60 protein-coding genes and 1 riboswitch (2 of these 61 only partly in view) are annotated in these 55,574 nt (G+C 69.6%); of the genes, 27 read left to right on the top strand and 33 right to left on the bottom strand.

Annotated elements, in window-relative coordinates; genetic code table 11:
* The 4 genes from JI751_RS07355 to JI751_RS07370 all read right to left on the bottom strand — a co-directional run.
* Positions 1 to 10 carry the beginning of an AzlC family ABC transporter permease gene (locus JI751_RS07355; RefSeq protein WP_201935167.1) on the bottom strand. The gene continues 725 nt to the left of window position 1, outside the view, so the window shows 10 of its 735 coding nt (coding positions 1-10); it begins with the start codon at positions 8 to 10; its stop codon lies off the left edge, out of view.
* Positions 11 to 19: 9 nt separating this feature from the next.
* Entirely contained in the window at positions 20 to 247 is a 228-nt protein-coding gene (locus JI751_RS07360; protein ID WP_201935168.1) for a hypothetical protein, read from the bottom strand.
* A gap of 105 nt (positions 248 to 352) precedes the next feature.
* Positions 353 to 910, bottom strand: coding sequence for a GNAT family N-acetyltransferase (locus tag JI751_RS07365; protein WP_307813962.1), 558 nt, complete (start codon positions 908 to 910; stop codon positions 353 to 355).
* Positions 907 to 1,485 (bottom strand): DUF3043 domain-containing protein, encoded by a 579-nt coding sequence (locus tag JI751_RS07370; RefSeq protein WP_201935170.1) that lies wholly within the window; start codon positions 1,483 to 1,485, stop codon positions 907 to 909. Before JI751_RS07370 ends, JI751_RS07365 begins: the two co-directional genes overlap by 4 nt.
* A gap of 197 nt (positions 1,486 to 1,682) precedes the next feature.
* On the opposite strand from JI751_RS07370, the gene JI751_RS07375 reads away from it, so the two are divergent.
* Genes JI751_RS07375 through JI751_RS07395 form a run of 5 tightly spaced genes read left to right on the top strand, consistent with a single transcriptional unit; the run spans position 1,683 to position 5,439 of the window.
* Positions 1,683 to 2,480 carry a PspA/IM30 family protein gene (locus tag JI751_RS07375; RefSeq protein WP_201935172.1) on the top strand — a complete coding sequence of 266 codons (798 nt, stop codon included), beginning with the start codon at positions 1,683 to 1,685 and terminating at the stop codon, positions 2,478 to 2,480.
* A complete protein-coding gene (gene pspAA / locus JI751_RS07380; RefSeq protein ID WP_201935174.1) occupies positions 2,477 to 2,755 on the top strand; it encodes a PspA-associated protein PspAA in 279 nt (92 codons plus the stop codon). The genes JI751_RS07375 and pspAA overlap by 4 nt, the downstream gene beginning before the upstream one ends.
* Before the next feature lie 16 nt (positions 2,756 to 2,771).
* On the top strand, positions 2,772 to 3,677 hold the full coding sequence (htpX, locus tag JI751_RS07385) for a zinc metalloprotease HtpX (RefSeq protein WP_201935176.1): 906 nt from the start codon (positions 2,772 to 2,774) through the stop codon (positions 3,675 to 3,677).
* Positions 3,678 to 3,688: 11 nt separating this feature from the next.
* Positions 3,689 to 4,261: a PspA-associated protein PspAB gene (gene pspAB / locus JI751_RS07390; RefSeq protein ID WP_201935178.1), complete on the top strand. Its 573-nt coding sequence runs from the start codon at positions 3,689 to 3,691 to the stop codon at positions 4,259 to 4,261.
* Positions 4,262 to 4,272: 11 nt separating this feature from the next.
* The gene (locus tag JI751_RS07395; RefSeq protein ID WP_201935180.1) at positions 4,273 to 5,439 is read left to right on the top strand and encodes a GAF domain-containing sensor histidine kinase; all 1,167 of its coding nucleotides are present in this window, start codon (positions 4,273 to 4,275) and stop codon (positions 5,437 to 5,439) included.
* A 3-nt stretch (positions 5,440 to 5,442) separates the two neighbouring features.
* On the opposite strand, the gene JI751_RS07400 is transcribed toward JI751_RS07395, so the two are convergent.
* Positions 5,443 to 6,624, bottom strand: coding sequence for a winged helix DNA-binding domain-containing protein (locus JI751_RS07400; protein ID WP_201935182.1), 1,182 nt, complete (start codon positions 6,622 to 6,624; stop codon positions 5,443 to 5,445).
* A 22-nt stretch (positions 6,625 to 6,646) separates the two neighbouring features.
* Positions 6,647 to 7,831 (bottom strand): quinolinate synthase NadA, encoded by a 1,185-nt coding sequence (gene nadA / locus JI751_RS07405; RefSeq protein WP_201935184.1) that lies wholly within the window; start codon positions 7,829 to 7,831, stop codon positions 6,647 to 6,649.
* 57 nt (positions 7,832 to 7,888) lie between these two features.
* Between nadA and JI751_RS07410 the strand changes: the two genes are divergently transcribed.
* Positions 7,889 to 9,118 (top strand): glucose-1-phosphate adenylyltransferase family protein, encoded by a 1,230-nt coding sequence (locus JI751_RS07410; protein ID WP_201935186.1) that lies wholly within the window; start codon positions 7,889 to 7,891, stop codon positions 9,116 to 9,118.
* Between the two features lie 67 nt (positions 9,119 to 9,185).
* On the opposite strand, the gene JI751_RS07415 is transcribed toward JI751_RS07410, so the two are convergent.
* Together JI751_RS07415 and JI751_RS07420 are read right to left on the bottom strand one after the other, a co-directional pair.
* The gene (locus tag JI751_RS07415) at positions 9,186 to 10,070 is read right to left on the bottom strand and encodes a GNAT family N-acetyltransferase (RefSeq protein ID WP_201935188.1); all 885 of its coding nucleotides are present in this window, start codon (positions 10,068 to 10,070) and stop codon (positions 9,186 to 9,188) included.
* On the bottom strand, positions 10,067 to 10,510 hold the full coding sequence (locus JI751_RS07420; RefSeq protein WP_201935189.1) for an SRPBCC family protein: 444 nt from the start codon (positions 10,508 to 10,510) through the stop codon (positions 10,067 to 10,069). Before JI751_RS07420 ends, JI751_RS07415 begins: the two co-directional genes overlap by 4 nt.
* Positions 10,511 to 10,552: 42 nt before the next feature.
* On the opposite strand from JI751_RS07420, the gene JI751_RS07425 reads away from it, so the two are divergent.
* On the top strand, positions 10,553 to 11,635 hold the full coding sequence (locus tag JI751_RS07425; RefSeq protein WP_201935190.1) for a glycerate kinase family protein: 1,083 nt from the start codon (positions 10,553 to 10,555) through the stop codon (positions 11,633 to 11,635).
* A gap of 205 nt (positions 11,636 to 11,840) precedes the next feature.
* Positions 11,841 to 12,200, top strand: a complete 360-nt coding sequence (gene erpA, locus JI751_RS07430) for an iron-sulfur cluster insertion protein ErpA (RefSeq protein WP_201935191.1) — start codon at positions 11,841 to 11,843, stop codon at positions 12,198 to 12,200.
* A 65-nt stretch (positions 12,201 to 12,265) separates the two neighbouring features.
* On the opposite strand, the gene JI751_RS07435 is transcribed toward erpA, so the two are convergent.
* Positions 12,266 to 12,517, bottom strand: coding sequence for a hypothetical protein (locus tag JI751_RS07435; protein ID WP_201935192.1), 252 nt, complete (start codon positions 12,515 to 12,517; stop codon positions 12,266 to 12,268).
* A 121-nt stretch (positions 12,518 to 12,638) separates the two neighbouring features.
* On the opposite strand from JI751_RS07435, the gene JI751_RS07440 reads away from it, so the two are divergent.
* On the top strand, positions 12,639 to 13,625 hold the full coding sequence (locus JI751_RS07440; RefSeq protein WP_201935193.1) for a carbohydrate kinase family protein: 987 nt from the start codon (positions 12,639 to 12,641) through the stop codon (positions 13,623 to 13,625).
* Here JI751_RS07440 and JI751_RS07445 read toward each other — a convergent pair.
* Together JI751_RS07445 and JI751_RS07450 are read right to left on the bottom strand one after the other, a co-directional pair.
* Positions 13,622 to 13,849, bottom strand: a complete 228-nt coding sequence (locus JI751_RS07445) for a sulfurtransferase TusA family protein (RefSeq protein WP_307813965.1) — start codon at positions 13,847 to 13,849, stop codon at positions 13,622 to 13,624. The two genes, JI751_RS07440 and JI751_RS07445, sit on opposite strands and share 4 nt — an antisense overlap.
* Positions 13,850 to 13,860: 11 nt before the next feature.
* Positions 13,861 to 14,988: a cysteine desulfurase family protein gene (locus JI751_RS07450; RefSeq protein ID WP_307813968.1), complete on the bottom strand. Its 1,128-nt coding sequence runs from the start codon at positions 14,986 to 14,988 to the stop codon at positions 13,861 to 13,863.
* A 140-nt stretch (positions 14,989 to 15,128) separates the two neighbouring features.
* Between JI751_RS07450 and ctaC the strand changes: the two genes are divergently transcribed.
* The 5 genes from ctaC (at position 15,129) to JI751_RS07475 (ending at position 20,747) form a co-directional block, all read left to right on the top strand.
* Positions 15,129 to 16,031, top strand: a complete 903-nt coding sequence (gene ctaC, locus JI751_RS07455) for an aa3-type cytochrome oxidase subunit II (protein ID WP_307813971.1) — start codon at positions 15,129 to 15,131, stop codon at positions 16,029 to 16,031.
* Positions 16,028 to 17,791, top strand: coding sequence for an aa3-type cytochrome oxidase subunit I (gene ctaD, locus JI751_RS07460; RefSeq protein ID WP_201935196.1), 1,764 nt, complete (start codon positions 16,028 to 16,030; stop codon positions 17,789 to 17,791). Before ctaC ends, ctaD begins: the two co-directional genes overlap by 4 nt.
* Positions 17,788 to 18,186 carry a cytochrome c oxidase subunit 4 gene (locus JI751_RS07465; protein ID WP_201935198.1) on the top strand — a complete coding sequence of 133 codons (399 nt, stop codon included), beginning with the start codon at positions 17,788 to 17,790 and terminating at the stop codon, positions 18,184 to 18,186. The genes ctaD and JI751_RS07465 overlap by 4 nt, the downstream gene beginning before the upstream one ends.
* A gap of 87 nt (positions 18,187 to 18,273) precedes the next feature.
* The gene (locus JI751_RS07470; protein WP_201935200.1) at positions 18,274 to 19,497 is read left to right on the top strand and encodes a L,D-transpeptidase; all 1,224 of its coding nucleotides are present in this window, start codon (positions 18,274 to 18,276) and stop codon (positions 19,495 to 19,497) included.
* Between the two features lie 272 nt (positions 19,498 to 19,769).
* A complete protein-coding gene (locus tag JI751_RS07475) occupies positions 19,770 to 20,747 on the top strand; it encodes a hypothetical protein (protein ID WP_201935201.1) in 978 nt (325 codons plus the stop codon).
* A 251-nt stretch (positions 20,748 to 20,998) separates the two neighbouring features.
* On the opposite strand, the gene qcrB is transcribed toward JI751_RS07475, so the two are convergent.
* Genes qcrB through ctaE form a run of 4 tightly spaced genes read right to left on the bottom strand, consistent with a single transcriptional unit; the run spans position 20,999 to position 25,418 of the window.
* Complete coding sequence (gene qcrB, locus JI751_RS07480; protein WP_372440555.1) at positions 20,999 to 22,753, bottom strand: cytochrome bc1 complex cytochrome b subunit; 1,755 nt, start codon at positions 22,751 to 22,753, stop codon at positions 20,999 to 21,001.
* Positions 22,750 to 23,841: a cytochrome bc1 complex Rieske iron-sulfur subunit gene (gene qcrA, locus JI751_RS07485; RefSeq protein WP_201935202.1), complete on the bottom strand. Its 1,092-nt coding sequence runs from the start codon at positions 23,839 to 23,841 to the stop codon at positions 22,750 to 22,752. The genes qcrB and qcrA overlap by 4 nt, the downstream gene beginning before the upstream one ends.
* Complete coding sequence (gene qcrC, locus JI751_RS07490; RefSeq protein ID WP_201935203.1) at positions 23,838 to 24,710, bottom strand: cytochrome bc1 complex diheme cytochrome c subunit; 873 nt, start codon at positions 24,708 to 24,710, stop codon at positions 23,838 to 23,840. The genes qcrA and qcrC overlap by 4 nt, the downstream gene beginning before the upstream one ends.
* A gap of 30 nt (positions 24,711 to 24,740) precedes the next feature.
* Complete coding sequence (ctaE, locus tag JI751_RS07495; RefSeq protein WP_443678516.1) at positions 24,741 to 25,418, bottom strand: aa3-type cytochrome oxidase subunit III; 678 nt, start codon at positions 25,416 to 25,418, stop codon at positions 24,741 to 24,743.
* A 38-nt stretch (positions 25,419 to 25,456) separates the two neighbouring features.
* Here ctaE and JI751_RS07500 point away from each other — a divergent pair, with 38 nt between their 5' ends.
* From JI751_RS07500 to JI751_RS07515, 4 genes are all read left to right on the top strand, one after another.
* Complete coding sequence (locus JI751_RS07500; protein ID WP_307813973.1) at positions 25,457 to 26,383, top strand: cytochrome c oxidase assembly protein; 927 nt, start codon at positions 25,457 to 25,459, stop codon at positions 26,381 to 26,383.
* Positions 26,384 to 26,406: 23 nt separating this feature from the next.
* A complete protein-coding gene (locus JI751_RS07505) occupies positions 26,407 to 26,823 on the top strand; it encodes an Rv3143 family two-component system response regulator (RefSeq protein WP_443678517.1) in 417 nt (138 codons plus the stop codon).
* Positions 26,824 to 26,889: 66 nt separating this feature from the next.
* Complete coding sequence (gene trpD / locus JI751_RS07510) at positions 26,890 to 27,918, top strand: anthranilate phosphoribosyltransferase (RefSeq protein ID WP_201935208.1); 1,029 nt, start codon at positions 26,890 to 26,892, stop codon at positions 27,916 to 27,918.
* 29 nt (positions 27,919 to 27,947) lie between these two features.
* Positions 27,948 to 28,175, top strand: coding sequence for a hypothetical protein (locus JI751_RS07515; RefSeq protein WP_201935210.1), 228 nt, complete (start codon positions 27,948 to 27,950; stop codon positions 28,173 to 28,175).
* A 4-nt stretch (positions 28,176 to 28,179) separates the two neighbouring features.
* Here the strand turns inward: JI751_RS07515 and JI751_RS07520 are convergent, their stop codons facing one another.
* The 3 genes from JI751_RS07520 to JI751_RS07530 all read right to left on the bottom strand — a co-directional run bounded on the left by JI751_RS07520 (position 28,180) and on the right by JI751_RS07530 (position 31,417).
* A complete protein-coding gene (locus tag JI751_RS07520; RefSeq protein ID WP_201935212.1) occupies positions 28,180 to 28,935 on the bottom strand; it encodes a hypothetical protein in 756 nt (251 codons plus the stop codon).
* 467 nt (positions 28,936 to 29,402) lie between these two features.
* Positions 29,403 to 30,788: a hypothetical protein gene (locus JI751_RS07525; RefSeq protein ID WP_201935213.1), complete on the bottom strand. Its 1,386-nt coding sequence runs from the start codon at positions 30,786 to 30,788 to the stop codon at positions 29,403 to 29,405.
* Positions 30,788 to 31,417, bottom strand: a complete 630-nt coding sequence (locus JI751_RS07530; RefSeq protein ID WP_201935214.1) for a hypothetical protein — start codon at positions 31,415 to 31,417, stop codon at positions 30,788 to 30,790. Before JI751_RS07530 ends, JI751_RS07525 begins: the two co-directional genes overlap by 1 nt.
* 71 nt (positions 31,418 to 31,488) lie before the next feature.
* Here JI751_RS07530 and JI751_RS07535 point away from each other — a divergent pair, with 71 nt between their 5' ends.
* On the top strand, positions 31,489 to 31,767 hold the full coding sequence (locus JI751_RS07535; RefSeq protein WP_201935215.1) for an Lrp/AsnC family transcriptional regulator: 279 nt from the start codon (positions 31,489 to 31,491) through the stop codon (positions 31,765 to 31,767).
* A gap of 19 nt (positions 31,768 to 31,786) precedes the next feature.
* Here JI751_RS07535 and JI751_RS07540 read toward each other — a convergent pair whose 3' ends face one another.
* Positions 31,787 to 33,577 carry a DEDD exonuclease domain-containing protein gene (locus JI751_RS07540; RefSeq protein ID WP_201935216.1) on the bottom strand — a complete coding sequence of 597 codons (1,791 nt, stop codon included), beginning with the start codon at positions 33,575 to 33,577 and terminating at the stop codon, positions 31,787 to 31,789.
* A gap of 115 nt (positions 33,578 to 33,692) precedes the next feature.
* Between JI751_RS07540 and JI751_RS07545 the strand changes: the two genes are divergently transcribed.
* Both JI751_RS07545 and JI751_RS21755 read left to right on the top strand, forming a co-directional pair.
* Positions 33,693 to 33,968: a hypothetical protein gene (locus JI751_RS07545; RefSeq protein WP_201935217.1), complete on the top strand. Its 276-nt coding sequence runs from the start codon at positions 33,693 to 33,695 to the stop codon at positions 33,966 to 33,968.
* A 10-nt stretch (positions 33,969 to 33,978) separates the two neighbouring features.
* A complete protein-coding gene (locus JI751_RS21755) occupies positions 33,979 to 35,214 on the top strand; it encodes an NYN domain-containing protein (protein ID WP_201935218.1) in 1,236 nt (411 codons plus the stop codon).
* Here the strand turns inward: JI751_RS21755 and JI751_RS07555 are convergent.
* Entirely contained in the window at positions 35,176 to 36,036 is an 861-nt protein-coding gene (locus JI751_RS07555) for a glycosyltransferase 87 family protein (protein ID WP_201935220.1), read from the bottom strand. The two genes, JI751_RS21755 and JI751_RS07555, sit on opposite strands and share 39 nt — an antisense overlap.
* 103 nt (positions 36,037 to 36,139) lie before the next feature.
* On the opposite strand from JI751_RS07555, the gene JI751_RS07560 reads away from it, so the two are divergent.
* A complete protein-coding gene (locus JI751_RS07560; protein WP_201935222.1) occupies positions 36,140 to 36,346 on the top strand; it encodes a hypothetical protein in 207 nt (68 codons plus the stop codon).
* Positions 36,347 to 36,354: 8 nt separating this feature from the next.
* Here the strand turns inward: JI751_RS07560 and JI751_RS07565 are convergent, their stop codons facing one another.
* Positions 36,355 to 37,695, bottom strand: a complete 1,341-nt coding sequence (locus tag JI751_RS07565) for a hypothetical protein (protein ID WP_201935224.1) — start codon at positions 37,693 to 37,695, stop codon at positions 36,355 to 36,357.
* A 155-nt stretch (positions 37,696 to 37,850) separates the two neighbouring features.
* A riboswitch (cyclic di-AMP (ydaO/yuaA leader) is annotated at positions 37,851 to 38,009 on the top strand.
* Between the two features lie 97 nt (positions 38,010 to 38,106).
* Between JI751_RS07565 and JI751_RS07570 the strand changes: the two genes are divergently transcribed.
* Entirely contained in the window at positions 38,107 to 39,027 is a 921-nt protein-coding gene (locus JI751_RS07570) for a C40 family peptidase (protein ID WP_307813977.1), read from the top strand.
* Positions 39,028 to 39,085: 58 nt separating this feature from the next.
* Positions 39,086 to 40,270, top strand: a complete 1,185-nt coding sequence (locus JI751_RS07575) for a hypothetical protein (protein ID WP_201935228.1) — start codon at positions 39,086 to 39,088, stop codon at positions 40,268 to 40,270.
* Between the two features lie 154 nt (positions 40,271 to 40,424).
* On the opposite strand, the gene JI751_RS07580 is transcribed toward JI751_RS07575, so the two are convergent.
* The 10 genes from JI751_RS07580 to JI751_RS07625 form a co-directional block, all read right to left on the bottom strand.
* Positions 40,425 to 40,616, bottom strand: coding sequence for a Flp family type IVb pilin (locus JI751_RS07580; RefSeq protein WP_201935230.1), 192 nt, complete (start codon positions 40,614 to 40,616; stop codon positions 40,425 to 40,427).
* 204 nt (positions 40,617 to 40,820) lie between these two features.
* The gene (locus JI751_RS07585) at positions 40,821 to 41,015 is read right to left on the bottom strand and encodes a Flp family type IVb pilin (RefSeq protein WP_201935232.1); all 195 of its coding nucleotides are present in this window, start codon (positions 41,013 to 41,015) and stop codon (positions 40,821 to 40,823) included.
* Between the two features lie 262 nt (positions 41,016 to 41,277).
* Positions 41,278 to 41,925, bottom strand: coding sequence for a response regulator transcription factor (locus JI751_RS07590; RefSeq protein ID WP_201935233.1), 648 nt, complete (start codon positions 41,923 to 41,925; stop codon positions 41,278 to 41,280).
* A complete protein-coding gene (locus JI751_RS07595; protein WP_236665945.1) occupies positions 41,900 to 43,333 on the bottom strand; it encodes a sensor histidine kinase in 1,434 nt (477 codons plus the stop codon). The genes JI751_RS07590 and JI751_RS07595 overlap by 26 nt, the downstream gene beginning before the upstream one ends.
* Positions 43,334 to 43,485: 152 nt before the next feature.
* Entirely contained in the window at positions 43,486 to 44,421 is a 936-nt protein-coding gene (locus JI751_RS07600; RefSeq protein WP_201935235.1) for a type II secretion system F family protein, read from the bottom strand.
* A gap of 1 nt (position 44,422) precedes the next feature.
* Positions 44,423 to 46,288: a type II secretion system F family protein gene (locus tag JI751_RS07605; RefSeq protein ID WP_201935236.1), complete on the bottom strand. Its 1,866-nt coding sequence runs from the start codon at positions 46,286 to 46,288 to the stop codon at positions 44,423 to 44,425.
* Positions 46,289 to 46,317: 29 nt separating this feature from the next.
* Positions 46,318 to 47,742 (bottom strand): TadA family conjugal transfer-associated ATPase, encoded by a 1,425-nt coding sequence (locus tag JI751_RS07610; RefSeq protein ID WP_307813979.1) that lies wholly within the window; start codon positions 47,740 to 47,742, stop codon positions 46,318 to 46,320.
* Between the two features lies 1 nt (position 47,743).
* On the bottom strand, positions 47,744 to 49,009 hold the full coding sequence (locus tag JI751_RS07615; protein ID WP_201935239.1) for a CpaE/TadZ family protein: 1,266 nt from the start codon (positions 49,007 to 49,009) through the stop codon (positions 47,744 to 47,746).
* The gene (gene cpaB / locus JI751_RS07620) at positions 49,006 to 49,809 is read right to left on the bottom strand and encodes a Flp pilus assembly protein CpaB (protein ID WP_201935241.1); all 804 of its coding nucleotides are present in this window, start codon (positions 49,807 to 49,809) and stop codon (positions 49,006 to 49,008) included. Before cpaB ends, JI751_RS07615 begins: the two co-directional genes overlap by 4 nt.
* Before the next feature lie 261 nt (positions 49,810 to 50,070).
* Entirely contained in the window at positions 50,071 to 51,867 is a 1,797-nt protein-coding gene (locus tag JI751_RS07625; RefSeq protein WP_201935242.1) for an AMP-dependent synthetase/ligase, read from the bottom strand.
* 90 nt (positions 51,868 to 51,957) lie between these two features.
* Between JI751_RS07625 and JI751_RS07630 the strand changes: the two genes are divergently transcribed.
* The 3 genes from JI751_RS07630 to JI751_RS07640 are packed head-to-tail and all read left to right on the top strand — an operon-like array spanning position 51,958 to position 53,965.
* Complete coding sequence (locus JI751_RS07630) at positions 51,958 to 52,395, top strand: SRPBCC family protein (RefSeq protein WP_201935243.1); 438 nt, start codon at positions 51,958 to 51,960, stop codon at positions 52,393 to 52,395.
* A gap of 14 nt (positions 52,396 to 52,409) precedes the next feature.
* A complete protein-coding gene (locus tag JI751_RS07635; RefSeq protein WP_201935244.1) occupies positions 52,410 to 53,594 on the top strand; it encodes an ArsA family ATPase in 1,185 nt (394 codons plus the stop codon).
* Positions 53,591 to 53,965, top strand: a complete 375-nt coding sequence (locus JI751_RS07640) for a hypothetical protein (protein ID WP_201935245.1) — start codon at positions 53,591 to 53,593, stop codon at positions 53,963 to 53,965. Before JI751_RS07635 ends, JI751_RS07640 begins: the two co-directional genes overlap by 4 nt.
* A gap of 9 nt (positions 53,966 to 53,974) precedes the next feature.
* On the opposite strand, the gene JI751_RS07645 is transcribed toward JI751_RS07640, so the two are convergent.
* Positions 53,975 to 55,153, bottom strand: coding sequence for a pilus assembly protein TadG-related protein (locus tag JI751_RS07645; RefSeq protein ID WP_201935246.1), 1,179 nt, complete (start codon positions 55,151 to 55,153; stop codon positions 53,975 to 53,977).
* On the bottom strand, positions 55,150 to 55,574 hold the 3' portion of the coding sequence (locus JI751_RS07650) for a TadE/TadG family type IV pilus assembly protein (RefSeq protein WP_201935247.1). Its footprint extends 19 nt past the window's final position; only the last 425 of its 444 coding nucleotides appear in the window; its start codon lies beyond the right edge, outside the window; it ends in the stop codon at positions 55,150 to 55,152. Before JI751_RS07650 ends, JI751_RS07645 begins: the two co-directional genes overlap by 4 nt.

The following is a 55,574-nucleotide window of genomic DNA, read 5'->3' on the forward strand; positions in this document are numbered from 1 at the left end:
CCGCGGTCACGCAGTGAGGCTAGAGCACCCGCCTGCGGGCCCGTTCGGGACGTGCCTGGCGCTGGTGGAAGTCGTGGACGAGGACGAATGCGGCGGCCACGCCTGTCGCACCCCCCGCGAGCAGTCCGACCCGCAGGTTGAGCGGGATCTCCGGCATGGCACCGAACCAGAGGCCGATCCCGACGCAGACGACGAGTGCGGCGAGGACGAGGACGAAGCGGTGGAGCGTGGGAAGCGGACCTAGCATCTGGAACCCCCGTGCTGGGCCGGCGAAGTGACCGGCCCTTCCATGGTGACGTGCGTCACAGGAAATACAAGACACTCAAGGGTGGATTGTGGAGGCCTGCCCGGCTCAGCCGATGGCGGTGTGGAGCCGCACCTGCTTGACGGTCGTGGCCCCGGTGCCGTCGAGGTCGAGCTCGCGGTGCGCCGTGTCCGGCGCCCATCCGGCGTCGGCGAGGAACGTCCGCAACGCGTCGTCCTCGGCGTTGACCCAGGTCACCGCCCGGGTGAAGCGGTCGGCGGCCAGGGTGTCGACGGCCGCCTGGAGCAGGCGCGACCCGTGGCCCTTGGCCCGCTCTTCCGGGTCGAGGGTGACCTCGGCCAGCTCGCCGTCGGCCATCGGGTCGCAGTCGGGGTCAACGGCGGGGGAGGTCAGGGTGAAGCCGACGACGCGGTTGCGCTCGAGCGCGACGAGCACGCGGTTGCGAGCGTCAGCGGGCTTGGCGAGCACCTGGCGCCACTGGGCGGCGACGGCCTCCACGTCGGTGGGGAGGACGTCCGCCGGCAGCAGCTCGGCGTACATCTCGGGCCAGGCGCGCACCTGGACTCCCGCGATGGCGGCGGCGTCGTCGGCCCACGCGATGCGGACGGACACGTCGGCGGTCGGACCGCCGTGGCTGTGGCTCACCGGTAGGTCTCGGGGAGCTTGTCGCCGATCTTGACCTGAGGCTTCGGCAGCCGCAGGAACTTCATCTGCAGCGACCGGAGGGCGGCGTAGAGGGTCAGGCCCTTGGTGGGCTCGTCGGGGAAGCGGCGCGCCATCTCGCGCCGGATCCGGAACCGCAGCATCACGATGTCGACCAGGATCACCAGGATGGTGGTGAGGAGGACGGTGTTGCCGAGCTGGATCATGCCGTCGCTGCCGGAGTAGCTGAGGATCATCGAGAGCACCAGGAGCGGCACCATCAGCTCGATGAAGGAGAAGCGCGAGTCGACGTAGTCGCGGATGAAGCGGCGTACGGGACCACGGTCGCGGGCCGGCAGGAAGCGGTCGTCGCCCGTCTTCATCGCCTCGCGCATGCGCTGCGAGGTCTCGCCGCGTGCGCTGCGCTGGGCCGCCATCTGCTCGCGTCGGGTGCGCGGCACCTTGGCCCGCGCGCGGGCGGCGGCCTCGGCCTCCTTGCGGCTGGGGGTGGGACGGCCCTTGCCGCCGACCTTCTCGGGAACGGTCGGCGTCGGCTCGGACTTGGAACGACGGAACACAGGTGCTGCCTCACGGGGAACGGGCCGGAACGGGCTGGACGGGGGCTGGACGATCGGATGCTGGGGGCAGCCTATCGTCGTCGGGCACGCGGCCCGGCGTCGCCGGATGCCCTACCTCCGGCTTGGGTTTGGTCCTAGGGTGAGAGTGACGACCACGCCACCAGAACGAGCATGACCGAGAGAGGGTTCTCACCCCGATGAGTCTCATGAAGCGCATCAGCCTGATCTTCCGCTCCAAGGCCAACAAGGCCCTGGACAGGGCGGAGGACCCCCGCGAGACGCTGGACTACAGCTACCAGCGCCAGCTCGAGCTCCTCTCGAAGGTGCGCCGTGGTGTCGCCGACGTGGCCACCAGCCGCAAGCGCGTCGAGCTCCAGGTCAACCAGCTCGAGCAGCAGGCCGCCAAGCTCCAGGGCCAGGCCGAGAAGGCCATCGGCGCCGGTCGCGAGGACCTCGCCCGTGAGGCGCTGACCCGCAAGTCCGGGCTCGCGTCCCAGATCACCAGCCTGAAGGAGCAGCAGGCCACGCTCCAGGGCGAGGAGGAGAAGCTGGTGCTGGCCCAGCAGCGCCTCCAGGCCAAGGTCGAGGCCTTCCGCACGCGCAAGGAGACCATCAAGGCGACTTACACCGCCGCCGAGGCGCAGACGCGCATCGGCGAGGCGATGTCGGGCATCGGCGAGGAGATGGGCGACGTCGGCCTCGCCATCCAGCGGGCCGAGGACAAGACGGCGCAGATGCAGGCGCGTGGTCAGGCCATCGACGAGCTGATCGCCTCCGGCGCCCTCGACGACGCCTCCCAGCTCAACGCGGGCGACGACATCTCCCGCGAGCTCGACGCCCTCAGCTCCGGCTCCGACGTCGAGGCGGAGCTCGCCCGCCTCAAGGCCGGGTCCGCCACCCAGCCCCAGGCCATCGAGGCCGGTGACGGCGACATCCTGGCCGAGCCGGAGGCCGTGCCGGTCGAGGGCGAGACCACCGAGGGCGGCAGGGCATGATCGTCCGCATCCTCGGCGAGGGTCAGTACGACCTCGACGACCACGCCCTCGACGCCCTCAACGGCCTCGACTCCCAGATCGAGTCGGCCGTCGAGGCCGGGGACGAGGCGATGTTCCGTACGGCGCTGCAGGGGCTGCTCGCGGCCGTGCGCGCCAGCGGGACCCACCACGACGTCGACTCGCTCGACGAGTCCGACCTCATCCTGCCGCCACCCGACGCGACGATCGACGAGGTCCGCGAGCTCCTGGGCGACGACGGCCTGATCCCGGGCTGAGGTCGACCGGCTGCCCATGGCCACCTCCCGTTTCATCAAGGACACCGGGCTCACGGCACGGATGACCCTCACGATGTTCCTGCTCGGCGGCCTGTTCGTCGGGCTGGTCGTGGTGGTCATCTCGTTCGTCCGGAGCCCGGGCGGCGCCGTGCTCGTGGCGGTCGCCGCCATCGGGATGGCGTTCTGGCAGTGGTGGAGCTCCGACACGGTCGCGATGCGTGCGATGCGCGCCCGCGAGGTGACGCCCGAGGAGGCTCCCGAGCTGCACGGGATGATCGACCGGCTGTGCGCCCTGGCCGACATGCCCAAGCCGCGGGTCGGGATCTCCGACCTGTCGGTCCCCAACGCGTTCGCCACCGGCCGCTCGCCCGACCGCGCGGTCGTGTGCGTAACCACCGGGATCCTCCAGGTCCTCGACGCCGAGGAGCTCGAGGCGGTGCTGGCGCACGAGCTGAGCCACGTGGCCCACCGCGACGTGCTGGTGATGACCGTGGCCTCGTCGGCCGGCATCGCCGCCGGCCTCCTCCTGCGCCTCACGCAGTTCGGCGGGATGGGTCGCTCGCGCAACAGCGGGACCCTGCCCGTGGTGCTCGTCGCCCTCGTCGTCAGCCTCGTGGTGTACGCCGTCAGCTTCCTGCTGCTGCGCCTGCTGTCCCGCTACCGCGAGCTCAGTGCCGACCGGGCGGGCGCCTACCTCACGCTCAAGCCCGCGGCCCTCGGCTCCGCGCTCCAGAAGATCAGCGGCGAGGTCGCCGCGATCCCGACGCGCGACCTGCGCGCCGGCAGCGCTGCCAGCGCCCTGTGCATCATCCCCGCTGCGGCCGGCGGCCTCAGCGGGCTGATGGCCACCCACCCGCCCCTGCAGCAGCGGCTCGAGCAGCTCGCCCGGATCCAGGCCGAGCTCAGCCGGCCGACGGGCTGAGGGCGTCCACGATGGGGCTCTGGGAGGCGATGCGTGCGCGGACGACGCCCCGGCGCAACCACCTCGATGCGCTGTTCCTCGTCCCCAGCGCGGCGATCACGCTGCAGACGGCCCTGGGCTTCGAGCCGACCGGTTCCGGGTCGGTCTGCTACCGGTCGGCGGCCGGCGCCGCGTTCGCGCAGACCCAGTCCGACGTCCTAGCGCTGATCCGCGACGACGCGGGAGCGCCGGACGTCACCGTCAGCACCGACGACTTCGGCTTCACCTGGCTCGTCGTCGCCGGCGACCCGGCGGACACGGCCGCGCTCTGCACCGACCTCCACGCGGTCAACACGACGCTGGAGCTCAACGGCTTCGACGGCGGGCTGCTCTGCTCGATGGTCCCGTTCGCCAACGCCTCCGGTCAGCGCTTCGGCCTCACCTACCTCTACAAGCAGGGGACGTTCTACCCGTTCGCACCCCAGGACGGGCAGACCCGTGACAACCTTCTCGAGCTGTCCGTGCGCGACCTGCTCGCCGCGGAGCTGCCGATGGAGGCCGACCTCCAGCGCTGGCTGGCGATCTGGAAGGCCCCCGGACTGTGAACGAGGAGACGATGGACGAGCGGCAGCGCGCACAGGCGCTAGCGACATACGACGTCATCGGCGGTCCGCCGCGGCGCGAGCTCGAGGCGCTGGTCGACCTCGCCGCTCAGGTGGCGGACGTCCCCTTCGCCGCGATCAACCTCTTCAGCGACGACCATCAGCACCAGGTGGCGACCTCGGGGTTCGAGGGCAAGGACAGCCCCCGGAGCGACTCGATGTGCCGCTTCGTCGTGGAGTCGGGCCACTCGATCATGGTCGAGGACGCCGGCACCGACAGTCGCTTCGCGGACAGCCCCTGGACCACGGGTGAGATCGCCGAGGTCAAGTACTACGCCTCGCACCCGCTGCGGACGCCCGGCGAGGTCGTGATCGGCACCCTGTGCGTGTTCGACACCGAGTCGCACCCGGTGACGCCCGACTCCGCACGGGGCCTGGCCCAGCTGGCCGACCGTGTCGTCGACGTGCTCGAGCTCGAGCTCACCAGCCGTCGGCTGAGCGAGGCCAACGCCCGGCTCAGCACGGCCAACGAACGGCTCGAGCACTTCGCCGGCCAGGTCAGCCACGACCTGAAGAACCCGCTGACGTCGCTGTCGCTCTCGCTGGAGTCCCTCGAGCTCGAGGTGACCGATGCCTACCAGCTCGACACCCTCGCCCGGGCGCGACGCGGGGTGGACCGGATGGACGGGATGATCAGCGACCTCCTGGCCTTCGCCTCGCAGGGTGCCCCGCCCGGCGACGACCTCGTCGACCTCGGTGCCGAGCTGCGCCTGGCCCTCGACGACCTCGCCGGTCGGGTCGCGGCCCGCGCGGTGACCGTGGGCGCGCTGCCAGTCGTGCGCGGCGACGCCGTCCAGCTGCGGTCGGTGCTGATGAACCTCCTCGACAACGCCGCGAAGTTCACCGACGACGGCGCTGCCCCCGAGATCGAGGTGGATTCCCGCATGCTCGACGGTCGCCACCGCATCGAGGTGCGCGACCGGGGCCGTGGCGTCCCGGTCGACCGGAGCGAGCGGATCTTCGCGCCGCTGGCCCGCCTCGACAAGAGCGTGGAGGGTGTCGGCATCGGGCTCGCCACCTGTCGCCGGGTCGTCGAGGCCCACGGCGGCCTCATCGGCGTCGTGCCGCGCGCCGGTGGTGGGTCGGTGTTCTGGTTCGACCTGCCGTTCGCCGACGTGTAGCCGCTACGGCAGCCTGGCCTGCTTCATCTGGCGCGAGGCGTAGACGTTGCCGATCACCGTGCCGTCGAGCCACGCGGTCAACCGCGCCGCCTCGGCGTGCAGCGCGTCGTGACCCGCGGGTCCGACGTCCTCCAGCAGCGAGAGGCGTACGACGCCCTCGTCGTCCTGCACCCAGCAACCGACGATCCGACCGTCCCACCACGCCGTCGTGCCGGCGTTGCCGTTGGTGTCGAAGAGGAACGGCACGTGGGCGGGATCGAGGTAGAAGTCGCGTGACTTCCAGCCCATCACGGTCGGGTCGAGGGTGGGCAGCAGCGCGGCCCACGGTCCTGCGGCTCCCACCTCGTCGGTGTCGTCGGGCAGGAGCCAGCCGGTCGTTCCGTCGTCGAGGGTGACCTCGACCGCCTCGACGTCGGCGAGCGCACGGGTCACCGCACCCTTGGTGGACCCGAGCCACCACTGGAGGTCGGCCGAGGTGCCGGGGCCGAACGTGCCCAGCCAGCGGCGTACGAGCTCGGCATAGCCCGTGGCCTCGTCGAGCGGGTCGTCGACGGTGCCCAGCCAGTCGTCGGCGAGCGTCCACACGGGCTTGTTGAGTCGCCAGTGCCCGCCGTTGCGCCCGCGCACGGCATCGCCGGACAGACCGAGGTGGGTGAGCACCCAGGGCGCCACGGGAGTCGGTCGGTCATAGCTCTTGTCGGTGGTGCCACCGATCATCCCGGCCAGCTCGGGCACCTCGGCGCGGAGCTCGGAGGTGCTGGCGGGCCCGACCGCGAGGCGCGCGAGGGTCGCCTCGCGGGCAGCATCGAGCCAGGCCTCGCCGTCAGCGGCGATGCCGGCGCCCGCGATGGCCTTGGCGATCCGCTTGCGCTCCGACGTCGCGACCCGGGCGGACGCGCTGCCCCACGCCGCCGGCAGCAGGTCGCGGGGGAAGACGAAGAGGGTGCGCCGCATCGCGAGCTGCTTGACCACCTCGCGGTCGTCGTAGAGGGCCGTGTCGACGTCGTCGGGACCGAGGCCCTCGGCCCGGGCCGCGACCGCGAGGTGGACGGTCGCCGCCTCGGTGGCGTGCAGCACGGTCATCGCGCGCGTGACGGCCTCGACGCTGTCGAGCCGGTGCGCGGGAGCCAGCGCGTGGCGCGTGGCGATCCGGTGGCGCCGCTCGGCGTCGCTGACGTGTCGCATCGCGGGTGTCGACCTCGGGGGATCAGTCGCGGTGGGACTTGCCGGGCAGGTCGAGCATCCGCTGGAGCGCGACGAGCGCGTCGGCCTCGGTCTCGGGGTCGACGGTGATCTGGTTGACCACCTGACCGGCGACGAGGTTCTCCAGCGCCCAGACCAGGTGCGGCAGGTCGATGCGGTTCATCGTCGAGCAGTAGCAGACGTTGCGGTCGAGGAAGACGATGTTCTTGTCGGGGTGGGCGTCGGCGAGGCGTTTGACCAGGTTGAGCTCGGTGCCGATCGCCCAGGTGGTGCCGGGCTCGGCGGCCTCGATCGTCTTGATGATGAACTCGGTCGAGCCCACGAGGTCGGCCTTGAGGACGACCTCGTGCGTGCACTCGGGGTGGACCAGGACGTTGATGCCGGGGTGCTTCGCACGGAGCTCGTCGACGACGTCCGCGGAGAACCGGCCGTGCACCGAGCAGTGGCCCTTCCAGAGGATCATCCGCGCCTTCTGGAGCTCGTCCGCGGTGAGCCCGCCACCGGGCTGACGCGGGTCCCAGACGACGCACTCGTCGAGCGCGATGCCCATCTGGAGGACGGCGGTGTTGCGACCGAGGTGCTGGTCGGGGAGGAAGAGGACCTTGGCGCCTCCCTCGAGACCGTCCTTCTGCGAGAAGGCCCAGTCGAGCGCGACCTCGGCGTTGGACGACGTGCAGACGACGCCGCCGTTGCGCCCGCAGAACGCCTTGATGTCGGCGCTGGAGTTCATGTAGGTCACCGGCACGACGCTGTCCTGGATGCCGGCGTCGGCCATCGCGTCCCAGGCGTCCTCGACCTGTCGGAGCCGCGCCATGTCGGCCATCGAGCAGCCGGCCGCGAGGTCGGGCAGGACGACCCGCTGGGTCGGCGAGGTGAGGATGTCGGCCGACTCGGCCATGAAGTGCACCCCGCAGAACACGATGAACTCGGCGTCGGGCCGTGCGGCCGCGTCGCGGGCGAGCTTGAAGGAGTCGCCCGTGACGTCGGCGAACTGGATGACCTCGTCGCGCTGGTAGTGGTGTCCGAGCACGAAGAGCCGGTCGCCGAGTGCGGCCTTGGCCGCGCGGGCGCGCTCGACGAGGTCGGGGTCGGACGCTGCCGGGAGGTCCCCGGGACACTCCACGCCACGCTCGGCGTCGAGGTCGCGGCCCTTGCCGAGGGGGAGGAGCGGCAGGTCGATGGTCGCCATGGGACTCATCCTAGGAGGGGGACCCGGCGCTGACCGCAGCGTGGGAGGGTGAGCCCCATGTCGCGACGTGGTGAGGTGCTGGCCCTGGTCCAGGCGGGCGGTCAGGGCTCCCGGATGGACGTCCTCACCCGCGAACGGGCCAAGCCCGCGCTGCCGTACGGCGGCGTCCACCGGCTGATCGACTTCGCCCTCTCCGGTCTCGTCCACGCCGACCTCGCGGACGTGTGGGTGTCCTTGGAGTACCAGGTGACCTCCATCGACGAGTACCTGTCGGGCGGGCGCCCGTGGAGCCTGGACCGCAACCGCGGCGGCTTCCGGCGGATCGTCCCGCAGACGGGCACGGGCCCCGCGACCGAGAGCGGCTTCGCGCACGGCAACGGCGACCTGCTGATGCGGATGTCGGCCGACATCGAGGCCTTCGGCGCCCGCACCCTGGTGGTGTGCAGCGCCGATCACGTCTTCAACATGGACCTCGCGCCGGTGATCGAGGACCACGTGGCCGCCGGTCGGACCGCGACCGTGCTCACCAGTGAGGTCAGCAAGAAGGACGCCGCCGACAACGTCGTCGTCCTCGCCGGCCGCGGCGGCACGGTGACCGGGATCGAGCACAAGCCCTCGAAGCCGTCCGCCGGCACGGTCGCGACCGAGATCTTCGTCTACGACACCGAGGCGCTCCTCGGTGCCCTGCACGACCTCCGGCGCGAGCTGGCGGGGGAGCAGGAGGACGACGGCGACAGCGGCATCGGGGACTTCGGCGAGCACCTCCTGCCGCGCCTCGTCGAGAGCGGCACGGTCGCTGCGGTGCCGCTCACCGGCTACTGGCGCGACGTCGGCCAGCCCGGGCTCTACCTCCAGTCCCACCGCGACCTGCTCCGGGGCACGGTCGACGTCTTCGACCACCCGGACCGCCCGGTCATCTCCCACTGGCCGGACCGTCCCGCCGCCCGCGTGCGCGCCTCGGCCGACTGCCGCGACTCGATGCTCTCGCCGGGTGCCGACGTCGCCGGCCTCGTGGTCGGCAGCGTGCTCGGCCCCGGCGTCGTCGTCGAGAAGGGCGCCGAGGTCCATGACAGCGTCGTGATGGACGACTGCGTGATCCGCGCCGGCGCCGTCGTACGCACCACGGTGCTCGACGAGCGCTGCGAGGTCGCACCCCGATCGCGCGTCGGCGCCGAGCCGTCGCGGCGACTGGCGCACGACGACGACGTGGTGCTGGTCGGTCGCGACTCGACCGTCAGCGGCGACGTGGCCGCGGGCGCGCGCCTCGAGCCGGGGTCCGCTCTCTAGGCAGACCTGAGGACGTGGCGTACGCCGATCCGTCCCGGATGCGTGCACCGCGTCCTCAGGTAGTGCGTCAGAGGAACGTGCTGTGCGGGATGTACGTCGTCGGCGGCTTGAGGTGCCGGGTGGCGAGGAAGTTCCTCGTGTGGATGCCCAGCCGCGCCGCCGTCGCCACGTCCAGCGCCCACTGGTTCGCCGCGGTGACGCGTGGCACCTCGACGGGGGTGTCGGGGTCGGACGCCGCCAGCGACTCCCAGAGCAGCAGCCGCGCCGTGCGCCGGTTGTCGGCGGCCAGGCACTGCACGCCCCCGGCCCTCGCGACGTAGGCGTAGCCCTGGCCGGACGCGTGGTCGATGACGACGAGCCGGAGCTGCCGGGCCAGCAGCTCGTGGTCGGGGCCGTGGGCGGCACCGCGCGTGCGGCGGTCGAGGCTGTCGCAGAGGTCGCGGTCCGCGGCCGTTCCCTCGCGGACGTGGGGCACCGCCGGCAGCAGGTCGCGCCGGACCGTGCCCCACAGCACCATCTGCGGGTGCAGGTCGAAGCCGGCCTTGCGGTAGCGGTGCAGTGCGCCCTGGTCCTGGCTGGCGACGAACATGCCGCGCAGGCAGCCGTCGCCGTAGCGGACCGCCGCGTCCAGGAGGAGCGTGCCCAGCCCGCGGCCCTGGGCCTCGGGCGCGACCGCGAAGGAGCAGAGGATCCACATCAGCTCGCGACGCAGCGACGTGGCGAGGCCGACGACCACCCCGTCCTCCTCGGCCACCCAGCACCCGCCGGGGTCCGTCGCCAGCTTGTGGCGCGACTTCGCGAGCCAGTCGGCGCGACCGGACTCGGAGCGCGGCTGCGGGTCGGGCCACCCCCGCTGGGAGGTCGTGCGGTCGACCTCGAAGTAGGCGGTCCGCGTGATGGCCTCGCAGGCCGGCAGGTCCTCGACCTGCATCGGGCGGACGAGCAGCGTCACGAGACGTGGGCGGCGTACCTCGCCAGCAGGTCGCCCCAGTGGGTGTACTTCGCGCGGACCTCCTCGGTGCCGGGCATCCAGCCGCTGTGCACGAGCCGCACCAGGCTGCCGCCGCCGTCCGCCTCGGTGAACCGCACGTCCAGCACGGTCGCCTCGTCCTCGGGGTGGCCGAGCCAGAACTCCTGGGTGTAGCGGCCGATCGGGTCCCACTCCATCACGCGGCCCCAGACGTACTCCTCGTCGCCGTGGACCATCGCCACCGGGCCGTTGGGGTCGATGGCGATGTTGGTGAACGTCGCCGCGTCGGGGGTGAGCACGGGGTCCCACCACTCGCCCATCTGGGCCGTGAAGCCGACGAAGGCCTCGGTGGGGGTGACGGGCACGGTGACCTCGGCGACGATGGGCGCCAGACCGGCGTCGGTGGCGGGGGTGTCGGGCATGCGACCAGCATGCCCGACGGTGCCGCTGCAAGGATGTCCGCCATGCGCGTGCTGATCGCTCCGGACAAGTTCGCGGGGACCCTGACCGCCGTCCAGGCGGCCGAGGCCATCGCCGCCGGGTGGCGCCGGCACGCGCCGGACGACGAGCTCGACCTGGCGCCAATGGCTGACGGCGGCCCCGGCTTCGTCGACGTCCTCCACGCCGCGCTGGCCGGTGAGCTGTCCGCCGTCACCGTGTCCGGACCGCACGGTGCCCAGGTGCCGGCGGTGGTGCTGCGCGTGGCGGAGACGGCGTACGTCGAGAGCGCGCAGGCCGCCGGCCTCCACCTGGTCGACGGCGACCCGGAGACCGCGACCAGCCGCGGCGTCGGCGAGCTCGTGCTCGCGGCGGTCGACGGCGGCGCGACGACCGTCGTCGTCGGTCTTGGCGGCACCGGCACCAACGACGGGGGCGCAGGCGTCCTGGCGGCCCTCGGTGCCACCTCCGACGGTGTGCTCGACGGCGGCCCTGCCGCCCTGTCGTCCGTGAGCGACGTCGACCTCGGTCCCGCCCGCTCCCGGCTGGCCGGCGTGCGACTGGTCGCCGCGAGCGACGTGGACAGTCCCCTCACCGGTCTCTTCGGGGCCACCAAGACCTTCGGGCCGCAGAAGGGGATCGGCGAGGACCGGATCGCGGAGGTCGACGGCTGGCTCGAGGGCTTCGCGGTCGCGACCGACCGGCGTACGTCGCTGGACAAGGGTGCCGGCGCGGCCGGGGGCATCGGCTACGCGCTGCTCGTCCTCGGCGCCACCCGCGAGCCCGGCATCGACCTCGTCGCGTCCTCCGTCTCCCTCGCGGCCCGGGCCCGTCAGGCCGACCTCGTGGTGACGGGCGAGGGAGCCTTCGACTTCTCCAGCCGGGCGGGCAAGGTGCCCTACGGCGTCGCGGCCGTCGCGTCCGAGGCCCTCCGCCCGTGCATCGCCCTCGCCGGACAGGTCCTGGTCGGCTCGCGCGAGATGCGCGCCCTCGGCATCGAGTCGGCGTACTCCCTCGTCGAGCTCGTGGGGGAGGAGCGCGCCCTCGGCGCCCCCGCCGACACCCTCGCCGACCTCGCCCAACGCGTCGCGCGGACCTGGTCTCGCTGAGCGCTGGAGTCACCGGATATCCGGTGACTCCAGCCCTTGTGCGGTTGCTGTGACGCGGATGCTGCATTACAGCAACCGCACAGTGGTCAGCGGCGTACGACGGTCCGGCCACGCGCTGCCGGAATGACGTCGTCGAGCGGAGGGAATAAGGGCGCGTGTGCGACCATTGAGGCAAGCAGTACCCGAGACTTCCTGGAGTGATGAGATGACCGAGCAGATCGAGACCACCGATCGCCGTACCGACCAGATCAACCTCTCCGCTGTCGCCGCCGGCAAGGTGAAGAGCCTCCTCGAGCAGGAGGGTCGCGACGACCTGGCCCTGCGCATCTCCGTGCAGCCCGGTGGCTGCTCGGGCCTGCGCTACCAGCTCTTCTTCGACGAGCGCACGCTCGACGGCGACGTCACCACCGACTTCGACGGCGTGACCGTCGTGGTCGACCGGATGAGCGTCCCCTACCTCAACGGTGCCGAGATCGACTTCGTCGACACCATCGAGAAGCAGGGCTTCACGATCGACAACCCCAACGCCACCGGTTCGTGCGCGTGCGGGGACAGCTTCCACTGAGCTGACCGGACATCGACGAAGGCCCCCGCCACTGGCGGGGGCCTTCGTCGTCTGAGGGTGACTGCTCAGTCCAGGTGCAGGTGGAGCGCGTTGGCGATGCGCGCGGCGGCGTCGGAGACCCGGATCTCGCGCTTGCCGACCTCGGTCGGGTAGTCCTCGTAGCGGATGCTGGGCGGGGCGGAGACCGCGGCCCGGGCGGCGCGCTCGAGGCGCAGGTGACGACGCGCGGCACGCCCGTCGGCGGCCATCTCGGCGAGCGTGCCGAGCTCGTCGTGGGTGAGCGAGGGACGGCGAGAACCGGGCGCGGAGGTCGTCATGTCCACGACGCTATTGGCTACTGCGGGGTATCCCGAGCCGTACCGGGAGGTAACTCCGGGCTCGTCCGGTCGGGAGTCGGCGAAGCGGCGCGGAGGCGGTCGGCGGGTAGGGTTCCGCGACGTGTCCATCCTCGTAGCCGGATCCATCGCGACCGACCACCTGATGTCCTTCCCCGGGAAGTTCGCCGACAGCCTCGTGGTCGACCAGCTCGACAAGCTGTCGGTGTCGTTCCTCGTCGAGGACCTGGAGGTACGCCGGGGTGGCTGCGCCGCCAACATCTGCTTCGGCCTCGGCAACCTGGGCCTGCGTCCGGTGCTCGTGGGGGCCGTCGGCGAGGACTTCGCCGAGTACCGCGCGTGGCTCGAGCGGCACAACGTCGACTGCGACTCGGTCCACGTGTCGGAGACCAAGCACACGGCCCGCTTCGTGTGCACCAACGACACCGCGCACGCGCAGATCGCCAGCTTCTACGCCGGGGCGATGAGCGAGTCGCGCGAGATCGAGCTCAAGCCGATCGTCGACCGCGTCGGCGCGCCCGACTACGTGATCATCGGCCCCGACGACCCGCAGGGCATGCTGCGCCACACCGACGAGTGCCGCCAGCGCGGCTACCCGTTCCTCGCCGACCCGTCGCAGCAGCTGGCCTTCGGCGACGGCGACCTGATCCGCCCGCTGATCGACGGCGCCGAGATCCTCTTCTCCAACGAGTACGAGGCCAGCCTGATCACCCAGAAGACCGGCTGGACCCGTGACGAGGTGCTCTCGCGCGTCGGCTCGTGGGTGGTCACCCTCGGCCCCGACGGCGTCCGCATCGACCGCGCCGGCGAGGAGTCGATCGTCGTCCGGGCGGTCCCCGAGATCGAGAAGGTCGAGCCGACCGGTGTGGGCGACGCGTTCCGTGCCGGCTTCCTCGCCGCGCTCAGCTGGGGACTCGGCCACGAGCGTGCCGCGCAGCTCGGGTGCCTCCTCGCCGTCTACGTCGTCGAGCAGGTCGGCACGCAGGAGTACGAGATCTCCCGCGCGGCCTTCCTCGCCCGGTGCGGCGCGACCTACGGCGACGAGGCCGTCGCCGACTTCGAGCCGCACCTCCAGACGATCAGGGTCTAGCCGAGGCGGCGTACGACGTGGCGCGGGGCGCCGTCGTCGGCGACGTCCGTGCCGACGTACTCCTGCCCCTTCATCCGGCACCACGCCGGTACGTCGACCGCGGCGGCGACGTCGTGGGTGACCACCGCGAGCAGCTCGCCGACCTCGACGTCGGCGAGGTGGCGGCCGAGCTCGATGACCGGCATCGGGCAGAGCATCGCGCGGCAGTCGAGCTCGAGGCTCACCGGAGCCGGGCTCACAGGCCGACCCGCGACCGGATCTCCGCGACGATCTCCGGCAGGACGTCGCAGAAGGCGTCGACGTCGGCGCGGGTGGCGTCGCGCTGGAGGGAGAGCCGGACGTTGCCGTGGGTCAGCACCCCCATCGCCTCCAGCACGTGGCTCGGGGTGAGCGTCGACGCGGTGCACGCCGAGCCGCTCGCGATGCCGAAGCCGCGGCGGTCGAGCTCGGTCACGAGCGCCTCCCCGTCGACGTAGAGGCACGAGAACGTCACCAGGTGGGGGAGTCGGCGCACCGGGTCGCCGACGACCTCCACGTCGGGCACCTCCGCGGCCACCCGACGGCGTACGACGTCCACCAGACCGTGGTGGCGCGCGTTGACCTCCTCGCGCTCGGCGACCACCGCCTGGAGCGCGGCTGCCGCGGCGAGCACCGCGGGGATGTTCTCGAAGCCGGTCGAGCGCTCGTCGACCCGGTCGTCGCCGGGGAAGGGGTTGCGCCAGCGCGCCCGGGTGCGGACCAGCAGCACGCCGACGCCGGCCGGGCCACCCCACTTGTGCGCCGATCCCGCGGCTGCGGCCCAGCCGGACGGCAGCGCGAGCCGGCCCATCGACGCGCAGGCGTCGGTGAAGAGCGGGACGTCGGGCGGCAGGTCGACCCGCCCGACGGGCTGGACGGTGCCGACCTCGTGGTTGGCGCTCTGGAGCGCGACGACGCCCACCTCGGGCCGCTCAGCACGGGCGCGCACCTCGGCGGGGTCGACCCGGCCGACGGCGTCGACGGGCACCTCCTCGCCGCGGGCACCCCACTCCACGGCGTGGCGGACGGCCGAGTGCTCGACAGCAGAGTGGACGACGACGTCGCCCCGGCGGGCGCCGCGCACCAGCCCCAGCAGGCCGAGGTGCGTCGCGTGCGTGCCGCTCGGGGTGAAGGTCACCTCGTCGGCGCGCACGCCGAGCGCGTCGGCCGTCGCCTCGCGTGCGTTGTCGAGCAGCAGCCGCGCCTCGCGGCCGGGGCGGTGCAGCCGGCGGGGGTCGGCGTACCCGCGGTCGAGCGCGGCGAGCAGCACCTCGCGGGCCGCCGGGTGGAGCGGCGCGGCGGATGCGCTGTCGAGGTCGCCCTGCGCTGGCACGGACCCGGTCACAGGACGAACTGTGCCACTCGCGCGGTCAGCCGTGCCCGGAACGTCCGCCCATCCCACGACACCCCACCCTGCCCCGCACGGCGAGGCCGGTTGGGGATACTCTCTACGTGTCTGAGAAGGACCGAGAGAGAGGCTCGTCAGTGGGTCTGCAAGTCCCCAAGATCTCGGGTGCGCCACGGCGCGTCCTGAGGGTCGCGCTGCTCGGCGTGACGATGCTGGTGCTGGCCGGTTGCTCCGCAGCCGACGAGCACCAGATCCGCAACCTCGCCATGCCCGACCGCATCACCGAGCAGGGCCCCTACACCTACGAGCTGTGGAAGTGGGCGTGGGTCGCCGCCATGGTGACCGGCGTCATCGTCTGGGGCCTGATCGCCTATGTGGTGATCAAGTTCCGTCGTCGCAGCGACGACGAGGTGCCGCGGCAGACGCGCTACAACCTGCCGCTCGAGGTCTTCTACACGATCGCGCCGGTCCTGATGTGCATCGTGTTCTTCTTCCACACCGTGCGCGTGCAGGACATCCAGACCGAGATCACCACGCCCGACGTCACGGTCGAGGTCACTGGCCAGCAGTGGTCCTGGACCTTCAACCACGGTGTCGGCGAGGAGAACCCCGACGCCAGCGGTGAGCCGGACGACTACGCCTACGACTCCTACGTCTACACCTCCGGTGACGGCAGCGAGATCCCGACGCTCGTGCTCCCCGTCGACCAGCGCATCCAGTTCAACCTGCGCTCGCCCGACGTGATCCACAACTTCGGCGTCCCGTCGTTCCTGACCCGCATGGACGTCATCCCGGGCCGCATCAACAAGCTCCAGGTGACGCCCACCGTCGAGGGCGACTACCTCGGCAAGTGCTACGAGCTCTGCGGGGTCTACCACTCGCGGATGTTGTTCAAGGTCAAGGTCGTCAGCCAGGCCGACTACGAGGACTACCTCACCCAGCTGGCCGACGCCGGCAACACCGCGGAGACCCCGATCATCGGTGGATCAGACGTGACCACGCAGGCCGGACTCGAGTCCGAGGAAGGGAGCGAGGAGTGAGCGCCGCATCCGCTGCTGCCGCACCGCAGCGCAAGCCCCTGGGCGAGCAGGTTGTACGACTGCTCACCACGACCGACCACAAGCTCATCGGCAAGCTCTACCTCGGCACCTCGTTCGCGTGGTTCCTGATCGCCGGCCTGATGGCGATGCTGATCCGCTCCGAGCTGGCCTACCCCGGCCAGCAGGTCGTGAGCGAACAGCTCTACAACCAGCTCTTCACGATGCACGGCACGATCATGCTGCTGCTGTTCGCGACGCCGCTGTTCTTCGGCTTCGCCAACGTGATCATGCCGCTGCAGATCGGTGCCCCCGACGTCGCGTTCCCGCGCCTCAACATGTTCAGCTACTGGCTGTTCCTGTTCGGCGGCCTCATCGCCGGCTCGGGCTTCCTGACGCCGCAGGGTGCCGCCGACTTCGGCTGGTTCGCCTACACGCCGCTCTCCGACGCCGTACGCAGTCCGGGGGTCGGCGGCGACCTCTGGATCATGGGCCTCTGGATGGCCGGTCTCGGCTCGATCCTCGGTGGCGTCAACTTCATCACCACGATCATCTGCATGCGCGCGCCCGGCATGACGATGTTCCGCATGCCGATCTTCGTCTGGAACACGCTGATCACCAGCATGCTCGTGATCATGGTGTTCCCGATCCTCGCGGGCGCCCTGCTCTCGCTGGAGGCCGACCGGATCCTGGGGGCCCACGTCTTCGACCCGTCGCACGGCGGGCCGGTCCTGTGGCAGCACCTCTTCTGGTTCTTCGGCCACCCCGAGGTCTACATCATCGCGCTGCCGTTCTTCGGGATCATCTCCGAGATCCTGCCGGTCTTCAGCCGCAAGCCGATCTTCGGCTATGTCGGCCTCGTGGCCGCCACGCTGGGCATCGCGATGCTGTCGGTGGCCGTGTGGGCGCACCACATGTTCGTCACGGGCGCCGTCGACCTGCCGTTCTTCTCCGGCATGACGTTCCTCATCGCAGTGCCGACAGGGGTGAAGTTCTTCAACTGGATCGGCACGATGTGGGGCGGGTCCCTGTCCTTCGACACCCCGATGCTGTGGTCGATCGGGTTCCTGACCACCTTCCTCTTCGGTGGCCTCACCGGCGTCATCCTGGCCAGCCCGCCGCTCGACTTCCACGTGTCCGACTCCTACTTCGTGGTCGCGCACTTCCACTACGTGGTCTTCGGCACCGTCGTCTTCGCGATGTTCGCCGGGTTCTACTTCTGGTGGCCCAAGATGACCGGCAAGATGCTCGACGAGCGTCTCGGCAAGCTCCACTTCTGGATCCTGTTCGTCGGCTTCCACACCACCTTCCTCGTGCAGCACTGGCTCGGTGTCGAGGGCATGCCCCGTCGCTACGCCGACTACCTGCCCGACGACGGCTTCACCACGCTCAACCAGATCTCCACGGTCGGGGCGTTCCTGCTGGGCGCATCGACGCTGCCGTTCCTCTACAACGTCTACGTCTCCTCCAAGGGGCCGAAGGTCGAGGTCGACGACCCGTGGGGCTGGGGCCGCTCGCTCGAGTGGGCCACCAGCAGCCCGCCGCCGCGGCACAACTTCCACACCTTGCCGCGGATCCGCTCGGAGTCCCCGGCCTTCGACCTGCACCACCCGGAGATCGCGCTCATGGAGCTCCAGGAGAACGATTCGATGCGCGACGAGGACACTCCCACGGACGCGCCCGACGTGGAGGGCCGCGAGCAGATGCTCCGTGACCGGGTCGACGGCGACGACATCACCGAGACGAAGGGTGACCTCCGATGAAGGCTGAGTCCTGGGTCTTCGGGATCACTGCGCTGTTCGTGGCGGTCGTCGCACCGGCCTACTGGTTCCTCACCGAGGACCCGACCGGCACCTCCGCCCTGGTGATGACCGCGCTGCTCTTCGGCATGGTCACCCTCTACCTCGGCTTCCACGCCTCGCGCATGGACCCGCGGCCGGAGGACCGCAAGGAGGGCGAGATCGCCGACGGTGCCGGTGAGCTGGGCTTCTTCCCGCCCTACTCCTGGTGGCCGCTGTGGTGTGCGCTCGCGCTCGGCGTGATCGTCTACGGCACGGCGCTCGCCGCGTGGTGGCTGGTGTTCATCGGCTTCACGGTCGGGGCGATCGTCCTCTGCGGGTTCATCTTCGAGTACTACCGCGGTGAGCACGCTCACTGATCGCGCCTTTTAGAGAAGAGCCCGTCCGCGACGTACGCTGGACGGGTTCTTCCGATTTCGGGTCGTCATCACTGGGGGGTATGCCGTATGCGCACTCGCGCGTCCGCTCACCTGCGCTCCGCGCGCCGTCGTACGACACTCGCTGCCGCGGTGCTGGCACTCGCCGGCAGCCTCGCGGCGTGCACGTCGAGCAGCACCGAGGGCCCGAGCAGGTCGGACGGGCCGGCAGGCACCTCGGGGTCCGCGTCGGCGAAGCCTGACCCGGTGCGCCTCTCGACGAGCTTCACCGACGCCGCGGCGGTCACGCTCGACCACCCGCTGACGGTCGGCGCCGACGGCGGCACCCTCGACACCGTCGAGGTGACGTCGGCCGCGGGCGCCGTGGCCGGTGAGGTCGCGGACGGTACCTGGACCTCGTCGGACCGGCTCGAGCCCGGCACCGACTACACCATCACCGCGTCGACCATCCGCAGCGACGGTCGCACCGTCGAGCGCACGCGCAGCTTCCACACCGTGGACCTGACGCTGGACGAGCAGACCTTCGCCTCGATCGCGCCGCTCGACGGCGAGACCGTCGGCGTCGGAATGCCGGTGATCGTGACCTTCGACCTGCCGGTCACCGACAAGGCGCTCTTCGAGAAGCACATGCACGTGACGAGCACGCCGGCGCAGCGCGGCTCGTGGTACTGGATGAGCGACCAGGAGGCGCACTACCGCCCGGCGTCGTACTGGAAGGCGGGCACCGACGTGTCGGTCGACCTCGACCTCAACAGCCTGCCGGCGGGCAACGGGATCTACGGCCAGGAGTCGCGCACGATCGATTTCCAGATCGGTGACGCCCACGTCTACAAGGTCAACGCGCAGACGCACCAGATGCAGGTCTTCTCCAACGGCAAGCTGCTGCGCACCCTCCCGATCACGACCGGCAAGCCCGGCTTCACCACCCGCTCCGGCACCAAGGTGATCATCGAGAAGTTCGACGAGAAGCGGATGAACTCCGAGACCGTCGGCATCAACCGCAACAACCCCGAGGCCTACGACATCGACGACGTCCAGTGGGCGATGCGCGTCACCTTCTCCGGCGAGTTCATCCACGCCGCCCCGTGGTCGGTCGGCTCCCAGGGCTACGCCAACGTGTCCCACGGCTGCACCGGCATGTCGACCGCCGACGCCGGCTGGCTCTACGCCATGAGCCGCCGCGGCGACGTCGTCGAGTACACCGGCACCGAGCGCCAGATGACCCTCCAGAACGGTTACGGCGACTGGAACCTCTCGTACCCCGACTGGAAGACCGGCTCGGCCCTCTCCTGAGCGCCCCGTGCCGCCATGGGTGGCGGCATACGACACAGGGCGCCGGCGTGGGTGGCGGCGTACGACATCGACTGTGACGTGGGTGGCGGCGTACGACATCGGAACGAGCCGTTTCGATGTCATCTGCCGCCACCCCGCCGCTACGAGATGTCGGGAGCCGCCACTCAAGGACTGCGCCCGAACCCGTCCACAGGACGTACGTCAGGTAGCTCGTCCACAGCCTGACGCTCATGCGGTCGCAGCGTGCGTGTCGGGAGTACGACCGTCGGCGGGTGAACCTTCACGCGATTCCTGGACCCCGCGCTGTCCGCGGCCACCCGCGACTCACGGCGTACGTCCGCGAGTCCCAGGCCGTGCACCGTCGCGCCGACCTGGGTGACGACCGCGTCGCCTCACTGCATGCCTGGCAGCTGCTCATGCCGGGCGAGGGCTGCTTCACCGCGCTGACCAGCGCGGAGGTCCGCGGCTGGTGGCTGCCTCCGCTTCCGGCTGACCTTCCGGTCTTCATGGCGATGGGGCTCGACGACCCTCGGCCCATGCGCGCGGGGGTGCGGACGAGTCGGCACACCCGAGTCATCTCGTGCGAGGAGATCGACGGACTGCGCGTCGCTTCCGGTCCGGAGACGTTGCTCGCGTGCGCCAGATGGTTGTGCCTGATCGACATGGTGGTTCTCCTCGACGGGGTGCTGCACACGGGAGCGTGCAGCGAGTCCGACATCAGGGCCGTGCTCGGCGTCAAGAGACCTGGATCCAAGGCCCTGCAGCGCGCGCTCGCATTCGCCGACGGCCGGTCGGAGTCACCGTTCGAAACCTTGACCCGCCTGCTGCACGTGCTCTGCGGCATCGACGTCGAGCCGCAGTACGTGATCCGTGACACGAGTGGCGCCCGCGTGGCACGGGTGGACCTGCTCATCGTCGGGACCAACGAGGCTCCCGAGTACGACGGCGACGAGCACGACAAGGCACCGCGAAGAGTGGTGGACCGACGACGGGATCGGGCCCTCGACGCGGCCGGCTTCGTGCGGCGCGGGTACACCTCAGGAGACATCCTTCGCCGCGCCGTGACCGTGCTCCAGGACGCAGATCGGTCGCTCGGTCGTCCGCACGATCCCACCCGGATCCGGGCATGGCACGACCAGCTCCGTCAGTCTCTCTTCACGCCGTCCGGTACGCGCGCTGTCCTGGCCCGCACCACCCCGACGATCGCGCCGCGAGCACGCAACGAGGCGGGTTCCGGCGACGCCGCCTGAGCGGTGGCTTCTCCGTGTGGGTGGCGGCAGAACGTCACGCTTCGGTCGCCTGGGTGGCGGCACACGACATGGCAGGGCGCCGCCAGGGTGTCGTACGCCGCCACCCAGCGGCGGAGGGATGTCGTACGCCGCCACCCAGCGGCGGAGGGATGTCGTGTGCCGCCACCCGGAGGACAGGCTGGGGGAGGGGAGCGAACGACGAAGGGCCCGCCGGATCAAACCGGCGGGCCCTTCGTGTCGTGCTGGGCGACTCAGTGGTCGCGGAGCGGCACCTCGTCGGTGTCGCGGAGGCGGTGGTCGTCGAACTGGTGACCGTCGACCGGGTGGTCGAGCCCGGACTGGAGCTCCGCCTCGTGCTCGGCGTGGTGGTGCGCCTCCTCGAGCTCGGCCCTGGTGGGCTTCTGCACGTTGTGCTGGTACATCCACGACGAGAGCCTCGCGCGCAGCTTCTCCGAGCGGGAGTTGGGCGCGGCCACGCCGGCGGCGTCGGTGTCGCCGTCGACCGAGTAGATCTCGTCGCGGTCGCGAGCCGTGAGCGTGTAGGCGCTCGTGCCGCTGATCGGCAGGTGCCGCTCGGCGTACTGGCCCTCGACCGAGCGGGTGATGATGCCCGTCTCGTAGCCGTGGAGCAGCTTCTCGTTGTCGTGGCGCTGCAGCGAGATGCACCAACGTCGGGTGATCCAGAACGCGATCACCGGGCCGATGAAGATCGCACCGCGCATGAAGTACGTGATCTGGTTGATGCTGGCGTGCAGCTTGATCGCGATGATGTCGTTGCCGCCGGCCGCCCAGGCGAGCCCGTAGAACGTCATCAGGGCCACCATGACCGCGGTGCGCGTCGGCGCGTTGCGCGGGCGCTGGAGCAGGTGGTGGTCGCGCTTGTCGCCGGTGATCCAGCCCTCCAGGAAGGGCAGGACGATCAGGACGGTGAGCATGAGCGGCGGCACGAGGAGGATCGGGATCAGCACGTTCCACGAGATCGTGTAGCCGAAGATCACCGACTCCATGTGGCTGGGCATGATGCGCAGCAGTCCGTCGGGCCAGCCCATGTACCAGTCGGGCTGCGAGCCCGCCGTCACCTTGGTCGGGTCGTAGGGACCGAACTTCCAGACCGGGTTGATCGACAGCAGGCCGCCCATGAGGGCGATGACGCCGAAGACCATGAAGAAGAAGCCACCGGCCTTCGCGGCGTAGACCGGGAGCATCGGGAAGCCGACGACGTTCTGCTCGGTGCGGCCGGGGCCGGGCCACTGCGTGTGCTTGTGGTAGACGAGCAGCAGCATGTGGGCGGCGATCAGGGCCAGCAGGATGCCCGGGATGAGCAGCACGTGGACGATGTAGAGCCGCGGGATGATCGACTCGCCCGGGAACTCACCGCCGAAGAGCAGGAACGACATGTACGTCCCGGCGACCGGCGTGGCCTTCAGGAAGCCGTCCGCGGCGCGGACGCCGGTGCCGGACAGCAGGTCGTCGGGGAGCGAGTAGCCGGTGAAGCCCTCGAGCGTGCCGAGGAGCAGCAGGATGCAGCCGATGACCCAGTTGAGCTCGCGCGGCTTGCGGTAGGCGCCGGTGAAGGCGACGCGCAGCAGGTGCACCATCATCGAGGCGATGAAGATCATCGCCGCCCAGTGGTGCATCTGGCGCATGAGCAGGCCGCCACGCACGTCGAAGGAGATGTGCAGCGTCGAGGCCATCGACTCCGACATGCCGATGCCCCGGAGCTGGTCGTAGGAGCCCTCGTAGGTCACGTGGCCCATGGACGGGTTGAACCAGAGCGTGAGGAAGACGCCGGTGAGGAGCAGCACGACGAAGCTCCACAGCGCAATCTCACCGAGCATGAACGACCAGTGGTCGGGGAAGACCTTGCGCAGGTTCTTCTTCATCGCCGTGGCCAGGCCCAGGCGGTCGTCGGCCCAGGAGGCCAGGGACCCGGCGGGGCCGGGCTTCGATGCGGTTGCGGCGTCCGTGCGGTTGCTCGTCGCGACCTTGCTGGTGTCGACGCTCACTGCTTCTCACGCTCCCAGTAGCTAGCCCCGATGGGCTCGGTGAAGTCGCTCTGAGCGACCAGGTATCCCTCTCCGTCGACCTTGATCGGCAGCTGTGGAAGGGGACGGGCAGCCGGACCGAAGACGACCTTCGCGGCGTCCGCGAGGTCGAAGGTCGACTGGTGGCACGGGCACAGCACGTGGTGCGTGGTGCGCTCGTAGAGGGAGATCGGGCACCCGACGTGGGTGCAGATCTTGGAGTAACAGATGATCCCGTCGACGGTCCACTTCTCCCGGCCCTTCGCCGGAGTGATGTCGTCGGGGTCCATCCGCACGATGATGATCGCGCCCTTGGCCTTCTCGGACTGCTCCTCCGCGCCCTCGAGCTCGGGGTAGCCGTTCTCCTCGGTCGGGAACATCGCCTCGGGTGCGGCGTTGATGAGGTCGCCGACCTCGACCTCGCTGGCGAGGATCGGGGTGCCGACCACGTCACGCACGAGCCGCATGTCCGGCTCCCAGATCGTGTGGGCGAGCTTGCTGATGTCGAGCGTGTCGCCCGGCGCCAGGTCGCGCAGCAGCACTACGGCCGGGAGGCCGAGGATGCCGACGGCACCGAGCATCGTGTTGCGCACAAGCGGGCGACGGCCGATGCCGGCCTCGTCGAGGCCGTCGTTGAGCGCCTGGATCGTGGCGTCGCGGTCCTCCTGGGGCGAGGCCGCCGGGTGGCGCATCTCGACCATCTCGTGGTCCGCCATCAGCTTGCGGGCCAGGTGGATGATGCCGATGCCGATGAGCAGGAGCGACATGCCGAGGGTGACGCCGAGCGACACCGTCGAGGCGCCCATGCCGGCGAAGGTGTCCCAGCTGTCGCCGACGGAGAAGGAGAAGTAGGCGACCACGAAGAGGACCGCGCTGACCATCGCCGCGATGAACAGCGCGGCGATCTGGCGCTCGGCGCGCTTCTCGGCCTTGGGGTCGACGTCGGTCGGGCGCCACTCGTGCGGCGGGAGGCCGGGGTCCGGGATCGGCTCGGACTCGCGGTGCGACGGGACGTGCGAGTCGTGCGTCGTCGCGGGCACGTGGTCGGAGGGGTGGTCTTCGTTGCTCACGCGTTCACCTTGCTCTTCTTGCTCCGGGTCGTGTGCGAGGCGATCCAGACGGCCGCACCGACGAGACCGCCGATCCCGACCAGCCACGCGAACATGCCCTCCGACACGGGGCCGAGGCCGCCGAGGGTGAAGCCGGCGTACTCGGGGGTGTCCTGGATGCTGTCGAGGTAGGCGATGACGTCGCGCTTCTCCTCGGGGGACAGGTTGCCGTTGCTGAAGTTGGGCATGTTCTGCGGCCCGGTCAGCAGGGCCTCGTAGATGTACTTGCCCTCGACGCCGTGCAGGGTCGGGGCGTAGCCGCCGCGCGGCATGGCGCCGCCGGCGCCGTTGAAGTTGTGGCACGCGGTGCAGTTGGTCAGGAAGATCTGGCCGCCGCGGGAGATGGCCTCCTGGCGCTCCTCCTCCGACAGGCCCTCGATCGAGTAGTCGGACTGGCTCGGGATCGCGGGCCCGGGGCCCAGCGAGGCGACGTAGGCCGCGAGGGCCGCGACCTCCTCGTCGTTGAAGGCGACCTTCTTGCGGGGCGCCTGCGCGCCCGGGCTCGCCATCGGCATGCGGCCGGTGCCGACCTGGAAGTCGACCGCCGCGGCACCGACGCCGACCAGCGACGGACCGATCTGGTAGCCGTCGCGGACCGTCGGGACGCCCTCGCCGTTCTTGCCGTGGCAGAACGCGCAGCTGGCGAGGAAGAGCTCCTTGCCCTGGGCGACCTGCTCGGTCTCGCTGGCCTGGCTGGTGGCCTGCGCAGGGGCGAAGACGGTGTAGAGGGAGCCGCTGATCAGCAGCCCGAGCAGCAGGACCGCGAGGCCAGCGAGTGGTCCCCGGCGATGCCGGGAGAGGCGTCCAGCGGTTCGGTTGAGCACGCGCACTGTGAGTCCTTGCCGGTTGCGGTTCGGTCGTTACTTGATGACGTAGATCGTGAAGAAGAGCCCGATCCAGACCACGTCGACGAAGTGCCAGTAGTAGGACACGACGATCGCGGTCACGGCCTGCTCGTGGGTGAAGCGTCGGGCGAGGTAGGTGCGGCCCAGCACGAAGAGGAAGGCGATGAGGCCGCCGGTCACGTGCAGGCCGTGGAAGCCGGTGGTCAGGTAGAACATCGAGCCGTAGGCCGAGCTCGGGATGGTGACGCCCTCGTGGATGAGCTCGGCGTACTCGAGCGCCTGGCCGCCGATGAAGATGGCGCCCATGACGTAGGTGAGGATGAACCACTCACGCAGGCCCCACTTGGCGAAGTTGAAGAGCGAGCCCGCACGCCCGACCTGGCCGCGCTCGGCGGCGAAGACGCCCCACTGGCAGGCGAACGACGAGGCCACGAGGATCGCGGTGTTGGCCGTCGAGAACGGCACGTTGAGCTTCTCCGTCTCCTGCGCCCAGAGGTCCGGGCTGACGGCGCGGATCGTGAAGTAGGCCGCGAACAGCGCGGCGAAGAACATCAGCTCGCTGGAGAGCCAGATGATCGTGCCCACGCTGACCATGCTCGGTCGGTCGTGGTGCCCGTGCAGCCGGGATGCCGGAATCGTCGCTGTTGCTGTCGCCACCCGATCATTATGGCTGTTGGATCCCAGTGAGGGCACCCCGACCCCCTGTGCAACCGGGTCATAAAGTTCACACCGTGGTACCCGCCCTCCTGACCCCCTACTCCGCCGACCTCGAGGTCCTCCCGCGCTTCACCGTCGGACGGGTCTTCAGCGACTGGGGGATCGACCCGATCCCGTTCGTGGTGACCGTCTGGGCGGTCGGTCTGTACGTCCTCGGCGTCGTCGTGCTGCACCGCCGGGGAGACCGCTGGCCGGTCGGTCGGACGCTCGCGTTCGTCGGCCTCGGCATGGGCTCCTTCTTCTTCGCGACCTCGTCCGGCCTGGGCCGCTACGACACCACCCTGCTGAGCGTGCACATGGTCCAGCACATGCTCCTGTCGATGGTCGTCCCGCTGGCGCTCGCCCTCGGCGCGCCCGTCACGCTGGCCCTGCGCACCCTCCCGCCCGCCCCGCGTCGGTGGCTGCTCGCCGTGCTGCACTCCCGGGTCGCGAAGGTGCTGGCGTTCCCGCCGCTCGCGTTCGCCCTCTACGTCGCCTCGCCGTGGGCGCTCTACTTCTCGTCCTGGTACGACGCCAGCCTCGCCTCGGCGTTCGTCCACGAGATGATGCACGTGCACCTGGTGCTCGTCGGGACGCTCTTCTTCTGGCCGCTCATGGGCGTGGACCCGGTGCCGGGGCGGGTGAGCCACCCGTTCCGGGTCCTGTTGACCCTGATGACCCTGCCCTTCCACGCCTTCCTCGGCGTCACGATCATGGGCCAGTCGACGATCATCGGCGAGGAGCACTACCGCGAGCTGCGCGAGGGCCCGATGGGCTCCTGGCTGCCCCCGATGCTGGAGGACCAGCACCTCGCCGGCGGCATCCTGTGGGCGTCCGGCGACCTGATCGGCGTCCTCTTCTTCGCCGTCCTCTTCACCCAGTGGGTGCGCTCGTCGATGAAGGAGGCCGCCCGCGAGGACCGGCGCCTCGACCTCGCCGAGCGCCGCGCGCCGACGCACTGACCGGGACGGTTACGATGCCGCCTGTGACTGATGCCCCCGCCGCCCGACCGGTCAAGGTCCTCGTCTACAGCGACGACGTCAACACGCGCCAGCAGGTGATCCTCGCCCTCGGCCGCCGTCCGCACCCGGACCTGCCCGAGTTCGAGTACGTCGAGGTCGCCACCGAGCCGGTGGTCCTCCAGAACATGGACTCCGGCACGATCTCGCTCGCGATCCTCGACGGCGAGGCCGTCCCCGCCGGCGGCATGGGCATCGCCAAGCAGCTCAAGGACGAGATCTACGAGTGCCCGCCCGTCGTCGTGCTCACCGGACGCCCGCAGGACGCCTGGCTGGCGACCTGGTCGCGTGCCGAGGCGGCGGTGCCGCACCCGATCGACCCGATCCAGCTCGCCGAGGCCGTCATCGGCCTGATGCGACCCTCGGTGCCCGCCACCTCCTGACCCACGACCTGACCCACGACCTGACACGACGGGCGTACGCCGATCGCCGGCCACTAGCCTGAGGCCATGTCCCACACCTGGCCCGACGTCCTCTCCACGCTGGTCGCTGGTCGCGACCTGACGACCGAGCAGGCGCGATGGGCCACGGACGAGGTCTTCGCCGGCGCGGCGAGCCCCGTGCAGCTCGCCGCCTTCCTGGTCGCGCTGCGCGCCAAGGGCGAGACGGTCGAGGAGGTCACCGGCTTCGCCTCGGCGATGCTGGCGGCGTCGAACCGGATCGAGGTCCCCGGACGCCTGCTCGACGTCGTCGGCACGGGCGGCGACCGCTCCATGTCGGTCAACATCTCGACGATGGCGGCGATCGTGGCCGCCGGTGCGGGTGCGCGCGTGGTCAAGCACGGCAACCGGTCCGCATCATCGAAGTCGGGCTCGGCCGACGTCCTCGAGGCCCTCGGCATCCGGCTCGACCTGGCCCCGGCGCGGGTCGCCGAGGTCGCGCAGGAGGCGGGCATCACCTTCTGCTTCTCCGCCGCCTTCCACCCGGCGATGCGCTTCGCCGCCCCGACCCGGGGCGAGCTGGGCATCGCCACCACGTTCAACATCCTCGGTCCGCTCACCAACCCGGCCCGCCCGCAGGCGCAGGCGATCGGCTGCGCCGACGTCCGGATGGCGCCGGTGATGGCCGGCGTGCTCGCCGGTCGCGGCGTCGACGCCTGGGTGTTCCGCGGCGACGACGGCCTCGACGAGCTCACCACCACGACCACGTCGACCGTGTGGCGGGTGCACGCGGGGGAGGTCGCCGAGCTCACCCTGGACCCGGCCCCGCTCGGGATCGCCCGAGCGACGACCGAGGACCTGCGCGGCGGCGACGCGGCGCACAACGCGGACGTCGTACGCCGGATGCTCGCCGGGGAACCCGGTCCGGTCCGCGACGCCGTGGTGCTCAACGCCGGTGCGGCGCTCGCGGTCCACGACTCTCCAGCGGACGACGTCCGGTCAGCCCTCGGGGCCGGGGTGGCCAAGGCCGCGGAGGCCATCGACTCCGGTGCTGCGCAGACGACCCTCGACCGGTGGGTGGCGGCGACGTCCGCCTGACCGGCGCCACGGTCTGCCACACTTCTGCCATGGCGTACGGCGGGCAACCCACCTCCGTGCTGTCGGCCGTGTCGTTCCTTTGCGCGGTGGGTGTGGTGCTGGGCTACGGACCGCTGCTCGCGGTCGTCGGCATGTTCTCCGCGGTCCTGGCGATGGCGCGCGGCGAGGACCTAGCGGGCCCGGCCGTCCTCGTCGCCCTCGTGGTGCTCGTGCTGTCGTTCGTGCTTCCGACAGGCATCGCACTGAACCGGTTGTGACTGCTCAGACGGGCGACTGCCCCTGGGGCAGCACAACGATGTCCTTCTTCGCCGGGGTCTTCACGACGACGTCGAGGCCGAATTCCTCGAAGTAGAGGGCATCCTCGCGTCCGGTGTCCCTGGCGGGAGCGATCTTCAGCACGCGATGCGGAGCGTCCACGCCGATCCACACCGTGACCAGTTCCTTGCCGTCCCGTCCGGTGATCGGTACGGCATCGGTGTCGCCCACCTCCACGACCTCGCCCATCTTCAGCGTGTCGTCAGTGTCCGTCTTGTCGAGGGTGAAGCTGCCGCGGTAGTTCTCGAGGTCACACAGCCCGAGGATCTTCTTGTCGTCCTTGCCGATCGACGACCAGTTGCCGGCGTACTTCCGAATCAGGCGGTCCGCCTGGGGCGACTGCACGCCGATGGTGGCTTGCCAGAAGTCCTCGTCCGCGCTGAACCACGCCCCGTCGGCCGTCTGGGTGACGCGGATCGACCCCTCGGCGGTGTCCAGGGTCCCGGTGCAGTTGGTGTCGTCGAGCTTGATGTCGATCCTCGTGAACCCGAAGCGCTTGTCCTCCATGCTGCCGAGGACCCGAATCGAGGTCAGGTCACGCATCTCGTCGAAGCCGGCCTCGGCGACCTTGCGCGGCCCCTGCTCGACGAACGCGTTGCTGCCGGGCACGAGGTCGCCAATTGCTCCGCACGCATTGAGCGAGGAGAGCGCGAGGATGGCGGTCCCGGCTGCCACAGCTCGCCGGGTCGGTGCGGTCTTCATCGGACTCCTGAGGTGTGTGTCGGACCAATTCGATCAGTCAGGAAGCCGGAATGTGCGAGAACGGCACATCTGTGGGGCAGCATCCACGACTCCCCCTCGGGCGTGAGCCGGGTCGGTCGTGTCATCCGCCAACCATTAGGGCGGCGTCACGACCTGGACGGACGCCGCGTTCGGTGCGCATGGCGCTCTTGCGCCACACGAACTCGCCGGGGGAGAAGTCGCGGTAGGGGCGTGACGTCGCCGAGGAGCACTGCGCCGACTGACTCCTCGCCTTGTGACGAGAAACGCGTCGTGGTGACCGACAGGTCGTCCCCGAGGTGAAGGCTGAGCCGAGGATGTCGAACGCCGTGCACCCGCGGCACGTGACGGAGGTTCTTTCCATGAGGAGGGTCTCTGTGGCCGATAGCTGTCGCGCCCAACCTCTACGGATGCCTTCTGGCGGCACTGGGACGTCCAGGGTCAGCGGGTCACGTGCTTCGGGGAGGGAACATGATCGCGAATCTCGAGTCCGACTGCTGAACGTCCCACCCCTCCACCTGTTCTAACACGTACCCGAGCGGTGAATCAGGGTCCAGCAGTGCGACGTCGACGTCCAGCTCGCGGAGCTCGGCCTCCCACCCCGCCATGAGGTTCCTGAGGTCGTAGTTACGTCTGATCTCAGGGTCAGTGAAAACATCACCGTATCCGTGCATAGCCCATGACAGGTCGGGATGGCGATAGACGAAGTAGGAACCGGAGTCCCAGTCATTCAGGACTTTCGTGTCCGCAGGCAGGGCATCGAGCTGCGCGTCGACCCACTGAGGAACCACGGGTCGGGACGGCTGGTCGTGCAGGTGCATGGCGATGGACATCGATGAGGCGAAGGCCAAAGCCAGCAGCGCGAGTCTCTCGTGACGCCGGACGGGTTCTGAAGCGGGGGCCAAGCGCCCGAGGGTGGCCGCGAGGATGGGGGTCAGCAGAAGGCTGCCGACGACGGTTGTTCGAAGCGAGTACAGGCTCCAGGCGATGGCCAGCGTCGTGATGGCTACCTCTGTCCACGGGACGGGTCTTCTCCGGAGCCCTGCCGCAACGACAACGATGATCATGACGGCAAGAACGGCAGTCGCGGGAGATGTGAAGTCTGGCGCGCCCCACTCGGCGAAGTACTCGCGGCGGCTGCCTGCGACGAAGAGCGTCGCGTACGCGTCGAGGCCGATCGGCGTCAGCCCGGAGACGACGAACGACGCTGCCACAACGCCTCCCATGCGAAGTCGAGAGCTGAGCGGGACGTTCCGTTCGATTGCCACGGCCGCAAACGCCGCCACCGACACGGATAGTCCGACCGGCCACAACCCATGACACATGGGCCACGCCCATGCGATGGGTATCAACCAGTAGCGCGGCCGCCCGTCGCGAGCCATACGCAGCCAGGCGGCGGCAGTTGCCATCAAGAAGACGTAGCTCAGGACCTGAGGACGCGCGGAGAAGCCGGGTGAGGCGGCGAACATTCCCAGCGTCACTGCAATGGCGGCCGGTAGCGGGGCCGCCACATCTCGACACACGACGTACGTGCCGAGGACGAGCAGGATCAGGACCACCCCCGTCGCCCACACGACTGCGACGGGTCCGCCCCGGTCTGCCCCCCACGCCATCGCAACCTGGCTGAGCCATTGGGTTGGCACCCAGTCGGCCGAGTCAAGCCGGCCCAGGTGGCCGGGGTGCCGGATGCTCCACCCATTGAGGAACTCCTCGCCGAGACGCAGGTGAAACCACATGTCTCCGGTGGCCGGGGGCACGCGCTGCTCCAAGCCAAAGCCGAGCATCAGCCCTGCGACGCCGAGGAAGGGTGCCACGCGTCGGACGAAGGTGGTCATCATTTCGGCACGTCGAGGCGCCACGCATCGCCTGACCGTCGAAACCCGAGTTTCTCGTAGTAGGCGCCGACCATGCCTGGACTGGTGACGACCTTCCCGATCCCGCGCTCGGCAAGCAGACCGCTCCTGCGCCAGACGAACTCACCTGGGGAGAGGTCGCGGTAGCGGGGCGTGACGTAGTCGAGGAGCACGTGCGCGGTGTCACCCTCTTCGCGTAGAAGGACCACGCCGACCGTCTCGTCGCCCTTCTGCACCAGGAAGGCGTCGTGAGTATCTGCGGGGTCGTACACGAAGTGGGGGTTGAACTTGAGTATGTCTGCAGCGTGGACTCGCAGGACGTGACGGAGGTACTCGTCGGCGTGCGAGACCTCGAGGACCTGGTACGCCGTCTCGTCGTGCCTGTGGCGAAGCATCTGCGCGATGAACCAGACATTGATCGCGACGAGGACGGTGTTCATCCCGACCATGGGCCACACCTCGAGCATCGTGTTGAACACAATGAGAATGACGCACGCGACGGCGTTCAGAATGCGAAGACGGAGGAGGCTCGTCTGCAGGAGCGAGTAGACCAAGAGCGCACTGCCGCCCCATCCGAGCACGTCGAGCCAGTGGTGCGCGAGCCAGTTCACGGCGTGGAGACTATCCCCGATAGCGGATGGATGGTCGGAGTTGCCAGGCCGTGTGGCGCTACCGTGGGCCCATGATCACCGCCATCGTGTTCGTGAAGGCCGACGTCGCGCGCATCCCCGAGGTGGCGGAGGCCATCGCCTCGCTCGAGGGAGTGAGCGAGGTCTACTCGGTGACCGGGCAGATCGACCTCATCGCACTGGTGCGGGTGCGCGAGCACGAGGACGTCGCCACCGTCGTCGCCGACCGGCTCAACAAGGTCGACGGCGTCACCGAGACGGAGACCCACATCGCCTTCCGCACCTACTCCCAGCACGACCTCGAGTCGGCCTTCAGCATCGGTCTCGACTGAGTCGTCTCGCCGGGCACTCCTAGCGCACCGGGCGGTGCACCGGCGACGGCAGCCGCTGCTCGTCGAAGGGAACCAGCGAGAGCCTCGACTGGTGGGCGGCGTCGTAGATCGCGAGGTGGCGTGCTGCTCCGCCCAACGGACAGGTCCACTCGCCGTCGACGTCGACCAGCCGCACGCCGGGTGACTCGAGCCACCGCAGGATCTTCTCCGACTCCTCGGCAGTGGCGGCGGGGACCGGGCCGGGTGCTCCTGCGACGGTCTCCGCGCTCGCGCTGAGCTCGCGCACGTATTGATGAGCGTCGCTGCCCGGCGGAATCACCCCGGCGGCGGCGAGCCTGCCGTGGCGTACGACGTGCACGGCCCACCGGCCGTCGTCCTCGCGCCGGGCCGCCACGATCTCGCCGCAGCGGGTGAGCGCCGAGAGCCGCTGGGTGCGGGCGGCGGCGCGGACGAACGTCGCCAGTCGGTCGCGGTGCACGCCGGCCTCCTCGAACCGCTCACGATCGGCAAGGGCGGTCATCCGCTCGTTGATGGCGTCGACCACCTGGTGCGGGCTGCGGAGCAGGGTGTCGCGCAGCTGGCGGACGACGGCGCCGTAGGTCGACTCGTCGGTCGAGCCGTCGCAGGGGGAGAGGCAGCGCCCCATCTCGGCGAGCACGCACGCCGATCGCGAGGGGACCACCGGCAGCCGGCCGCTGCACTGACGGACGGGGAACGTCTCGTGCAGCGCCGCGAGGCACTTCTCCGCCGTCTTCTTCGACGAGAACGGGCCGAGGTAGTCGGCGTCGTCGTCGAGGACCTTTCGCACCAGGGAGAGCCTCGGCCACGCCTCGCGGGTGAGCTTGAGGAAGTGGACCTTCTCGGGGAACCGCGAGCGGCGGTTGTAGCGCGGCTTGTGCTCCGCGATCAGTCGTAGCTCGCGCACCTCGGCCTCGAGCGGTGTCGCGCACTCGATGCCGGTGACCGAGGTGGCGATGCCGACCATCTCGCCCATCCGGCTGCGGGTCTCGGACGCGGTGAAGTAGGTGCGGACCCGGGTGCGGAGGTCGCGCGAGGTGCCGATGTAGAGGACGCGGGAGCGGTCGTCGCGGAAGAGGTAGACGCCGGGGGCGTGGGGGAGACCCTCCGCGAGGTGGCGCTTGCGCCGCTGCGCCGTGCTCACCCGGGAGGAGAAGGTCTGGAGCTCCTCGAGCGTGTGGACACCGAGACCGCCGAGTCGCTCCATCAGGCCGTGGAGCACGTCGACGGTCGCCTGCGCGTCGGACAGCGCCCGGTGGTTGGGCGTGGTCGCTGCCTCGAAGACCTTGGCCAGGGTCGACAGCTTGCAGTTGGGCGCGTCGTCCCGGGTGATCACCCGGCGGGCGAGCTTGGCGGTGTCGAGCACCTCGAACCTCGGCCACGGCCGACCCTGCTCACGCGCGAAGTGCTGGAGGAAGCCGACGTCGAACGGCGCGTTGTGGGCCACGAGCACGCAACCGGCAGCGAACTCGAGGAACGCCGGCAGCGCCGACTCGATCGGCGGTGCGTCGTGGACCATCGAGTTGGTGATGCCGGTGAGGACCGCGATGAAGGCGGGGATCTCCGTGTGCGGGTTGACGAGGGTCTGGAACTCGCCGAGCACCTCGCCGCCGCGGACCTTCACCGCGCCGATCTCGGTGATCATCGACCCGCCCTGCGCCGAGCCGCCGGTCGTCTCGAGGTCGACCACGCAGAACGTCAGGTCGCGCAGCGGCCGACCCAGCTCGTCGAAGCTGCGCTGCGCCTCCCACCGGGAGGTCTCCCGGGCCGGTCGGTGGGCAGTCGTGCTCATGTGCGACGACGCTAGACGTGGGATCCGACAATGGTGGGAGGGCACGCGCACTACGCTGGCCCGCGCCTGCCTGACCGACGGCAGGTCGAAGCCGACACGACCCAGAGGAGCCCTCGTGACAGACCCGACCGCCGCCCCCCGCGTTCCCGGCGACGGCGAGCGGTGGCGGTGTGCCGGATGCGGCAACCTCACCCGCTTCGACGTGACCCGCACACGACGTACGACGGACTACTGGCACGTCGACCTCGCGGGCGTACCGCGCGTCGAGGAGGAGACGGTGCTCGCCGAGTCGGTGGAGTCCGTCTCGTGCCGGTGGTGCGGGCGGTCCGACGCGATCGAGGTCGTCGACCGCGCGGACGCCGATCTCGCCACCGACCCGGCCGCCGGGTGACGGACTGCTCGTGACAGACGCGGCTGCCGTCCCCGAGCGCCTCCGCCTGCGGGTGGTCGCCCTCGTGTCGGCGGTCCTGCCCTCGGTCGCCCCGGTGCCGGCACCGCTGCGCAAGGTCGCCGCGTTCGCGCCGGCGAGGCGGGCCCGGCTCGGTGGCACCCTGATCTGGGACGCCCTCGCCGACGACGTGTTCCGCGGACACGCTGCCGTCCAGGTCGCGGCGATCCCGGCCACCGACGACCCGTTGGACGACGCCGCGCGTGCGTGGTTGTCGCGTGAGGACGGCTGGGAGGCCAGGGTCGACGCGGTCGCGGAGACGCTGGCGACCGACGACGCCCGCGGCGAGGAGGGGCGCGCCGAGCTCGCCCGGTTGTCCGCCCAGGTCGCGGCCGTGCAGGCCGAGCTGGCCGCGGTCCGCGCCGACCACCGCCAGGAGCTCGACCGCGCGGCGGCCGACCACAAGGTGCTGCGCCAGCGGCTCGGCGAGGCGCGCAGCTCGCTCCGTACGGCCGAGGCCGAGCGGGACGCGGCCCTGACGGCCCGGGACCAGGCGGTGACCGCCGCCGAGACCGCGACGCGCACCGCCGAGGCAGACGTACGGCGCCTGCGTGCCCAGCTCGACGAGGCGGAGGCCGGGCTCGCCGCCCAGCGTCGCGACACGCGGTCCGACCGTGACGCCGCCACCGTCCGTGCGCGGCTCCTGCTCGACGCCGTCGTCGACGCAGCGACCGGTCTGCGCCGCGAGCTCGGGCTCCCCGCGGTCGACGGTGCACCGGGCGATGCCGTCGAGGCGGGGCTCGCCGGGGCCGCGGCGCCGTTGACTAGTGCCCCGGCCACCCAGGCGACGCTCGACCAGCTCCTCGCGCTCCCGCACGCGCGCCTGATCGTGGACGGCTACAACGTCACGAAGGCTGCGTGGCCGACCGCCAGCCTCGAGGCGCAGCGCAGCCGGCTGGTGGCGGCCCTCGGGCCCGTGGTGGCCCGGTCGGGCGCCGAGACCACGGTGGTCTTCGACGCCGCCGAGTCGACCGCCCGGACGGTCATGCCTGCTCCGCGCGGTGTGCGCGTGGTGTTCAGCCCGGCGGGCGTGATCGCCGACGACGTGATCCGCCAGCTCGTGGCGGCGGAGCCGGGCGGCCGGGTCGTGGTCGTGGTGACCACGGACCACGCGCTCGCGTCGGACCTCAGGTCGTCCGGCTGCAAGGTGCTACCGGCGCACGTCCTTGTGAGCCTGCTGAGCAGGTAGCGCTGAGGGCGGGTTCTTGCGGCCGTCGTCCATCAGCCGAGGAAGGGCGGCAAGGATGGTGAACGCCGCGATGCCCGAGACCGGCGTCGCCCAGATCATTGCCACTGGAAGCCCCCAACGCTTGTTCGTCACAGCCGTCGCGACCAGCAGCACGAGAGCCAGCGGGAGCCGGATGATCAGAGGGGGGAAGATGGGCGCGCCGACCCGGGTGCTGCTCGACCCCGCTCGATCGGTCAGGAAAGCGAGCCACTGCGTCCACAGCTCCGGCGAGAGCGCGAACGACACTGCTACGACGACGGCGGTGCACACCACGGACACGGCGAGGTTGCGCCACTCTCGCCGTACTGCAAACCAGATCGGTCCCAGTGCGGGAGTCACCTTGGTCAGCACGACGAAAGCCCAGACGGATGGATGCCGGAGCCCCAACGCCGCAGCTATCGCCAGCAACCAGAAGATGTTCCCGCTGGCGATCTCTGGACTGCACAACATGAGCATCGGCAGGATCCAGCGACGGCCCATGGGAGCAAAGAGGTAGGCGAGCCCCGCGACGGTCGCCAGCGCCCACAGCACCCCGAACACCGGCCACGGGAGCTGCGCCAGTGGCCACACCATCTGAGCGAAGGCCGGGCTGTACAGGTAGGCGTCAAGTGTCCCGGGCGCGCGGTCGTACATGGACTCACCGGCCCACGCCGCCCAGTAGGCGTGCGAGTCGACTCCGAGCGGGAGGACATCGAGCGTGCGCCACGTCATCCACACCATCGACAGACCCAGCATGTACGTGATGGGTAGCGGCAGAGCCTTGCGCAGGTCGATGTCGTGCATTGCTGGAATGTAGGTGGGGCACACCCATTTGTCCCGCGATTCGGAGAGTTGCACCATACGGCTGCGTACCCGCGTTGTCGGTGGGTTCTGTCACCGTCGGGGCATGACGACACGGATCGACTGCGACACCTGCGTGGTGCGCGGGCTGCACTGCCACGACTGCGTGATCACGGTGCTGCTCGGACCACCCCCGGAGCTCACCATCGACGACGACGAGCTGGCCGCGCTCGACGTGCTGGCCAGCGGCGGTCTGGTCCCGCCCCTGCGGCTCGTGGAGCCGGTGTCGGGCCCGGTGGTCGAATCCGCTTGAGGGTGACGTCAGAGCGCCGGGAGGAACACCGATTGGCACCTCGGTGGATCTCGACGATCGACCGAGCGGAACGACGCGACCTTCCTGAGGGCCACCGGCATCCTCTCGCCGTCACTGCCGTCCAGGGTCTCTTCGCCGTGGCTTCCCTGCACGACCACCGAGACCTCGGGGTGTCGTGCGAGGTAGTCGAGGAGGTTGCGGCGCGGGAGCAGGTAACCCTCGGTTCGGTAGACGTCGAGGTCCTCGTCCTCGGTCTCGACCACCTGGACCAGGTCGTCCTGCACCTTTCTCAGGTGGGCTGTCCGCTTCACGACGAGGTGGTTCGTCGCGCCGGCCACCGTGACCAGGTTGGCGTACATGGTGAAGCCCACCGATGTCTTGAGCTCGAGATAGGGCGTCAGGCCGTTCGAAACGACCGCTGCCACGAGCACCCAGGCGGACACGCTGCGAAGGCGCATCGGCTGCGGAGCAGCACCCCAGCCGTCCTGAGCGGTGCGCACGATCAGCCAGATCGCGACAGGCACCCACAGGGCAAATCCGACGAGCCGTTCGACGACCACGACCGTCGGTGCGGAAGGGAGCAGGGAGGCAGTCACCACCATCGCCGCCAGCACCACCATGACGGAGCGTGCCAACGACGGACGCGCAGCACGTTCCTCGAAGCCCGCGGTGGTGGATTCCGGCAGGAACAGGCACAGCAGCACGAACAGCGCTGCCGTGAAGTCGTAGAAGTGCTGCCCGAGATCCATCGAGATGACCGTGTGGAAGGCGAGGGCGAGGAGCACTCCGGCGCGGCGCGTTCGGCCGAACGCCAGGAGTACCGGGACCGACAGCTCCGTGACCATCGGACCGATGATCGTCAGTGTGCCGACGAGGGAGTCACCGTCGAACGTCGGGACGCCGAACGACGAGAGCGACTGATTGGCGTAGAACACCCCGCACGACACCGCGGGATCCAGGAAGCCGGTGTTGAGCTTGGCGAACGCCGCGAAGCTGTAGAAGCCGAGAAGCAACCACCGTCCCGTGACCGACAACCACGCCCAGGAGTCGGACGTGGCCAGCGCGATCAGCACCGCCACCGCGACGAACCCCACGAGCAGCCAATGATTCCCTGTGACCGGTAGCTCGAGCCACAGCGACACGAGGGTCAGAGCGGCAGCAATACCGAGAGCGCTTCGGTGGGGGCGCACCAGCAGGAGAAGTCCGAGGACGCCGAGCACGGCCGAGACCACCACCAGGAGCAGCGAGCCCCCGAGCTCGTCGCTGCGCCAGCCGGCGGGATTGCCGACCAGGTGAGCGACGACGGCCAGCCCGTACATGCGTGCGAACCAGCGCATCGGAGCGACCACCGACGCACCGTACAACCGCTTCTCGCGACGGCGCAGAGCTTCGCGTCGAGACACGCGTCCAGAAGTTCGGCCGAAGATTGGCGGGGCTCGGGGATGCGGTCTACTCTGTGGGCTGGCTTCCGTGGAAGTGGGTCACCAGGCCCGCGCGGAGGTCGCGCCGAGTCGTCGTTCGCCCCCTGCATGACTGTGGACGACGAGCCGGGGAACCAACCTTCCCCCTGGGGTGAATCCCCTGCAAGGCGCATCGCGCGAGCGGTGCGTGGAGCAGGAGTAGGCAACGTCGTGCCGAACCCGTCAGCTCACCTGGTAGGCGTACGACACCCCCAAGGAGTTCCCCCGCTCGTGGCTCACAACCGCAAGCGTGTCGGCGCGACCGCTCTTGGTCTTGCAGCAATCGCCGCCATCGCATTCGTGCCTGCTACCCCCGCACAGGCCGACCCGTCCATCAAGGACGTCAAGGCTCGCGTCGAACGCCTCTACCACGAGGCCGAGGCCGCTCAGGAGCGTCTGCACGACGCCCGCATCGACCTCGCCGACCTGCGACAGGACCTCGCCGGCCTCAAGGCCGACCAGGCCCGCCAGGACCAGCGCCTCGACGAGGTGCGCGACCAGGTGTCCGACGCCGTCGTGCGCCAGCTCGAGGGCGAGGGCATCTCGACCGTCGGCCAGGTCGTCGTGTCCGACGACCCCGGCGCCTTCCTCGACACACTCTCGACGATGTCGTCGTTCAACGACCTCCAGTCGTCGATGCTCGCCGACTACGACACGCAGCTCGAGGCGCTCGAGATCCGGCGCGAGGCGACCGACTCCCGCACTCAGGAGATCGCCGCGCTCACCGAGCAGCTCAGCGCCGAGAGCGAGACGGTCGACGACAAGCTGGCCGAGGCCAAGAGCCTGCTCTCCGACCTCGAGGCCGAGGAGCGCGAGCGCGTGCTCGCCTCCCGCAGCGGTGTCACCCGCATGCCGTCCTCCGTGCCGGCCTCGGGCCGCGCGGCGGCTGCCGTCTCCTACGCGATGGCCCAGGTCGGCGACGCCTACGTCTACGGCGCGATGGGTGAGAACGCCTTCGACTGCAGCGGCCTCACCATGCGCGCCTGGGCCCAGGCCGGCGTGTCCCTGCCGCACTCCTCGAGCGCCCAATACGGCTCCGGCCCGCACATCGCCGCGAGCGACCTCCAGCCCGGTGATCTGGTGTTCTACTACAGCCCGATCAGCCACGTCGGCATGTACATCGGCAACGGCATGATCGTCCACGCCGCCAACCCCGGCACCGGCGTCACCGTCTCGGGCCTCTACTCGATGCCCTACGTCGGCGCGGTCCGCCCTGGCTGACCAGCAGACCTCGAAGGCCGGTCGCCCGCGTCTGTGGGCGGCCGGCCTTTCTCTGTTCGTGGTGCTCGCGCTGGCGGTGGTGCTCGTCGTCGTGCAGCGCGGTGCACGCCACGAGGTCGACCGGAGGCCGGTGGAGGTCGCCCGGGCCAGCCCGGCCGAGGCGTCGGCAGCGCTGGCCGCGTTCGTCGGGGGAGTGGAGGCGCGGGACGCCACGGCCCTGGCCGACCTCGCGCCCGGGGGCGACGTGGAGGCCGAGGAGCTGCTGCGAGGCATCGCGACGACGGCGGAGGCGGTGGACCTCGCCGACGTGTCGGCGCGTTACGTCGACCAGGCGGGCCCGGTGGCGAGCGACGGGTCGTGGTCGGCCGTGGCCGAGGTCGGCTGGCGGGTGGCCGGTGACACGACGCCGTCGCAGGCTGACGTGGTGGTCCAGCTCGCGACCGACGCCGAAGGCGTCGCGATCACGGGATTCGGTGGGCCGGGCGGCGAGCGGGTGCCGCTGTGGCTCCGGGGACGGCTGTCCGTGGCGCGCGCGCCGGGCGTGCTGGTGATGGCGGACGGATCGCAGGCGGAGGCCGAGGTGGTCGCCGATCGGGTGACGCGGGGGATCGCTGTCGTACGTCGCGTCCTGCCCGGCTGGCGCGAGTCGGTGGTCGTCGAGGTCCCGGCGAGTGCAGCGGACCTCGACGAGACCCTGGGAGCGACGGAGGGGACCTACGCCGGGATCGCGGCCGTCACCGCAACGGCCGGGAGCTCGACCGGCGCTGACGTGCCGGTCCACGTGTTCGTGAACCCCGAGGTGACGGCCGGGCTGCGGCGCGCCGGTGCGCAGGTGGTGATGAGCCACGAGCTGGTGCACGTCGCCACCGACGCCGCCCGCGGCGGCATCGAGCCCTGGCTGGTGGAGGGCTTCGCCGACTACGTCGCGCTGCGCGACACCGGTCTGCCGGACCGGACGACGCTCGGGCGGGCAATCTCCGCCGCCCGTGAGGACGGCGTACCCGCTGAGCTGCCGAGCGCGGTGGACTTCGACACGCGTGCCGATGGGCTCCAGGCACGCTACGAGGAGGCGTGGCTGGCCTGCCGGATCATTGCCGAGCGGCTGGGGGAGCGGGACCTTGTGTCGGTGTACGACGCGGCGCGAGCCGGTACGCCGGTGGCGACCGCGCTGGCACGAGCTGGCCTCCCGCTGCGAGATCTGTTGTGGAGCTGGCGGGCACGTCTGCGGAAGCTTGCCCAGTGAGCACGTGCGGGTCTTCCCACACGTGGAAGCGGCCGGGTGGTCCGACCGCTTCCAAGAGGTGGTACGTGCTATGAGATGGTCAGCCCCACCGCTGGACTACACGTCGCAGATAGTCCGGCTCAAGTGACGACACCGGACGGCTTGCCCGTCGAGCTCAGTTGAGAGTGCTGGCGCTGGTGAACTGGGTGTTGAGGTTGGTCCCGAGGGTCGTGACGGCCGCGATGATGACGAGGGCGATCAGAGCGACCATCAGGCCGTACTCGACCGCGGTCGCCCCGCGCTCATCTCGCGAGGCCTTGATCATGTGGATCAGCTTGAGAGGCATGAGCTGGAAGTTCTCGGTCATGAGGATCTTCTCCTGGTGATGTCTGTGGTGGGGGCGTTGACAGCAGATGGAACCGGAAAGGACGTGCCAAGTCCGTTACACGGGACGCTGGTCGAGTGACTTTCCGTCGGTCGTTCGCCACCCGGCGATCGGCCCGTCCCCTTCGATAAACGAAATGGGCCGGCGTCATCCTTGGATGACGCCGGCCCACGCTCGGTTGGAGCGTCAGTTGACCGCGCCGCCGACGCTGGTGAACTTGGTGTTCAGGTTGGTGCCGAGGGTGGTGACGGCCGCGATGATCACGACCGCGATCAGGGCCACCATCAGGCCGTACTCCACGGCGGTCGCGCCGCGCTCGTCGCGCTTGGCCTTGATGTCGTTGACGAGCATGATGGTCATGAACTGCAGCTTCTCGAGCATTGGATTTCCCCTTGTAGTCTCTGTGAGTGAGTCTTCGTTTCCGAGCCCACGAGGACCCGTCGATGAGAACTCTGCCAACTTTGGGAAGCGCCCGAATCGGGTGATCGGCTCCGGATCGATAGTCCCTTGTGACTATCTCGGTCCCACCCGTCCAGCGTCACTGGACGCCATCTGGCCCATGCAGCACTCGGCCGGTCAGTGCAGTCCACCGGGGAGGGAAGCAGGGGCCCCCGGCCAGCGTGCGAACGGGGCAGAACGCACGTCAGAAGCGCTGCGGAGAGGCATGGTCGAGCATTCCTAGGCGCATGGCAGTGACGAGCGCCTGCGCACGGTTGGCGGCACCGAGTTTCTGGTAGATGTGCGTGATATGGGTCTTGGCGGTCGACTCGCTCATGTAGAGCGTCGATGCGATCTCGCCCGTTCCCAGGCCGTCCGCGAGCAGTACGAGGACCTCGGCCTCACGACCGGAGAGCTTGGGCGGAGCAGGGGACGTCGCGCGCCTCATCACCGCCTGGCTCAGACCGGCACACAGAAAAGTGCGCGGAGCCACCGCGGCGTGCTTGGCAGCGCTCACGACCTCTGAGGCCCGCGTGTCCTTGCCGACGAACGCCGAGGCGCCGGCCTCCATGGCGGCGAAGATGTGGTCGTCGCCGGCGTGCATGGTGAGCACCACGACACCGGTGGTGTCGTTGGTCGCCCGGATGGTGCGTACGACGTCGAGGCCGTGGCCGTCGGGCAGCTGAAGGTCGGTGACGACGACATCGGGCTGCAGGGCCTGCCACGCAGAGACGCCTTCCTCGAGGCTGCCGGCTTGGCCCACGACGGTCATCTCCTCGTCGCGCTCGAACGCCCGGGCCAGTCCTTGGCGGATCAGCTCGTGGTCGTCAACCAGTAGCACGGTGGTGCCCATGGGCAGTCTCTCCTTCGTGGGGTGCGGTCGTCGGTGACCGCAGGCTGACGACGGTTCCGCCGTCAGGTCGGGTGGTGATGTCGAGGTCGGCGCCGACCGTGCGGGCGCGCTCGCGCATGGTCTGGAGCCCCCAGTGGTGCTCGCGCGGCTCGGCGTTGCCGATGCCGTCGTCGCGGACCTCGAGGTTGAGGCGCTTGCCGTCGGAGTCGAGCACCACCCACATGTTGTCGGCGCGCGAGTGCTTGCGGACGTTGCCGATGGCCTCCTGCGCGACGCGCAGCACCTCGGTGGCCGTCCGTGAGGGGAGCGGGGGACCAGACTCCGCGAGGGAGAGATGCACCCTCAGACCGGTTGCGTCACCGACTTCGCGGGCGTAGTCGGCCAACGAGCTGGCCAGCCGGCCGTCGGAGACCTCTTGGCGAAGGTCGAAGATGGAGAAACGTATCTCGGAGACGAGCCTGGTGATCTCGGCGCGGAGCGACGAGGCCAGGACGCGGGTCTGCTCGTGATCGCTGATGGACTCGATCTCGTCCACGATGTAGCCGAGGCCGACGATCTCTTGTGCCACGCCGTCGTGCATCTCGCGCGCGATGCGATTGCGTTCCTCGGAGGTGGCGAGCATGCGCACCTCGTCGAACAGGACGGCTGTGTCGAGTCGCACGGCGAACTCGTCGGCGACGTTGCGTGCGCTCTCCTCGAGCTCGGGGGTCCATCGAGGCACACCGACGACCACGCAGTAGCCCAGCACCTGCTGCACGCCGCGGAGCGGGATGACAGCGGCACCGGGCGTACGGTCGGACGCAGGGATCTCGATCTCCCGCGCCATCCGGTCGACGTCCTCTCCGCCGTTGAGCGGGCGGAGCGTGTTGTCGGGCTCGGCCACGAAGATGGTGGAGCGCGCACCGCCTGTGGCCTGGCGCATCGCTGTGTCGAGGTCCATCGCAAGCGAGGTGCTGTTGAGTCCCACGTTGCCGGCGCTCGCAAGATGGTGGATGCGAGCCATGAGCTGGTGGGCCGCCGCGTAGGGCGCCTGACGCGCCGCCTCGTCGCGGGTCGACCGGGACTGCCAGCTCGCCAGCAGGCCGACACCGAGACCTATCGCAAGCCAAGGCAACGCTTCGCCCATCCGCGAGAGAGCGTCGTCCTCCGGGTCGACAGCGATCGATGCGGCAGCTGTCAGGCCCGATACGAGCGTGACATTGAGCGTCGTTACGACGCCGTGGCGCACGCCGGCCGCGATCGGGGCGACCGCGAGGTAGGCGCTGAGCTCCGAGGTCGTCCTGGTGGCCACCAGCAGCATCGCCACGGCCACCGCCTCCCCGACGGCGTACCAGTGGGTGGGTCGGTTGCGCGTCATCCACTCGAGCAATGAGGCGACGACCGCGACGATGGAGAGGACGACCAGCATCGGCACGGTCTCGACCCCGTCGCCCCGACTCAGCACAGCTCCGGTGGCGAGCGACAGCGCGAAGACGCGGACGGCAACCGTCGTCCGCCACGACTGCAGCGCTGGTCTCGAAATACCCGCGTCGTGTGTGAGCGTCGTCGTCGCGCGACCCATCAGCCGTTGGAGAACGTCTGGGAGATGTTGATGCCGGCAGGGCCGAGAATGACGATGAACAGACACGGCAGGATGAACATCACCAAGGGGATCATGATGCGCACCGGCACCTGCTGTGCCTTCTCCTCGGCCCGCTGTCGGCGCTTGGTCCGCATTTCCTGGCTCTGGATCCGCAGGACTCGGGCAATCGGGATGCCCAGGCTGTCGGCCTGCACCATCGCGCTGCAGAAGGACTTGAGGTCGGGCAGGGAGGTGCGTTCGGCCATGGCCCGCATGGCGTCGACCCGCCCTACTCCCAGCTGCATCTCCTGGAGCAGTCGAGCGAACTCCTGGTTCAGCGGGCCATCGCCATTGCGAGCCACACGGCTGACTGCCGCGTCGAAGCCCAGCCCTGCCTCCACCGAGATCGTGAGCAGGTCCATGGCGTCCGGGAGCGAGTTGCGCATGAGTTTTTCGCGCTTCTGCCCTGCGTTGTACAGAAGGATGTTGGGGAGCACGTAGCCGAAGCCGCCGATCAGGGCGGTGGCAACCACCAGCTTGAGGAGGGGCCAGTTCTGACCGAGCAGATAGAAGAATCCGAGGACAGTGAACAGCCCGGCTCCCAGCACCTTGAGGCCCAGAATCCGGTTGACGTCCCACGCCGGCGGGTTGCCGGCGATGTTCAGCCGGAACTGGATCTTGCGCGCGGTGTCTGCACGGACCAGCTTTCGACCGAGGCCCACCATGCTTTCCCCCATGGGGGCGATCACGCGTTCGGCGAACGGTCGCTCGATCTCGCTCTTGAGCTCCGCGGGGGCGGAATCGAGTGCCTGGATGGCTGCCACGGAGCGGGCGACGCCCCGCCGCTCCGACGTCATCACCCCGATGACGGACAGCGCCATGACCATTGACAGGCACACCAGCCCAGCGCCGACGAGCATCATCATCTCGGTCATCTCACACCTCGACCTTGGAGAGCTTCGCCATCGCGAAGGATCCGAGTGCCAGCAGGAAGCCGGCCAATCCCAGCAGCAGGAACCCCGGAAGCGTTGTGTACAGGACTCGAATGTAGTCCGGGTTGGCGAAGAGCATGTACAGCCCGATGGTCGGTGGGAGCCCGGACAGGATGTATCCCGACAACCGGCCCTCCGCGCTGAGTGCCTTCACCTGGCGGCGGAGGTACTCACGCTCGCGGAGAGTGTCCGAGACGGTGTGGAGGATCTCGGCGAGGTTGCCGCCGACCTCACGCTGGATCCGGATTGCCATGACGATCCAGGCGAAGTCCTCGCTGTCCATGCGCCCACCGACGCTCTCGAGCGCGTCGGTGATGTCTACTCCCAAGCGCTGCTCGATGAGGGCTCGTCTTAGCTCACCCGCCATGGGCTCGTTGCCCTCGCGGACCACGCTGTCGATCGCCTGTGGGAGGGACAGTCCTGCCTGGAGCCCGCCCGCCATCAGCCCCAGCGTCTCTGCCAGCTGGCCGTTGAACTTGTTGAGCCGCCGTGAGTGGCGGAACTTGAGGTAGAGCCACGGGGCAATGATGCCGACGACCAGGCCGAGCCCGGCCATGGCGGCTCCCTTCATCACGAATCCGAGGGCAGCCAGGCCGACGGCGACGCCGGCGTGGAGCAGCAACCACTCGGCGGCAGTCAGTGCCGATCCGGCACCTGCCAGGCGTCGCGAGATGCGAGACTCGAGGTCGGCGGAGACCACCTTGTCCGTCAGCGCGACCGCCGATCCTCTGAGGTCCGCACCGCTGGCCGACTTGGCCGAGCCCTTGGCGGGTTTGTCGCCGAAGTAGGCGTCGAGGCGTCGGTCCGCGGACGACGTCTTCGGTCCCCCGAGAGTGACGGCGAGGATGCCTGCCAGGCCCAGGGCAAGCGCGAGGGCGCCACCCAGCATGCCGGGTGTGCCGACGAGTGACCTGCCGGACTCCACGATGTCGGGGCCGGTCGCAGCGACGCCGATCGAGACGAATGCGGAGTCCGTGAACGATGCGCCCCCGGCGTCGACGGTCACGCCGAGGTTGACCTCGGCAGCTGCGTCCTCCGGACGATCGAACGTCACGAGCAGCTGCTGCGACAGCGCGTCCGCCTGCGCGGAGAAGACGGCGTCGAGGGCACCTTCTTCCGCCGGAATGACCTGCCCGCCCGTGGTGTCCGCCAGCTCAGCCATCGTGGCTGCGTTCTTGGGGTTGGCGAGCGAGACAACGTCCACGACCACGCCCCCGTCGGTGGCGTCGGTGGTCACGACGTCGAGGGTCGTCGCGCTGCTGGTGTCGCCTCCGTCGGAGAGCACCAGCAGGGAACGCGAGCCCTCCGCGCCGACAAGGTCGAGGCCCTCAGCGATGCCGTCGTACACCGACGTGCCCTTGCTGAGCTCGATGCCTTCGAGGGCCGCGCGCACCGCGTCGTGATCGGTGGTGGGGTCGATGATCTCGCCGATCTCGCCGGCGAAGGCCACCAGCCCGATCCGTACGTCAGCGGGAGCCGCCTCGAGGAACGTGTCGACGGCTGACTTTGCAGCCGTGAACTTGTCGCCCTGCAACATGCTGTTGCTGGCGTCGAGGACCAGGACCGTGGTGCGCTGCACGTCGCCGGCGGAGATGACCTTTGCACTCGACTCCACGGCGCGGCCGTCCACCTCGACGCTGACGGTGGACGGATCGACCCGCTCACCGCTGGGGATGCCGTCCACAGCGAGCACCAGCGAGACGACACCGTCCGCGGACTCGAGGTGATCGATGTTGATCTCGTCCTCGGCGTAGCCCGGGCCCGCACCGGCGAGGACAATCAGGCCCGACCCGAGGATCGCAGCGACCATGCGCCGGCCTCGCACGCGCTGAAAGAGATTCATCGCAGCGTTCCGCCGGTCGCGAAGATCGCGGGGTCGACATGCACGCCGTGGTCAGCGAGGCGGTCGAGGAAGCGGGGTCGCAGGCCCATCGACTGCAAGCCCCCCTTGAACTTTCCGTCCTCGCCGATACCCGCGGCGTAGTCGAACATGAACACGTCCTGGGTGGTGATGATGTCGCCTTCCATGCCCACGATCTCTGTGATGGCGGTGATACGACGTGTGCCGTCCTTGAGGCGGGTCTGCTGGATGATCAGGTCGACCGCGCTCGCGACCTGCTCACGGATCGCGCGCACCGGTAGGTCCATGCCGGCCATCAGGACCATCGTCTCGAGTCGGGCCAGGGCGTCACGAGGCGTGTTGGCGTGGAGTGTGGAGATCGAGCCGTCGTGGCCGGTGTTCATCGCCTGCAGCATGTCGAGTGCGGCTGCGTCCCGGATCTCACCTACGACCACACGGTCGGGGCGCATGCGCAGGGAGTTCTTCACGAGGTCGCGGATGCTCACGGCACCCTTGCCCTCGATGTTGGGCGGTCGCGACTCCAGGCGCAGGACGTGGTCCTGTCCGAGCCTGAGCTCCGCCGCGTCCTCGATGGTGACGATGCGTTCGTCATCGGGGATGAATGCGGACAGCACGTTCAGCGTCGTGGTCTTCCCTGAACCCGTACCCCCGGACACGAGAATGTTGAGACGACCCCTGACGCAACCCTCCAGCAGCCTGGCTGAGGCTGCGGTGAGCGTTCCGAAGTTGATCAGGTCGTCGACGGTGTAGGGGTCCTCGGAGAACTTGCGGATGGTCAGCTTGGAGCCGTCCAGGGCAAGGGGAGGGATGATGGCGTTGACACGGCTGCCGTCCGGGAGGCGAGCGTCGACCATCGGGCTGGTCTCGTCGACGCGGCGTCCGATCTTGCTGACGATCTTGTCGATCGTGCGGCGCAGGTGCGCCTCGTCGGTGAAGGCGGTCGGCACCTTCACCAGCTTGCCGCTGCGCTCGACGTAGATCGAGTCGAAGGCATTGACCATCACCTCGGACAGGTTGGAGTCGCGGAGCAGCGGCTCGATCGGTCCGTAGCCGAGGATGTCGTCAGCGATCTCCTGCGAGATGCGCGTGCGGTCCGCGGACGACATCGGGATGTCGGTGTCGGCGATGGCGGTCTGCAGAGCGAGCCGCACCTGCTGTTCCAGCTCCGACTGCGTCATGTGGGCGTCGTACAACTTCGGCCCCAACGCCTCGACCAGGCGCTGGTGCACGATGCGCTTGAGGTCCTGGAACGGGTCGGCCTTCGAGCTGGCCTTCTTGGCCGCGACGTTAGAGACACTGCCCTGCACTGCGGGAGCGTTCGTCGTCCCGGCCGGGGCGGGCGCACCCGCGTCGGGCTCGGTCGTTCGGCCACGTGCGGCGGCCAGGCGGTCGGTGAGACTCACGTCATGCCCTCCTCAGGCGGAGCCGGGAGCCGCTGGACTTCCGGTTGGATGGGTTGCTCTCGGTCGCCACCGTCGCTTCGGACAGGCTGTCGGCCACGCTCTTCGCGAAGGAGACGAGAGCCTTGGAGTTGGGGTGGTTCGGATAGGCCGTGACCAGGGCCTCGCCCCGGTTGACCGCTGCGAGGACTTCGCGGCTCGAGACGAGCGAGGAGCTGGCCTTCAGTCCCAACGTCTTCTCGTACTCCTCGACCGTGAGGCCCACCTTGCCGTCGGCGCGGTTGAGAACGAAGCGCCACGTGGACTTCGGGAAGTTGAGGACCTCGAGCGTGCTGGTCGCCAGCTTGAGCGCCTTGAGCGAGGGGATGTCGAGAGTGCCGACGAGGATGATCGCGTCAGAGCGATCGAGCGCGCACAGCGCGTTGTCGTCAAAGGTTCCTGACGTGTCCACGACGACGAAGTCGACCATCCGGCGCAAGGCGTCGATCAACTTGCCGACATCTTCCTGGGAGGCCTGGTCGGGTGAGTCGATCCGCACCGGTGCCGCGACGACTGAGAGGTTGTCGGAGTGGCGGGTGAGGATCGAGGCGATCCCCTCGGCGTCGATGACGCCGTTGAAGCCGACCAGGTCGTTGATCGTGCGTTGGGGTGTCAGCTGGAGCATGATCGCTACGTCTCCGCTGGCGACGTCGAGATCGACCAGGCAGACCGACCGGCCCGCTGTGGCCAAGGACACTCCGACGTTGGTTGCGACGAGGCTCTTGCCCACTCCGCCCTTGGTCGAGAACACCGTGAGGACCTTGCCGCGCGGAGCATCGGCCTCCGCCTGGGCAACCGCGGCCGCCTGCGCGATCTCATCTGCGGCTTGTGCCCGTGCGAACTCCGCGGCGGCCTGTGCCTCGTCCATGAGCGTCTGTCCGATGGCGTTGGCGACGCTGCGGGCACGCTGGACGGCGGTGGTGATGCCGGCCAGGTCCCGGGCCGCGACCACCTCGCGCATGCCGCTGCGCAAAGCCATGGAAAGCGCGGCACTGTCGACGTCGTGCCGGAGCAGGATCACTCCGAGGTCGGGGCGGTGGATCCGGGCCCACTGGGCCAGCTCAGCAGCTGCCTCGCTCGGGACCGAAGGACCGATGACGACGGCGAACTCGTCGGTGGAGGAGCGAATGTGCTCGTCGAGTCCGTCGAGGTCCGCGAAGGCGATCGATCCGTGCAGCATGGCTTGGAGGACGCTGCGCTGTGAGGGCTCCGGCTCGAGGACGGCGGTCACGGCGTCACGCCCCGGAACAGCTCAGGGAACAGGTCTCCCGGCCTGATGCCCGGACCGTCGGAGACCTTCGAGTCATCCGTCAGCAGGGCGAAGGTGACGTCGGAGTTGCGATCCGCCTGGATGAGCCTCTCGGCCTCCTCCTGAGTCACCGCAATGGTGAGGATCGTCTTGGCCACCTCCTCGGTTGCGGTGCCACCGTCTTCGTCCTCGGTCGTCCGCGACGTCACCGTCGTGGTGCCAACTCCCAGGACGGGCACACGGGTCAACACGATCCGCGTGTAGTCACCCAACGGGCGGTCCTTGCCATCCGGCAGAAGTGCAGTCAGGTCCTGTGGCGTCGCGAAGATCGCCACCTCGTTGCCTGGGTTCACGAACCCGGCGACGCGCTCGAAGTCGGTGAGCTCGACCGACACTGCCATCTTGTCTTCCGGGATGACGAGGCTCTGCGTGTCGCCCAATGTGCCGAACTTCTTGGCGAGGAGCTGCTCGCCGGGGTAGATCGTGCCGAGGGCGACGTCGTCCGCGATCGAGGTGGTCGAGGAGAGGCTGCCATCGACCAGGTCGGCGCGGCGCACCTCGGCCTTCTCGATCTTGCCATCCTCCTGAGCCTGGGCGACCGTCTCACCGATGTCGATCGTCTCGGTGGCGACGAGCACCTCGACCAGCTCCTGGTCCTTGGTGGCTCGGGCGTCGATGCCCTGCACGTAGAGAACGATCATGGCCGTCCCGGCCAGAGCGATGAGGGCAGCGACGAGGAGGAGAACAGATCGGCGAGCCATGGTGCAGTCCTTCGCGGTCATGTGGTCCCACTGAGGGGATGGGTCGCGTAGGCGGAACCAGGGACTGTGCGGTGAAATCGAGCCCCGGTGCCCTCCCAGCGGATCGAATCTAGGGGCGCGCGTTTGACTGCCGTGGGCTAAACCTGGCAAACCACCCGAAGGGGGTGTCGGAGTAGTCCCAAGTGACTAGTCCGACCTAGTCATCGACTAGCCCGCGTGCTCGGAGCAATAGATTCGCGGTACGCCGATCGAAGATCGACCGCAACGCCCCGCAGTGGGACCTCAGCCGAGGTAGAGCGCCTCGATCTCGCTCCGCGCCTCGCGGACCACCACGTTGCGCTTGAGCTTGAGGCTCGGCGTGAGCTGGCCGCCCTCCTCGGTCCACTCACCGGGGAGGATCGTGAACTTGCGGATCGCCTCCGCCTTCGACACCGCCTTGTTGGCCTCGTCGACCGCCTCCTGCACGGCGGCGACGAGGTCGTCGTCGTCCACCGCGTCGGCGACGTCGGCGGACTTGCCGTGCTCCTGGGCCCAGGCGGGGTAGGTCTCGCGGTCGATGGTCACGAGCGCGCCGATGAAGGGCTGGCCGTCCCCGACGACCAGGCACTGGTCGACGAGCGCATGCGCGCGCAGGCGGTCCTCGAGCACGGCGGGCGCGACGTTCTTGCCGCCGGCCGTCACCAGGATCTCCTTCTTGCGCCCCGTGATCCGGACGAAACCCTCGTCGTCGACCTCGCCCACGTCGCCGGTGTGGAACCAGCCGTCGCGGTCGATCGCCTCGCTGGTGGCCGCCTCGTTGCCCCAGTAGCCGGAGAAGACCTGGCCGCCGCGGAACAGCAGCTCGCCGTCATCGGCGACCCGCACAGCCGTGCCGGGCAGGGGACGACCGACGCTGCCGATGCGCGTGGCGTCGGGGAGGTTGGCCGACAGGGCAGCAGTGGTCTCGGTGAGGCCGTAGCCCTCGAGCACGGTCAGGCCGATGCCACGGTAGAAGTGCCCGAGCCGCTCGCCCAGCGGCGCGCCGCCGGAGATGGCGTACGCGCAGCTGCCGCCCAGCGCCTGGCGCAACTTGCCGTAGACAAGCCGGTCGAAGAGCGCGTGCTGGACGCGGAGTCGCACGGGCACCCGGGTGCCGTCCTGCGCGCGGGACCAGGCGATCGCCACGTCGGCGGCCCGGTCGAAGACCTTGCCCCGGCCGTCGGCGGTGGCGCGCTGCGAGGCGGTGTTGAAGACCTTCTCGAAGACGCGGGGGACGGCGAGGATGAAGGTCGGCCGGAACTCGCCGAGGTCGGCCACGAGGTTCTTGATGTCGGCGCTGTGGCCCATCCGGGCGCGGCTCTTGACGCACCCGATCTGGATGACGCGCGCGAAGACGTGCGCGAGGGGGAGGAACAGCAGCGTCGAGGCGTCCTCGGTGTCGAAGAGCTCGCCGAGCTCGTCGACCGCGACGCCGAGCTCGAACATGAAGTTGCCGTGCGTGAGCATGCAGCCCTTGGGCTTGCCGGTGGTGCCGCTCGTGTAGATCAGGGTGGCGAGGTCGAGGGGCGTGGCGGTCGTACGCCGCTGCTCGAGGAGGTCGTCGGGGATGTCCGAGCCGAGGCGCTCGAGGACGTCGACGGCGTTGTCCTCGATCGACCACACGTGCTGGAGCTCGGCCAGGTCGCCGGACTCTCGCGCCTCGCGCACCCGGGCCAGGTGGTCCGGACCCTCGGCGACGACGGCGCGGGCGCCCGAGTCCTGGAGGATCCAGCCGATCTGCTCGGGCGACGAGGTCTCGTAGATCGGCACCGAGACGGCACCGGCGAACCAGATGGCGTAGTCGAACAGGGTCCACTCGTAGCGGGTCTTGGAGAGCAGGGCGACGCGGTCGCCCGCCTCGACGCCGGCGGCGACCAGACCCTTGGCCACGGAGCGCACCTCGTCGTGGAACTGCGCCGCCGTGACGTCGACCCAGCCGTCGCCGGTGCGGCGGCTGAAGACCGCAGTCCCGCCGGCGTCGCGCGCATTGGCGACGACGTCGTCGGTGAGGTTGCCCGTGGTGGGGATCGTGGTCGAGAGCGGTGCGGCGTACTCACGCACGGGGACCTCCTGGTGAACGACGACGTGCGAAGCGCAGGCTATCGCTTGCCCGCGGATGGACTGCGGTGCGGCTCGGCTAGGCTCCGCCACATGGCCGAACAGACCTCTTCGTCGATCACGATCGACGCGCCGCCGGCCGATGTCATGGCCGTCATCGCCGACTTCGAGTCCTACCCCGCGTGGGCGAAGGGCGTGAAGGAGGCGGAGGTCACCGCACCTGGCACCGGCGACCGGGCGGAGCAGGTCTACTTCGCGCTCGACGTCTCGCCGATCAAGGACGAGTACACCCTCGCCTACGACTGGGACGGCGACCGCGAGGTCACCTGGACGCTGGTCGAGGGCAACATGCTCAGGATGCTCGACGGCGCCTACACGCTCGTCGACCAGGGCGACGGCACCACCGAGGTGACCTACCGCCTCGCCCTCGACGTGAGCATCCCGCTGATCGGCATGCTCAAGCGCAAGGGCGAGAAGATTCTCATCGACACCGCGCTGAAGGGTCTCAAGAAGCGCGTCGAGTCGCTCTGACACCCGGGTCCGGGATGCGGATCCTCCTCTTCACCGGCAAGGGCGGAGTCGGGAAGTCGACGCTCGCCGCCGCCACTGCGTGCGCGAGCGCTGCTGCCGGCCACCGCACCCTGGTGCTGTCGACTGACGCGGCCCACTCGCTCGCCGACGCCCTCGACGTCGCGGCGACGAGCGAGCCGACCGAGGTCGCGCCCGACCTCTGGGTCCAGCACGTCGACGCCCAGGAGCGGTTCGAGCGGTCGTGGGGCGACATCCAGGGCTATCTGCTCAGCGTCCTCGACGTGGCCGGCGTCGACCCGGTCGCCGCGGAGGAGCTCACCGTCATCCCGGGCGCGGAGGAGGTGCTCGCGCTCCTCGAGGTACGCGCGCAGGCACGGTCGGGGGAGTGGGACGTCCTCGTCGTCGACTGCGCACCGACCGCGGAGACGCTGCGGCTGCTCGCCCTGCCCGAGGCACTCGGGTGGTACATGACGCGCGTGCTGCCCGTCGAGCGGCGGGTGGTCAAGGCGCTCAAGCCCGTCCTCTCGCGGGCCGCAGGCGTGCCGATGCCGGAGGACTCGGTCTTCGACGCGATCGAGCGGCTCCACGCGGACCTGGACGACGTACGCACTGTGCTGACCGGTCCGGAGACGTCGGTGCGGCTCGTGCTGACCCCCGAGGCGGTCGTGCTCGCCGAGGCGCGCCGTGCCTACACGTTCCTGACGCTCTTCGGCTACGCGGTCGACAGCGCGATCGTCAACCGGGTCTTCCCCGACGGCGGCGCGGACGACTGGCGCGCCGCGTGGGTCCGGGCGCAGCAGCAGGTGCTCGGCGACGCGGCGGACTCCTTCGCAGGGCTCGACCTGCGCACGTCGGTCTACCGGTCCTCCGAGCCGGTCGGACGCGAGGAGCTGCTCGACCTGGCCCGCGCGGTGTACGCCGACGCGGATCCGCTCGCCCGCGGCGCCGAGCGGGTGCCGATGGAAGTGCGCGCGGTCGAGGGCGGACTGCTGCTGGCGATGCCGCTGCCCCTGGCCGACCGCGACGACGTACGTCTCGCACGCAAGGGCGACGAGCTCGTCGTCAGCGTGGGGTCGTATCGTCGTCTCCTGTCGCTCCCGTCGAGCTTGGCTCGGCACCGCGTGGCCGGCGCTCGCGTGCACGGGGGACAGCTTCAGGTCCGGTTCACCGACACAGCCACCGACGAGGAGTCCCCGTGAGCGAGGCCCACGAGGTCGGACCCCTCGCCGAGGAGGCCGCCAAGCTGCTCGGTGCGTTGTCGGGCTGGGCGCGCGATCACGCCGCGGAGGCGAGCGAAGGACTGTCGGGCCTGGCGGACTGGGCCACATCGGCGGTGCACGGTGTCGACGAGCACCTCGCCACCGGAGCGGCCGAGTGCACGGTCTGCCCCCTGTGCCGCACCGTCCACGCGGTCCGGCAGCTCAATCCTGACGTGACAGCGCACCTGTCCGCGGCCCTGGCCTCGTTGGTGAATGCGGCCGACGCATTCACCAGGACCCCGGACCCGCGATCGGGGGACCCGGACCCGGTGGAGCACATCGTCCTCAGCGACGACTGGCCAGACTCGTGACGGACAGCCTCACTCGATGAGGCGCGTACGGCGCAACCCGCCGTCGCAGGGAGTGTTGCCGAGAGAGCACTCTGATTCTTGGTTCGAGCCGGACGCGCTGATCTGGACGTACTTGATGATGATGTAGTTGACCGTGTTGCCCGAATCGTCGTCACCGGCATACATGTCGCTCGGCAGCCCGCTGCACTCACCCGTCGTCGAGTGGTACTTCTCGGTCTTGCTGAAGTGATACCCGCAGATGACCGCGCCCAGGAGCTTGTACACAGGGAACGTGGCATTGTTGCCCGATCCGTCGACCGTGCTGGACGAGCATTGCGGGGGAGCGCAGAAGACCGGGAAGATGGCGGCGACGCTGTTGTCGACGAGGTACTTCCAGGACACCGCAACTTGTCCGGAGTCGAGGTTTCCCGGGTTGGACTCCAAGCAGGAGCCGTCGGGTGTCTCGCCACCCAGGCACGCGGCCTGCAGGGCGGTCGTCAGCTGGGTCGTGGTCTGGGTCTCGGACTGTGACGTCACGACCGACGCGCCCTTGGGGCAGCCGTCGCGAACTTGCTGGACCATCACGCTGGTGGAGTTGGAGGCGTTGCCGGGACAATCGACCGTCCACCACGCGCCCGACGCATTGCCGCAGGCGGGAGGGGCGTCCTTGGGGTAGTCGAGACGGACGAACGGTCCCGTGGTCAGCTGTGTCGAACACATCGCGAGCGGCCGCATGCGGTTGCCGGTGGCCGGAGCCACCTCGACGTTCGCCTTCGAGGCGCGCGTCGAGGTGATGCTGGATGCGCCGCCGAAGACACCCGCGAAACGGTTGCTGGTCGTGCCGGAGTTTCCCAGCGTCACGATCAGCGCCTTGCTCCCGCTGCTACAGCTGACGTCGAATGTCGTCTCGGTCCAGCTTGCATCTGGATAGTTCTTCTGGGCCATCTTCGTCGCAGCGGTCCGTGCAGCCGCAACGGCGGTGGTGTTCGACTTGATCGTGCTGCATGTGCCCGGGTACCTGGACAGGGCCTGCGCTCCGGCCAGCGCTCCCGCGTCGGCAGCTTTCTGCAGGTTGCGGTTGCTGACGTAGGCAGTTCCGAGATCGACGGTGAACGCGGACAGGCCGATGAGGAACACCGCGAGGACGGCTACGAGGATCGCGACCGCACCCCGGTCGTCACGGCTTGCCGCCGGTTCGGAGGACGTCACTGGTACTCGCACTGGAACTCCGCCTGACTCGAGAGCGTGATGGTCTGCCCCATTCCGGGCAGCGGCCAGGGAAAGAGGAACTTCGATGTGACCTCGCCCCTGACGACCATGTTCTTGCCGTAGGTGCTCCCCTTGCAGGTGGTCCCGACGCCGCCAGTGTTGGTCGGGAACGTCACGGCGAAACCGCTCGTCTGCGACTTCGCGATGGCCGTGGAGTCCCACTGGTTCGTGGTCTCCGTCGTCAGGTTCTTGCCGGTGTCGACCACACCCGCTCGGGCGCCCGCGCGGACTGCGTTGTCGAGCGCGAGCTGCTGCGCAAAGACCACGCCGAAGTTGATGATCCCGGCGATCACCATGAGGAGGGGAACCACGACGAGCGCGAACTCGACCGCGGACGCGCCGCGTTCGTCGCGCGTGTTCC

The organism is Nocardioides baculatus (genome assembly GCF_016735675.1).
Lineage (GTDB): Bacteria > Actinomycetota > Actinomycetes > Propionibacteriales > Nocardioidaceae > Nocardioides > Nocardioides baculatus.

Bases quoted from the DNA above. Each gene is read 5' to 3' on its own strand.
- pspAA (WP_201935174.1), top strand. From the start codon at position 2,477: ATGATCGTCCGCATCCTCGGCGAGGGTCAGTACGACCTCGACGACCAC.
- JI751_RS07465 (WP_201935198.1), top strand. From the start codon at position 17,788: ATGAAGGCTGAGTCCTGGGTCTTCGGGATCACTGCGCTGTTCGTGGCG.
- JI751_RS07580 (WP_201935230.1), bottom strand. From the start codon at position 40,616: ATGACCGAGAACTTCCAGCTCATGCCTCTCAAGCTGATCCACATGATC.
- JI751_RS07410 (WP_201935186.1), top strand. From the start codon at position 7,889: ATGTCGCGACGTGGTGAGGTGCTGGCCCTGGTCCAGGCGGGCGGTCAG.
- cpaB (WP_201935241.1), bottom strand. From the start codon at position 49,809: ATGACCGCGAAGGACTGCACCATGGCTCGCCGATCTGTTCTCCTCCTC.
- JI751_RS07515 (WP_201935210.1), top strand. From the start codon at position 27,948: ATGGCGTACGGCGGGCAACCCACCTCCGTGCTGTCGGCCGTGTCGTTC.
- JI751_RS07360 (WP_201935168.1), bottom strand. From the start codon at position 247: ATGCTAGGTCCGCTTCCCACGCTCCACCGCTTCGTCCTCGTCCTCGCC.
- JI751_RS07375 (WP_201935172.1), top strand. From the start codon at position 1,683: ATGAGTCTCATGAAGCGCATCAGCCTGATCTTCCGCTCCAAGGCCAAC.
- JI751_RS07605 (WP_201935236.1), bottom strand. From the start codon at position 46,288: ATGGTCGCTGCGATCCTCGGGTCGGGCCTGATTGTCCTCGCCGGTGCG.
- trpD (WP_201935208.1), top strand. From the start codon at position 26,890: ATGTCCCACACCTGGCCCGACGTCCTCTCCACGCTGGTCGCTGGTCGC.
- nadA (WP_201935184.1), bottom strand. From the start codon at position 7,831: ATGGCGACCATCGACCTGCCGCTCCTCCCCCTCGGCAAGGGCCGCGAC.
- JI751_RS07595 (WP_236665945.1), bottom strand. From the start codon at position 43,333: ATGCTGGTCGTCCTCTCCATCGTCGCGGTCGTCGCCTCATTGCTCGAG.
- JI751_RS07600 (WP_201935235.1), bottom strand. From the start codon at position 44,421: ATGACCGAGATGATGATGCTCGTCGGCGCTGGGCTGGTGTGCCTGTCA.
- JI751_RS07435 (WP_201935192.1), bottom strand. From the start codon at position 12,517: ATGACGACCTCCGCGCCCGGTTCTCGCCGTCCCTCGCTCACCCACGAC.
- JI751_RS07635 (WP_201935244.1), top strand. From the start codon at position 52,410: ATGCGGATCCTCCTCTTCACCGGCAAGGGCGGAGTCGGGAAGTCGACG.
- JI751_RS07555 (WP_201935220.1), bottom strand. From the start codon at position 36,036: ATGCACGACATCGACCTGCGCAAGGCTCTGCCGCTACCCATCACGTAC.
- JI751_RS07400 (WP_201935182.1), bottom strand. From the start codon at position 6,624: ATGCGACACGTCAGCGACGCCGAGCGGCGCCACCGGATCGCCACGCGC.
- JI751_RS07470 (WP_201935200.1), top strand. From the start codon at position 18,274: ATGCGCACTCGCGCGTCCGCTCACCTGCGCTCCGCGCGCCGTCGTACG.
- JI751_RS07590 (WP_201935233.1), bottom strand. From the start codon at position 41,925: ATGGGCACCACCGTGCTACTGGTTGACGACCACGAGCTGATCCGCCAA.
- JI751_RS07520 (WP_201935212.1), bottom strand. From the start codon at position 28,935: ATGAAGACCGCACCGACCCGGCGAGCTGTGGCAGCCGGGACCGCCATC.
- JI751_RS07585 (WP_201935232.1), bottom strand. From the start codon at position 41,015: ATGCTCGAGAAGCTGCAGTTCATGACCATCATGCTCGTCAACGACATC.
- JI751_RS07630 (WP_201935243.1), top strand. From the start codon at position 51,958: ATGGCCGAACAGACCTCTTCGTCGATCACGATCGACGCGCCGCCGGCC.
- htpX (WP_201935176.1), top strand. From the start codon at position 2,772: ATGGCCACCTCCCGTTTCATCAAGGACACCGGGCTCACGGCACGGATG.
- JI751_RS07540 (WP_201935216.1), bottom strand. From the start codon at position 33,577: ATGAGCACGACTGCCCACCGACCGGCCCGGGAGACCTCCCGGTGGGAG.
- JI751_RS07395 (WP_201935180.1), top strand. From the start codon at position 4,273: ATGGACGAGCGGCAGCGCGCACAGGCGCTAGCGACATACGACGTCATC.
- erpA (WP_201935191.1), top strand. From the start codon at position 11,841: ATGACCGAGCAGATCGAGACCACCGATCGCCGTACCGACCAGATCAAC.
- JI751_RS07560 (WP_201935222.1), top strand. From the start codon at position 36,140: ATGACGACACGGATCGACTGCGACACCTGCGTGGTGCGCGGGCTGCAC.
- JI751_RS07420 (WP_201935189.1), bottom strand. From the start codon at position 10,510: ATGCCCGACACCCCCGCCACCGACGCCGGTCTGGCGCCCATCGTCGCC.
- JI751_RS07535 (WP_201935215.1), top strand. From the start codon at position 31,489: ATGATCACCGCCATCGTGTTCGTGAAGGCCGACGTCGCGCGCATCCCC.
- JI751_RS07425 (WP_201935190.1), top strand. From the start codon at position 10,553: ATGCGCGTGCTGATCGCTCCGGACAAGTTCGCGGGGACCCTGACCGCC.
- pspAB (WP_201935178.1), top strand. From the start codon at position 3,689: ATGGGGCTCTGGGAGGCGATGCGTGCGCGGACGACGCCCCGGCGCAAC.
- JI751_RS07525 (WP_201935213.1), bottom strand. From the start codon at position 30,788: ATGACCACCTTCGTCCGACGCGTGGCACCCTTCCTCGGCGTCGCAGGG.